General features: G+C 74.5%; 49 protein-coding genes, 1 pseudogene and 1 riboswitch (2 of these 51 only partly in view). Of the genes and pseudogenes, 25 read left to right on the top strand and 25 right to left on the bottom strand.

What is annotated here, in order from left to right; translation table 11 throughout:
• The 3 genes in view from zwf to tkt are tightly spaced (at most 34 nt apart) and all read right to left on the bottom strand, a layout consistent with a single transcriptional unit that may run on beyond the window.
• Nucleotides 1-260, bottom strand: partial view of a glucose-6-phosphate dehydrogenase gene (gene zwf / locus ACN20G_RS21100; protein WP_424215617.1) — the start only. It extends 1,279 nt beyond the left edge of the window; the window shows 260 of its 1,539 coding nt (coding positions 1-260); the start codon lies at nt 258-260; its stop codon lies off the left edge, out of view.
• Entirely contained in the window at nt 257-1,375 is a 1,119-nt protein-coding gene (gene tal, locus ACN20G_RS21105) for a transaldolase (RefSeq protein WP_424214364.1), read from the bottom strand. The genes zwf and tal overlap by 4 nt, the downstream gene beginning before the upstream one ends.
• Before the next feature lie 34 nt (nt 1,376-1,409).
• Nucleotides 1,410-3,512: a transketolase gene (gene tkt / locus ACN20G_RS21110; protein WP_424214365.1), complete on the bottom strand. Its 2,103-nt coding sequence runs from the start codon at nt 3,510-3,512 to the stop codon at nt 1,410-1,412.
• Nucleotides 3,513-3,896: 384 nt separating this feature from the next.
• Between tkt and ACN20G_RS21115 the strand changes: the two genes are divergently transcribed.
• The 3 genes and pseudogenes from ACN20G_RS21115 (at nt 3,897) to ACN20G_RS21125 (ending at nt 6,934) form a co-directional block, all read left to right on the top strand.
• Nucleotides 3,897-4,844, top strand: coding sequence for a heme o synthase (locus ACN20G_RS21115; protein ID WP_424215618.1), 948 nt, complete (start codon nt 3,897-3,899; stop codon nt 4,842-4,844).
• A gap of 24 nt (nt 4,845-4,868) precedes the next feature.
• Nucleotides 4,869-5,180, top strand: a pseudogene (locus ACN20G_RS21120) (hypothetical protein); the annotation flags it as partial.
• Between the two features lie 545 nt (nt 5,181-5,725).
• The gene (locus tag ACN20G_RS21125; protein ID WP_424214366.1) at nt 5,726-6,934 is read left to right on the top strand and encodes an amidohydrolase; all 1,209 of its coding nucleotides are present in this window, start codon (nt 5,726-5,728) and stop codon (nt 6,932-6,934) included.
• 82 nt (nt 6,935-7,016) lie between these two features.
• Here ACN20G_RS21125 and ACN20G_RS21130 read toward each other — a convergent pair whose 3' ends face one another.
• The 4 genes from ACN20G_RS21130 to ACN20G_RS21145 form a co-directional block, all read right to left on the bottom strand.
• A complete protein-coding gene (locus ACN20G_RS21130) occupies nt 7,017-7,976 on the bottom strand; it encodes a COX15/CtaA family protein (RefSeq protein WP_424214367.1) in 960 nt (319 codons plus the stop codon).
• A gap of 139 nt (nt 7,977-8,115) precedes the next feature.
• Entirely contained in the window at nt 8,116-9,306 is a 1,191-nt protein-coding gene (locus ACN20G_RS21135; RefSeq protein WP_424214368.1) for a hypothetical protein, read from the bottom strand.
• A 220-nt stretch (nt 9,307-9,526) separates the two neighbouring features.
• Entirely contained in the window at nt 9,527-10,294 is a 768-nt protein-coding gene (locus tag ACN20G_RS21140) for an ABC transporter permease (protein WP_424214369.1), read from the bottom strand.
• Nucleotides 10,291-11,217, bottom strand: a complete 927-nt coding sequence (locus ACN20G_RS21145) for an ABC transporter ATP-binding protein (protein ID WP_424214370.1) — start codon at nt 11,215-11,217, stop codon at nt 10,291-10,293. Before ACN20G_RS21145 ends, ACN20G_RS21140 begins: the two co-directional genes overlap by 4 nt.
• Before the next feature lie 121 nt (nt 11,218-11,338).
• Between ACN20G_RS21145 and ACN20G_RS21150 the strand changes: the two genes are divergently transcribed.
• From ACN20G_RS21150 to ACN20G_RS21195, 10 genes are all read left to right on the top strand, one after another.
• Nucleotides 11,339-12,184: a formate/nitrite transporter family protein gene (locus ACN20G_RS21150; RefSeq protein ID WP_424214371.1), complete on the top strand. Its 846-nt coding sequence runs from the start codon at nt 11,339-11,341 to the stop codon at nt 12,182-12,184.
• Between the two features lie 101 nt (nt 12,185-12,285).
• Nucleotides 12,286-13,095, top strand: coding sequence for a helix-turn-helix transcriptional regulator (locus ACN20G_RS21155; protein ID WP_424214372.1), 810 nt, complete (start codon nt 12,286-12,288; stop codon nt 13,093-13,095).
• Nucleotides 13,092-14,507, top strand: coding sequence for a Fe-S cluster assembly protein SufB (sufB, locus tag ACN20G_RS21160; protein WP_424214373.1), 1,416 nt, complete (start codon nt 13,092-13,094; stop codon nt 14,505-14,507). Before ACN20G_RS21155 ends, sufB begins: the two co-directional genes overlap by 4 nt.
• A gap of 107 nt (nt 14,508-14,614) precedes the next feature.
• Complete coding sequence (sufD, locus tag ACN20G_RS21165) at nt 14,615-15,793, top strand: Fe-S cluster assembly protein SufD (RefSeq protein ID WP_424214374.1); 1,179 nt, start codon at nt 14,615-14,617, stop codon at nt 15,791-15,793.
• Complete coding sequence (locus tag ACN20G_RS21170; protein ID WP_424214375.1) at nt 15,793-16,110, top strand: non-heme iron oxygenase ferredoxin subunit; 318 nt, start codon at nt 15,793-15,795, stop codon at nt 16,108-16,110. The genes sufD and ACN20G_RS21170 overlap by 1 nt, the downstream gene beginning before the upstream one ends.
• 7 nt (nt 16,111-16,117) lie before the next feature.
• Nucleotides 16,118-16,882, top strand: a complete 765-nt coding sequence (gene sufC / locus ACN20G_RS21175) for a Fe-S cluster assembly ATPase SufC (protein ID WP_424214376.1) — start codon at nt 16,118-16,120, stop codon at nt 16,880-16,882.
• Entirely contained in the window at nt 16,879-18,135 is a 1,257-nt protein-coding gene (locus ACN20G_RS21180) for a cysteine desulfurase (RefSeq protein ID WP_424214377.1), read from the top strand. The genes sufC and ACN20G_RS21180 overlap by 4 nt, the downstream gene beginning before the upstream one ends.
• Nucleotides 18,136-18,154: 19 nt before the next feature.
• Entirely contained in the window at nt 18,155-18,616 is a 462-nt protein-coding gene (gene sufU / locus ACN20G_RS21185; protein ID WP_424214378.1) for a Fe-S cluster assembly sulfur transfer protein SufU, read from the top strand.
• Nucleotides 18,613-19,017, top strand: a complete 405-nt coding sequence (locus ACN20G_RS21190; RefSeq protein ID WP_424214379.1) for a metal-sulfur cluster assembly factor — start codon at nt 18,613-18,615, stop codon at nt 19,015-19,017. Before sufU ends, ACN20G_RS21190 begins: the two co-directional genes overlap by 4 nt.
• A gap of 303 nt (nt 19,018-19,320) precedes the next feature.
• Nucleotides 19,321-20,712, top strand: coding sequence for a hypothetical protein (locus tag ACN20G_RS21195; protein WP_424214380.1), 1,392 nt, complete (start codon nt 19,321-19,323; stop codon nt 20,710-20,712).
• Here ACN20G_RS21195 and ACN20G_RS21200 read toward each other — a convergent pair.
• On the bottom strand, nt 20,690-21,583 hold the full coding sequence (locus ACN20G_RS21200; protein WP_424214381.1) for a hypothetical protein: 894 nt from the start codon (nt 21,581-21,583) through the stop codon (nt 20,690-20,692). The two genes, ACN20G_RS21195 and ACN20G_RS21200, sit on opposite strands and share 23 nt — an antisense overlap.
• A gap of 177 nt (nt 21,584-21,760) precedes the next feature.
• Between ACN20G_RS21200 and dapD the strand changes: the two genes are divergently transcribed.
• Nucleotides 21,761-22,741 (top strand): 2,3,4,5-tetrahydropyridine-2,6-dicarboxylate N-succinyltransferase, encoded by a 981-nt coding sequence (gene dapD / locus ACN20G_RS21205; RefSeq protein ID WP_424214382.1) that lies wholly within the window; start codon nt 21,761-21,763, stop codon nt 22,739-22,741.
• Nucleotides 22,742-22,866: 125 nt separating this feature from the next.
• Here the strand turns inward: dapD and ACN20G_RS21210 are convergent, their stop codons facing one another.
• On the bottom strand, nt 22,867-23,127 hold the full coding sequence (locus ACN20G_RS21210) for a hypothetical protein (protein WP_424214383.1): 261 nt from the start codon (nt 23,125-23,127) through the stop codon (nt 22,867-22,869).
• 450 nt (nt 23,128-23,577) lie between these two features.
• On the bottom strand, nt 23,578-25,428 hold the full coding sequence (locus ACN20G_RS21215; protein WP_424214384.1) for an endonuclease/exonuclease/phosphatase family protein: 1,851 nt from the start codon (nt 25,426-25,428) through the stop codon (nt 23,578-23,580).
• A 276-nt stretch (nt 25,429-25,704) separates the two neighbouring features.
• Between ACN20G_RS21215 and ACN20G_RS21220 the strand changes: the two genes are divergently transcribed.
• Both ACN20G_RS21220 and ACN20G_RS21225 read left to right on the top strand, forming a co-directional pair.
• Nucleotides 25,705-27,351, top strand: a complete 1,647-nt coding sequence (locus ACN20G_RS21220) for a hypothetical protein (RefSeq protein WP_424214385.1) — start codon at nt 25,705-25,707, stop codon at nt 27,349-27,351.
• 296 nt (nt 27,352-27,647) lie between these two features.
• A complete protein-coding gene (locus tag ACN20G_RS21225) occupies nt 27,648-29,099 on the top strand; it encodes an alkaline phosphatase PhoX (protein ID WP_424214386.1) in 1,452 nt (483 codons plus the stop codon).
• A 90-nt stretch (nt 29,100-29,189) separates the two neighbouring features.
• Here the strand turns inward: ACN20G_RS21225 and ACN20G_RS21230 are convergent, their stop codons facing one another.
• The 3 genes from ACN20G_RS21230 to ACN20G_RS21240 all read right to left on the bottom strand — a co-directional run bounded on the left by ACN20G_RS21230 (nt 29,190) and on the right by ACN20G_RS21240 (nt 32,386).
• A complete protein-coding gene (locus tag ACN20G_RS21230) occupies nt 29,190-29,381 on the bottom strand; it encodes a hypothetical protein (protein WP_424214387.1) in 192 nt (63 codons plus the stop codon).
• A gap of 113 nt (nt 29,382-29,494) precedes the next feature.
• Complete coding sequence (locus ACN20G_RS21235; protein WP_424214388.1) at nt 29,495-30,712, bottom strand: TerD family protein; 1,218 nt, start codon at nt 30,710-30,712, stop codon at nt 29,495-29,497.
• A 114-nt stretch (nt 30,713-30,826) separates the two neighbouring features.
• On the bottom strand, nt 30,827-32,386 hold the full coding sequence (locus ACN20G_RS21240) for an aldehyde dehydrogenase family protein (protein WP_424214389.1): 1,560 nt from the start codon (nt 32,384-32,386) through the stop codon (nt 30,827-30,829).
• Nucleotides 32,387-32,520: 134 nt separating this feature from the next.
• On the opposite strand from ACN20G_RS21240, the gene ACN20G_RS21245 reads away from it, so the two are divergent.
• From ACN20G_RS21245 to ACN20G_RS21260, 4 genes are all read left to right on the top strand, one after another.
• Complete coding sequence (locus tag ACN20G_RS21245; RefSeq protein ID WP_424215619.1) at nt 32,521-33,336, top strand: IclR family transcriptional regulator; 816 nt, start codon at nt 32,521-32,523, stop codon at nt 33,334-33,336.
• Between the two features lie 131 nt (nt 33,337-33,467).
• On the top strand, nt 33,468-34,922 hold the full coding sequence (locus ACN20G_RS21250; protein ID WP_424214390.1) for a peptidoglycan D,D-transpeptidase FtsI family protein: 1,455 nt from the start codon (nt 33,468-33,470) through the stop codon (nt 34,920-34,922).
• Between the two features lie 77 nt (nt 34,923-34,999).
• Nucleotides 35,000-35,494: an N-acetyltransferase family protein gene (locus ACN20G_RS21255; protein ID WP_424214391.1), complete on the top strand. Its 495-nt coding sequence runs from the start codon at nt 35,000-35,002 to the stop codon at nt 35,492-35,494.
• Nucleotides 35,495-35,589: 95 nt separating this feature from the next.
• Nucleotides 35,590-36,342 (top strand): DsbA family oxidoreductase, encoded by a 753-nt coding sequence (locus tag ACN20G_RS21260; protein ID WP_424214392.1) that lies wholly within the window; start codon nt 35,590-35,592, stop codon nt 36,340-36,342.
• Nucleotides 36,343-36,457: 115 nt separating this feature from the next.
• Here the strand turns inward: ACN20G_RS21260 and ACN20G_RS21265 are convergent, their stop codons facing one another.
• Nucleotides 36,458-37,540 carry a pyridoxal-phosphate-dependent aminotransferase family protein gene (locus ACN20G_RS21265; protein WP_424215620.1) on the bottom strand — a complete coding sequence of 361 codons (1,083 nt, stop codon included), beginning with the start codon at nt 37,538-37,540 and terminating at the stop codon, nt 36,458-36,460.
• A 99-nt stretch (nt 37,541-37,639) separates the two neighbouring features.
• On the opposite strand from ACN20G_RS21265, the gene ACN20G_RS21270 reads away from it, so the two are divergent.
• Both ACN20G_RS21270 and ACN20G_RS21275 read left to right on the top strand, forming a co-directional pair.
• On the top strand, nt 37,640-38,734 hold the full coding sequence (locus ACN20G_RS21270; RefSeq protein ID WP_424214393.1) for an amidohydrolase family protein: 1,095 nt from the start codon (nt 37,640-37,642) through the stop codon (nt 38,732-38,734).
• A 294-nt stretch (nt 38,735-39,028) separates the two neighbouring features.
• Complete coding sequence (locus ACN20G_RS21275; protein ID WP_424214394.1) at nt 39,029-39,943, top strand: SCO1860 family LAETG-anchored protein; 915 nt, start codon at nt 39,029-39,031, stop codon at nt 39,941-39,943.
• Nucleotides 39,944-40,017: 74 nt separating this feature from the next.
• Here the strand turns inward: ACN20G_RS21275 and ACN20G_RS21280 are convergent, their stop codons facing one another.
• Nucleotides 40,018-41,250, bottom strand: a complete 1,233-nt coding sequence (locus ACN20G_RS21280; RefSeq protein WP_424214395.1) for a CapA family protein — start codon at nt 41,248-41,250, stop codon at nt 40,018-40,020.
• 84 nt (nt 41,251-41,334) lie between these two features.
• A complete protein-coding gene (gene cobC, locus ACN20G_RS21285; RefSeq protein ID WP_424214396.1) occupies nt 41,335-42,795 on the bottom strand; it encodes an Rv2231c family pyridoxal phosphate-dependent protein CobC in 1,461 nt (486 codons plus the stop codon).
• Between the two features lie 253 nt (nt 42,796-43,048).
• Here cobC and ACN20G_RS21290 point away from each other — a divergent pair, with 253 nt between their 5' ends.
• Nucleotides 43,049-43,786 carry a ZIP family metal transporter gene (locus ACN20G_RS21290; RefSeq protein WP_424214397.1) on the top strand — a complete coding sequence of 246 codons (738 nt, stop codon included), beginning with the start codon at nt 43,049-43,051 and terminating at the stop codon, nt 43,784-43,786.
• Here the strand turns inward: ACN20G_RS21290 and ACN20G_RS21295 are convergent.
• From ACN20G_RS21295 to ACN20G_RS21325, 7 genes are all read right to left on the bottom strand, one after another.
• Nucleotides 43,783-45,207 carry a cobyrinate a,c-diamide synthase gene (locus ACN20G_RS21295; protein ID WP_424214398.1) on the bottom strand — a complete coding sequence of 475 codons (1,425 nt, stop codon included), beginning with the start codon at nt 45,205-45,207 and terminating at the stop codon, nt 43,783-43,785. The genes ACN20G_RS21290 and ACN20G_RS21295 overlap by 4 nt on opposite strands.
• Nucleotides 45,201-45,800 (bottom strand): cob(I)yrinic acid a,c-diamide adenosyltransferase, encoded by a 600-nt coding sequence (cobO, locus tag ACN20G_RS21300; protein WP_424214399.1) that lies wholly within the window; start codon nt 45,798-45,800, stop codon nt 45,201-45,203. The genes ACN20G_RS21295 and cobO overlap by 7 nt, the downstream gene beginning before the upstream one ends.
• Nucleotides 45,801-45,886: 86 nt before the next feature.
• On the bottom strand, nt 45,887-48,067 hold the full coding sequence (locus ACN20G_RS21305) for a putative cobaltochelatase (RefSeq protein ID WP_424214400.1): 2,181 nt from the start codon (nt 48,065-48,067) through the stop codon (nt 45,887-45,889).
• Nucleotides 48,064-49,650 carry a cobyric acid synthase gene (locus ACN20G_RS21310; RefSeq protein WP_424214401.1) on the bottom strand — a complete coding sequence of 529 codons (1,587 nt, stop codon included), beginning with the start codon at nt 49,648-49,650 and terminating at the stop codon, nt 48,064-48,066. Before ACN20G_RS21310 ends, ACN20G_RS21305 begins: the two co-directional genes overlap by 4 nt.
• Entirely contained in the window at nt 49,647-50,636 is a 990-nt protein-coding gene (locus ACN20G_RS21315) for a cobalamin biosynthesis protein (RefSeq protein WP_424214402.1), read from the bottom strand. The genes ACN20G_RS21310 and ACN20G_RS21315 overlap by 4 nt, the downstream gene beginning before the upstream one ends.
• Before the next feature lie 57 nt (nt 50,637-50,693).
• Nucleotides 50,694-50,777: riboswitch (cobalamin riboswitch) on the bottom strand.
• A gap of 146 nt (nt 50,778-50,923) precedes the next feature.
• Nucleotides 50,924-51,145, bottom strand: a complete 222-nt coding sequence (locus ACN20G_RS21320; RefSeq protein WP_424214403.1) for a hypothetical protein — start codon at nt 51,143-51,145, stop codon at nt 50,924-50,926.
• A gap of 16 nt (nt 51,146-51,161) precedes the next feature.
• Nucleotides 51,162-52,466 carry an anion permease gene (locus ACN20G_RS21325; protein WP_424214404.1) on the bottom strand — a complete coding sequence of 435 codons (1,305 nt, stop codon included), beginning with the start codon at nt 52,464-52,466 and terminating at the stop codon, nt 51,162-51,164.
• 342 nt (nt 52,467-52,808) lie between these two features.
• Here ACN20G_RS21325 and ACN20G_RS21330 point away from each other — a divergent pair, with 342 nt between their 5' ends.
• A complete protein-coding gene (locus ACN20G_RS21330) occupies nt 52,809-53,942 on the top strand; it encodes an alpha/beta hydrolase (protein WP_424214405.1) in 1,134 nt (377 codons plus the stop codon).
• A gap of 23 nt (nt 53,943-53,965) precedes the next feature.
• On the opposite strand, the gene ACN20G_RS21335 is transcribed toward ACN20G_RS21330, so the two are convergent.
• Complete coding sequence (locus ACN20G_RS21335; RefSeq protein WP_424214406.1) at nt 53,966-54,670, bottom strand: rhomboid family intramembrane serine protease; 705 nt, start codon at nt 54,668-54,670, stop codon at nt 53,966-53,968.
• A gap of 518 nt (nt 54,671-55,188) precedes the next feature.
• On the opposite strand from ACN20G_RS21335, the gene ACN20G_RS21340 reads away from it, so the two are divergent.
• Nucleotides 55,189-56,610 (top strand): hypothetical protein, encoded by a 1,422-nt coding sequence (locus tag ACN20G_RS21340; RefSeq protein ID WP_424214407.1) that lies wholly within the window; start codon nt 55,189-55,191, stop codon nt 56,608-56,610.
• Between the two features lie 69 nt (nt 56,611-56,679).
• On the opposite strand, the gene ypfJ is transcribed toward ACN20G_RS21340, so the two are convergent.
• Nucleotides 56,680-56,871, bottom strand: partial view of a KPN_02809 family neutral zinc metallopeptidase gene (ypfJ, locus tag ACN20G_RS21345; RefSeq protein WP_424214408.1) — the final stretch only. Its footprint extends 702 nt past the window's final position; only the last 192 of its 894 coding nucleotides appear in the window; the start codon falls outside the window, past its right edge — the gene reads right to left on this strand; it ends in the stop codon at nt 56,680-56,682.

Raw genomic sequence — 56,871 nt, forward strand, 5'->3', positions numbered from 1 at the left:
TGCTGCTTGACCGCGTCGTGGACCTCCTGCGCGAAGTCCTCGTCCTGCCACTCGCGGCGGGCGAAGCCGATCAGCGAGAAGCCCGGGGGCAGCAGGCCGCGGTTGGCGAGGTCGTAGACCGCGGGCATGAGCTTCTTGCGCGACAGGTCACCCGTGACACCGAAGATGACCAGGCCCGACGGCCCCGCGATGCGCGGGAGCCGTCGGTCCTGAGCGTCACGAAGCGGGTTGTTCGCTCCGTTCACCGACACGTTTCTCAGTCCTCCGCGGGGGCGAGGCGCTTGAGCTCCGCCTCGGTCGACTTCAGCAGGTCGTTCCAGGACGCCTCGAACTTCTCGACGCCCTCGTCCTCCAGCACCTGCACCACATCGTCGTACGAGATGCCCAGGGCCGCGACCGCGTCGAGGTCCGCACGGGCCTGCGCGTAGTGCGCGCGGATCGTGTCGCCGGTGATCTCGCCGTGGTCGGCGGTGGCCTCCAGGGTGGCCTCGGGCATCGTGTTGACGGTGCCGGGGGCGACCAGTTCGGTCACGTACAGGGTGTCGGGCAGCTTGGGGTCCTTGACGCCGGTGGAGGCCCACAGCGGACGCTGCTTGTTGGCCTGCGCCTTGTCGAGGGCGGCCCAGCGCTCGCCGGAGAACACCTCCTCGTACGCCTGGTAGGCCAGACGGGCGTTGGCGAGGGCGGCCTTGCTCTTGAGGGCGAGGGCCTCGTCGGTGCCGACGGCCTCCAGCCGCTTGTCGATCTCGGTGTCCACGCGGGACACGAAGAAGGAGGCGACGGAGTGGATCTCGGACAGGTCCAGGCCGGCGGCCTTGGCCTTCTCCAGACCGGCGAGGTAGGCGTCCATCACCTCGCGGTAGCGCTCCAGCGAGAAGATCAGCGTGACGTTGACGCTGATGCCCTTGCCGATGACCTCGGTGATGGCCGGCAGGCCCGCCTTGGTGGCCGGGATCTTGATCAGGGTGTTGGGGCGGTCCACCAGCCAGGCCAGCTGCTTGGCCTCGGCGATGGTCGCGGCGGTCTCGTGCGCCAGGCGCGGGTCGACCTCGATGGAGACCCGGCCGTCCTGGCCCTGGCTGCGGTCGTGGACCGGGCGCAGGATGTCGGCGGCGTCGCGGACGTCGGCCGTGGTGATCATCCGCAGGGCCTCCTCCACGGTGACCTTGCGGGCCGCGAGGTCGGTCAGCTGACCCTCGTAGCCGTCACCCTGGCTGATCGCCTTCTGGAAGATGGCCGGGTTGGTGGTGACCCCGACCACGTGCGACTGGTCGATGAGCTCGGCCAGGTTGCCGGACGTGATGCGCTTGCGCGACAGGTCGTCCAGCCAGATCGCCACGCCCTCGTCGGAGAGGCGCTTGAGTGCGTCTGTCATGGGATGTGCATCTCCTTGCGGTGTCGTAGGGGCGTCAGCGCTCGGCGGCGGCCAGGGATTCCCGGGCGGCGGCGGTGACGGCCTCGGCGGTCAGACCGAACTCGCGGTACAGCACGGCGCCGTCGGCCGAGGCACCGAAGTGCTCCAGCGAGACGATGCGGCCGGCGTCGCCGACGTAGCGGTGCCAGGTGAGGCCGATGCCGGCCTCGACGGCGACGCGGGCGCGCACGGCGGGGGGCAGCACGGAGTCCTTGTAGGACTGCTCCTGCTCCTCGAACCACTCCACGGACGGCATGGACACCACGCGGGTGGGCACGCCCTCGGCCTGCAGGGCCTCGCGGGCGGCGACGGCGAGCTGCACCTCGGAGCCGGTGCCGATCAGCACGGCCTGAGGTTCGACGGTCGCGCCGGAGGCGTCGGTGGCGTCGAAGAGGACGTAGCCGCCCTTGGCGGTGTCCTCGTTCGCCGGGTACGTGGGCACGCCCTGACGGGTCAGCGCGAGGCCGACCGGGGCGCCCTTGCCGTACTCCTTGGTGTGCCGGCGCAGGACCTCGCGCCAGGCCAGCACGGTCTCGTTGGCGTCGGCCGGACGGACCAGGGTCAGGCCGGGGATGGCGCGCAGCGAGGCCAGGTGCTCGACCGGCTGGTGGGTCGGGCCGTCCTCGCCCAGACCGATGGAGTCGTGGGTCCAGACGTAGGTCACCGGCAGGTGCATCAGGGCCGACAGGCGCACCGCGTTGCGCATGTAGTCGGAGAACACCAGGAAGGTGCCGCCGTACACGCGGGTGTGGCCGTGCAGGGTGATGCCGTTCATGGCGGCGGCCATGGCGTGCTCGCGGATCCCGAAGTGCACGGTGCGGCCGTACGGGTCGGCCTCCGGCAGCGGGTTGCCCACCGGCAGGAACGAGGAGTTCTTGTCGATGGTGGTGTTGTTGGAGCCGGCGAGGTCGGCGGAGCCGCCCCACAGCTCGGGCACGACGGCGCCGACGGCGGCGAGCACCTTGCCGGAGGCGGCGCGGGTGGCGACCGAGGAGCCGGTCTCGAAGGTGGGGAGCACGTCCTCCCAACCGGCCGGGAGCTCGCCCGACTGGATGCGGTCGAAGGACTCGGCGCGCTCCGGGTTGGCGGTGCGCCAGGCGGAGAACTCCTTCTCCCACGCGGCACGGGCCTCGCGGCCGCGGTCCACGGCGCCGCGGGTGTGCGCGATGACCTCGTCGGCCACCTCGAAGGACTTCTCCGGGTCGAAGCCCAGGACGCGCTTGGTCGCGGCGACCTCGTCCGCGCCGAGCGCCGAGCCGTGCGCGGCCTCGGTGTTCTGCGCGTGCGGGGCGGGCCAGGCGATGATCGAGCGGGCCGCGATGAAGGAGGGGCGCTCGGTCTCGGCCTTGGCGGCGAGGAGCGCCTCGTACAGGCCCTTGGGGTCGAGGTCGCCGTTGGCCTGCTGGGCCACGCGCTGCACGTGCCAGCCGTATGCCTCGTAGCGCGCCAGGGTGTCCTCGGACACGGCGGTCTCGGTGTCGCCCTCGATGGAGATGTGGTTGTCGTCCCACAGCAGCACCAGGTTGCCGAGCTTCTGGTGGCCCGCCAGCGAGGACGCCTCGGCGGAGATGCCCTCCTGGAGGCAGCCGTCGCCCGCGATCGCGTAGATCACGTGGTCGAACGGGGAGGTGCCGGGGGCCGCCTCCGGGTCGAACAGGCCGCGCTCGTAACGGGCCGCCATCGCCATGCCGACCGCGTTGGCCACGCCCTGGCCGAGCGGGCCGGTGGTGGTCTCGACGCCGGCCGTGTGGCCGTACTCCGGGTGGCCGGGGGTCTTGGAACCCCAGGTGCGGAACGCCTTCAGATCGTCAAGTTCCAGCCCGAACCCGGCCAGGTACAGCTGGGTGTAGAGGGTGAGGGAGGAGTGCCCGGCGGAGAGCACGAATCGGTCGCGGCCGACCCAGTTCGGGTCGGACGGGTCGTGCCGCATCACCTTCTGGAAGAGGGTGTACGCGGCCGGGGCCAGGCTCATCGCGGTGCCGGGGTGTCCGTTTCCGACCTTCTGGACCGCGTCAGCGGCCAGAACGCGCGCGGTGTCGACCGCGCGCTGGTCCAGTTCGGTCCAGTCCAGCTCGGTGGTCGTCGGCTTGGTGCTCACCGTGGGTCAGGGCTCCTCTCCATGTCCATCGGGCCCGGTGACAAGGGGCACCGGCGCGGTTCCGAGCCTACCCCCGTCAAGGGGTGCGGCTATTCGAGTGCCGCGCGGGCTCACGGGCGCGCCGGACCTGCGCGTCCGTCCACGGCTCGGATGCCCGCGGGGGGTGCTCACATGCGCGGGGGAGAGGGGGTGACGGGGGCCGAGGACGGGGGCGCGGGCGGGGCGCGCGGGCCGGCGGGACGCGCTCGGACGGTCGGGCCAACACGGGGGCACCCCCGCGCGGGGCGAGCCACGGGCAACGTCTACAGTGGCGTGGTACGCGCAGGTCCTTACCCGCTCTTCATGTCCGGGTGTCGAGAGATCTGCTGGGAGTCTCTGTCAGGGGTGTGCGTGACGGCCGTCGAATCCCGTCCGGCGGGGGTGCTCGGGACGAGCCCCGTCAACCGACCGTTCAGGGCCCGGGTCATGGCTTTCGTGGCGCTGACGAAGCCGCGGATCATCGAGCTGCTGCTCATCACGACCGTACCGGTCATGTTCCTCGCGGAACAGGGTGTGCCCGACCTGTGGCTGGTCCTGGCCACCTGCCTCGGCGGATACCTGTCGGCGGGCGGCGCCAACGCGCTGAACATGTACATCGACCGCGACATCGACGCGTTGATGGACCGGACGTCGCAGCGGCCGCTGGTGACCGGCATGGTCAGTCCCCGCGAGGCGCTGGTGTTCGGCATCACCCTCGGGGTGGTCTCGACGCTGTGGTTCGGCCTGTTGGTGAACTGGCTGTCGGCGGCGCTCTCGCTCGGCGCGCTCCTCTTCTACGTCGTGGTCTACACGATGATCCTGAAGCGGCGCACCGCGCAGAACATCGTCTGGGGCGGCATCGCCGGCTGCCTGCCGGTGCTCATCGGCTGGTCCGCCGTGACCGACGAGGTCTCCTGGGCCGCCGTCATCCTCTTCCTCGTCATCTTCTTCTGGACGCCGCCGCACTACTGGCCGCTGTCCATGAAGGTGAAGGAGGACTACGCGCGGGTCGGCGTGCCGATGCTGCCGGTGCTCAAGGGCCCCGTGGTCGTCGCCCGCCAGATCGTGATCTACAGCTGGGTGATGGTGGCGGTCTCGCTGCTGCTGACCCCGCTGGGGTACACGGGCTGGTTCTACACGACGGTCGCGCTGCTGGCGGGCGGCTACTGGCTGTGGGAGGCGCACGCCCTCCAGGCCCGCGCCAAGGCCGGCATCACGGGCGCGAAGCTCAAGGAGATGCGGCTGTTCCACTGGTCGATCATGTACGTCTCCGTGGTCTTCCTCGCGGTCGCCGTGGATCCCTTCCTCCGCTGATTACCCACCGGTAGCATCTGGCTCATGGGAGACACGAAGCTGGAGCGGACCTCGGCGAAGCTGGCCAAGCGGATCGGCGCGTTCGCGTCGGAGCACGGCGGCGCCGAGGGGCAGCTCGCGCACATCGGCCAGGCCGGCACCCGGATCGTCCTCGTGGGCGCCGACGGGGGCTGGGGCGACCTGGTCGCGCCGAGCTGGGAGATCGCGGCGGCGGCGGCCGAGAAGGCCGGCCTGACCCTGCACGAACAGTTCGACGGGGAGCTGGCGGCGCGCGTGCGCACCGGCCCCTACGAGTGGACGCGGATGGCCGGCATCCAGGTCGGCGGCCCGGCCAACCCGCCCCCGCCGCGTCCCGAGCCGGAACCCGAGCCGGAGCCGGCGCCCGTCGCGGCGGCCGAACCCGAACCGAAGCCGCAACCGGCGAAGCCGGCCCCCGCCCCGAAGCCCGAGCGCGCGAAGCCGGAACCGGCCGCGAAGCCCGAGCCCGTCAAGGCCGCCGAGCCGGCGAAGTCCGAGCCCGTCAAGGCCGCCGAGCCGGCACCCGAGGTCGAGCCGGTCGTGAAGGCGGAGCCGGCGTCCGAGGGTGAACCGGTCGCCGAGCCCGCCGAGCCGGCCAAGGCGGCGGTGAAGCCCGAGGCCGAGCCGGCCGAGCCGGTCGCCGAAGGCGCGGCCGTGAAGCCGGCCGTGCCCGAGTCCGCCGACGAGGCCGAGTCGGTCGGTAAGGACGCGTCGAAGGGCGCGGACGGCAAGGGCGTCTGAGGCGCGCTCACCCTCCCGTTCGGGGGACGGCCCGCGCATCTGCGCGAGCAACACCCCGGGGTCGCATCACCCGTTGGGAGGGGTGGAAACCCACCGGCTCACGTCCGCAACGGGATGAACGGATGATCGAAACCCCGCCCCTGGTGGACGCGCACGGCAGCGGGGTGCTCCGCGTCGAACTGGGCCTGGGCACCTTCGAGACCGAGCTGGCGCGCGGATCCGCCGCCGCGCCGGCCGGTTCCGGGGTCACCCACTTCGACTCCCGGCTCGGCCGCGCCGTCCTGCGCTGGTGTCCGCCGGTGCTCGGCCTGGAGCCGCACTGCCCGCCCGCCCGCTACCTCGCGCGCCGTCGGGAACTGGGTCCCGTCGAGGTCAACCGGCGCCTGTTGCGGGCCTGCGGGATCGGGGTCCACCTCGCCGTCGAGGACCCGCGGGCCGCCGCAGGGGACCTCACCGACCTCGACGAGTTCGCCCGCGCCGCCGACGCCCCCGTGCACCGCGTGGTGTCGTTGACCGGCCTGGTCCAGCGGGTGGCCGGGGACGCGGCGGAGGTGGACGAGTTCCTGCGCCGGCTGGAGACCGCCGTGCGGGCCGCCCGACGCGGCGCCCTCGCCTTCCGGATCGCGGCCCGACTCGACGGCGGGGCCGACCCCGTGGCCCGGCTGGAGCTGTGGGACCTGCTCGCGCGTGTGCCCGAACCGCCCGACCGCGCGCAGGTGCGGGCCGCCGTGGCCCGGGCCCGGGTGAGGGGCGCCGGAGCGGACGCCGTCGTGCTACGGCACGCCGTCCGCCTCGCCGCCGAGACCGGCCTGCCGCTGCACCTGCCGGTGCCGGCCGGGCGCGAACCGGCCGGGATCGTGCCCTTCCTGCGGGAGGCGGCCGGGTACGGCGCGCCCGTGGTGCTGATCGGGGGGCACCCGCACCACCGGCAGACCGCCGATCTCGCCGCCCGTTTCCCGAAGGTCCACGCCGACGTGGGCGCGTGCGCGGCCCGCAGCGGGTCCGGGGCCGCCGAGGTCCTCGCCGAGATGCTCGACCGGGCCCCCTTCGGCAAGTTGCTGTGGGCCGGGGACGGGGGCCGGCTCCCCGAGGGACGGCTGGTCGCCGCGCACGGCTTCCGCGACGCCCTCGCCCGGGTGCTGGGCTCCTGGGTCGCCGAGGGCCTGTGGTCGCGGGCCGAGGCCGACCGCACCGCCGCCGCCCTGTGCGCGGGAAACGCCCGACGGGTGCACGGCGGGCTCGACGGGGAACGGCCCGCCCGGGTCCCGCGCCAGGCCGGCCCCGTCCTCGCCTGGCCGGCCCCGGCCCCCGTGCGCTCCCCCCGACACTGAGCACCCGCCACTGAACACCCGACCCCGAGCACGCCGGAGGCCGGTCCCGCGCACGGGGCCGGCCTCGGGGGGTGCGGAGCGGTCAGACGGTCGCCAGGCGGGCGTCCTCGTCCGACGGGGCCGGGGCCGGCAGTTCCTGACGTTCGCGCAGCGACAGCGCCAGCCGCAGCACCGCGATCCACACCAGGCAGGAGCCCAGCATGTGCGCGGCCACCAGCACCTCGGGCAGCTTCGTGAAGAACTGCACGTAGCCGATGGCGCCCTGCGCGAGCAGCACGATCAGCAGGTCACGGGCCCGGGCCCGGATGTCGTCGGGCGCGTCGGCCATCCGCAGCAGCAGCCACATCGCGACCGCCAGCGCGCACACCAGCCACGCCGCGATGGCGTGCACGTGCGCCGTGGTCGCCCAGTCGAAGGGCATCCGCGCGACCTCGCTGCTGTCGCCCGCGTGCGGACCCGAACCGGTCACGACGGTGCCCGCCGCGATCAGCACGAAGGTGGTGACGAGCAGGGCCGCCGACAGCTTGCGCACCGGGCCGGGCACGCGCGGCCGGGCCGGTCCGTCGCCCTCCCCGCTGCGCACGAAGGTGACGGTGGTCACCGTGATCAGCGAGGTGGCGAGCAGGAAGTGCCCGGCCACGCTGAAGGGGTTGAGGCCGGTCCAGACGGTGATGCCGCCGAGCACGGCGTTGCCCATCACCACCCAGAACTGCAGCCAGCCCAGTCGGGTCATCCGGCGTCGCCAGGGCTTGGCCGAGCGGTGCGCGACGATCGACCAGCCGATGGCGGCGCACAGCACGTACGTCAGCATCCGGTTGCCGAACTCGATGTAGCCGTGCAGGCCCTGGGCCGGCGTCACGAACAGGCTGTCGTCCGTGCACTTGGGCCAGGTGTCGCAGCCGAGTCCGGAGCCGGTCAGGCGCACCGCGCCACCGGTCACGACGATGGCCACGCTCATGACGACCGCGGCGAGCGCGGCCCGCCGCAGGACCCGGGGGGAGGGCGTCCAGCGGTCGGCGATGTAAGCGAGGGGGGTCAACACGGGTCCATCGTAGGCCGCCCCTTGTGCAAACTTTCACGAGGGGGGTGCGAAACACGTCACGCCTCGTCCACAAGGTGTCAAAACGGGCAGAACGCCACGAGCCGTTCGTTACAGGGGTGTTCGGGGCGTCCGGATCGGCTCAGGGAGTGTGCGCCTCGTGGGTTCCGACCGTGCCCGCGAGCCGGTACAGGGCCGCCGCCGGATCGCCCGCCGTGCGCCACCACACGTGCAGTCGCCACGGGGTGCCCGCCGCCGGGCGCTCGGAGGAGCCGAGGAAGGACTCGGCGAGCTCGGCGGACACGTCGGCCGCGGTCCGCCCGCGCACCTCGGCCCGGCCCTGCCAGGGGCGCGGCAGCGCGCTCCACAGCCCGTCCCGGTCGCGCACGTCCACCCGCCACACCGCCGGCCACGGGCTGCCCCGCCACCAGGCCGCCACCTGCGCCGGGGGCACGCCGAGCCCCTCGGCGATCTCGTCGGGGCCCAGGCCGCGCACCCCGCCGAGCACCACCGCCTGACCCAGCAGCCGCTCGGGCAGCAGCCCCTGGGCGCGCAGCCGGACCAGGGAGGCGAACTCCAGGTGCCGCAGCCGCAGGTCGAGTTGGCGCGCGAGGTGCGCGAGGGCCGCCCGCACCCCCTCGGCCTCGCCCGCCGCCTCGGCCGCGCTCGCCCCGCCCGGGTGCCCGGCCAGCAGCCGTCGGAAGTCGTTCTCGGCGTCCACCGCCCAGGCCACGGCCTCCTCGCGGTGTCCGAGTTCGGCCAGCCGGTCGGCGAGGAAGACCTTGGCCTGGGCGAGGCCGCGCCGGTTGACGGCGTCGGCGCGGTCGAGGCCGGCCCACACGTCCACGGCGGTCCTGGTCAGGGCCAGGGCCCGTTCGCCGGCGGCCCGTTCCATCATCCCGGGGCCCTCGGAGCCGGCGCTGCCCAGGGGCCAGCGCGGCAGCCGGCGGTCGTCGCTGAGCGGCCAGGCCAGCCAGACGCCCTGGTTGATCAGGCCGCGGGCCCACCAGCGGGTGAACTCGGGGACGTCGGGGGCCCGGCGGGCGGCCTGTTCGGAGTGGTGCAGCGCCTCGCCGACGGCGGAGAGCGCGCCGGCCCGGTCGCCCCGGCCGAAGCGGAGCCCGGCCAGGTCGGCCAGGCGCAGTCCGAGGCGGGCCGTGCACTCCACGTCCCCGTCCCGGGCGGCCTCGCGCAGGGCGTGCACGAGCCGGGTCAGCAGGGCCTCGGCCTCGTCCGCGCCGGGGTCCGGGGCCCCGGGGGGCCGCTCCTCGCGGTCGGCCCGCAGCTCGGCCCAGGTCTCGTCCAGCCGCAGTGCGGCCTCTCGCTGTGTCATCTGCCCGCCCCCCGGCATCGGTCGGCTCCCGGCCCGCCGGCGCGGGGTGCGCGGGGCCGTGGGTTTCGAGAATGCCACGCCGGACCGGGCCGGGAGAGCCGTCGGTCAACCGGCGGGGGCCGTTCCGGGCGGGTGTGTCCGATACCTCGCACTGATCCCCCGCCGCCGGTCCCCGACACCCCGTCCGACCTGCCCGGATCGCCCCGCTCCGGGATCGGGCTCAGTGCCAGCGGAAGAAGCGGGCGGCGGCGCCCAGGCCGAGGACCGACCAGACGCCGAGGATGCCCAGCTCGGCCCAGGGCATCGCGGCCCCGTCCCGCAGCACGGCCCGCAGCCCTTCGGAGAGGGCGGAGATCGGGAGCAGTTCGAGGACGGCGCGGACCCCGTCGGGGAAGCGGTCCAGGGGCACGATGACCCCGCCGGCCACGAGGAGCAGCAGGAAGACGAGGTTGGCGGCGGCGAGGGTGACCTCGGCCTTGAGGGTGCCGGCCATCAGCAGGCCCAGGCCCGAGAACGCGGCGGTGCCGAGCAGGAGCAGCAGGGCCACCGCGAGGGGGTTGCCGTGCGGGGACCAGCCCAGGGCGAAGGCGATCACCGTGAGCAGGGCCACCTGGAGCACCTCGGTGACCAGCACGCACAGGGTCTTGGCGACCATCAGCCCCCAGCGGGGCAGGGGGGTGCTGCCGAGCCGCTTGAGGACCCCGTAGCGGCGGTCGAAGCCGGTGGCGATGGCCTGCCCGGTGAAGGCGGTGGACATCACGGCCAGGGCGAGGACGCCGGGGGCGAGGAAGTCGACGGCCTTCGCCTCGCCGGTGTCGACGATGTCCACGGAGGAGAACAGCACCAGCAGCAGGGCCGGGATGATCACGGTGAGCAGCAGTTGTTCGCCGTTGCGCAGCAGGGAGCGGGTCTCCAGGGCGGTCTGCGCGAGGATCATGCGGGGCAGCGGGGCCGCCGCCGGGTTCGGGGTGAACGTGCCGCCGCTCATGCGCGCAGCTCCTTGCCGGTCAGTTCGAGGAAGACGTCCTCCAGGGTGCGCCGCTCCACCGAGAGGCGGTCGGGCATGACGCCGTGCTGCGCGCACCAGGAGGTGACGGTGGCGAGCAGGTGCGGGTCGATCGCGCCGGAGACCCGGTAGGCGCCGGGGGTGAGCTCCTCGGCGCCGCTGCCGTCGGGCAGGGCCTTGAGCAGGGACTCCAGGTCGAGGCCGGGCCGGCCGCTGAAGCGCAGGGTGTTCTCGGCGCCGCCCCGGCACAGCTCCTCGGGGGAGCCGTGGGCGATGACGCGGCCGGAGTCCAGGACGGCGACCTCGTCGGCGAGCTGTTCGGCCTCGTCCATGTGGTGGGTGGTGAGGACCACGGTGACCCCGTCGGCGCGCAGCTCGCGGACCAGGTCCCACGTGGCCCGGCGGGCCTGCGGGTCCAGGCCGGCGGTGGGCTCGTCCAGGAAGACCAGCTCGGGGCGGCCGACCACGGCCATGGCCAGGGCCAGCCGCTGCTGCTGCCCGCCCGAGAGCCGTCGGTAGGGGGTGCGCCCGCAGGAGTCCAGGCCGAGCCGGTCCACGAGGTCGGAGATCGGCAGCGGGTGGGCGTAGAGGGCGGCGGTGTGCCGGAGCATCTCGACGGCGCGGGCGCCGGAGGGGATCCCGCCGGACTGGAGCATCACGCCGATCCGGGGACGCAGCCGGCTCGCGTCGGCGACGGGGTCGAGACCGAGGACGCGGACGTGTCCGGCGTCGGGGCGCAGGTAGCCCTCCGAGATTTCCACAGTGGTCGTCTTGCCCGCGCCGTTGGGACCAAGGACCGCCGTGATCGTCGACCTTCGGACGGTCAGGTCGAGGCCGTCGACTGCTGCCTTCTCGCCGAATCTCTTCACCAGTCCGCGGATCTCCACGGCGGGGTCGTTGCTCATGCGGGCGAGTCTACGGAGCGCGAACGGGGGGCATTGGTCCCGGGGGGCGGAGGGCCGGGCGGCGGCGGGCTGGTGACCTTTTCGAGACCTGAGGGCCCGTCGGCGGTCCTAGCGTTGAAGGGTGAACAGCATCGCGCAGAACGTCGAAGCCACCTCGGGGCAGGCCGAGCACAAGGCCCACGACCTGGGGCACCCCCCGCGATACTTCGTCTCCGCCATGATGGCCGGCGCCTACATCGGGGTGGGCGAGGTGCTGCTGCTGGTGGCGATCTCCCCCTTCGTGGCGAAGGGCTCGGCGGCGGTGAAGCTGCTGGAGGGAGCGGTCTTCCCGATCGCGCTGACCATCGTGATGTTCGCGGGTGCGCAGCTCTTCACCAGCAACGTGATGGTGATGCTGGTGGGCGCGCTGTCCGGGCGGACCGGGGTGAAGGACCTCGTGGGCTCGTGGGTGCTGTCGCTGGCGGGCAACCTGGTGGGGGCGTTCGCGTTCGGCGCGATGGTGCACGCCTCGGGGGTGACCTCCTCGGCCTCGGCGAAGTCGATGCTGGCCGAGATGGTGCACGGGAAGATCGCCCTGGACGGCGGACAGCTGTTCTGGCGGGCCGTGCTCTGCAACATGCTCGTGTGCCTGGCGATCTGGATGTTCACCCGGGCGCGCGGGGACGCGGCGAAGATTTTCGTCCTGTGGCTGCCGGTGGCGGTGTTCGTGGCGGTGGGATTCGAACACTGCGTGGCCAACATGGCGCTCTTCAGCCTGGCGATCCTGGACGGCTCGGCGAGCTTCGGGGATCTTTTCCGGAACCTTCTGTTCACGGTTCCCGGCAACATCGTCGGCGGAGGATTGCTGGTGGGGGCCGCCTACTGGTTCAAGGGCGGCTCGATCCGCGAGGGCGCGGCCGAATCCGCGGAGGGCGACGGGACCGTCGAATCCCACGAGACCGCGAGCGGAATGAAGGTCCCCGCCTAACCGAACGTATATAAATAAGGTAACCCTTAGTGACGGAGGCCACCAGTGGTGGTCTCCGTCGCCGCTTGTCGGGGCTCGGATATTTACGCAACAATGGCGTTGTGAAAAGAGGCGAACGACAGACCGAGACCCCCCAGGGGGAACTCGCGACCGGAGAGCGGTCCACCCGCAACCGGGTCGCGCGCTCCATCCTGGACCACGGTCCGTCCACGGTCTCCGACCTCGCCACCCGTCTCGGCCTCACCCAGGCGGCGGTCCGCCGCCACCTCGACGCGCTGGTCGCGGACGACGTCGTGGCCCCCCGTGAACAGCGCGTGTACGGCGCGCGCACCCGCGGCCGGCCCGCCAAGGTCTTCGCGCTCACCGACTGCGGCCGGGACGCCTTCGACCAGTCCTACGACACCCTGGCCGCCGAGGCCCTGCGCTGGATCGCGCGGAGCGCGGGCGGCGGCGAGGACGGCGAGGCCGCGGTGGCCGAGTTCGCCCGCGCCCGTCTGGCCGACCAGGCCGAGAGCTACCGGGAGGCCGTGGCCGCGGCCGACCCGGAGAGCCGTACCGAGGCCCTTGCCAAGGCGCTGACCGCCGACGGGTACGCTGCAACCGCGAAGAGCGCACCCGGCCCGCACAGTGGCGAACAGCTCTGCCAGCACCACTGTCCGGTCGCGCACGTCGCCGAGCAGTTCCCGCAGCTCTGCGAGGCGGAGACGGAAGTCTTCTCCCGCCTGCTCGGGACACACGTCCAGCGACTGGCCACCATCGCGCACGGTGACGGGGTCTGCACGACGTTCATCCCGCGCGCCGGCCGGGCGGACCCGCCCGGGGCGCCCGGACCGTCGGCCGACCCCACCACGACATCAGCATCCGCACCTGCATCCGCATCTGCACGCACCGCCGGGAGGAACCCCGCATGACCACGGAGACTGCTCACCCCGAACTCGAGGGTCTGGGCAACTACGAGTACGGCTGGGCCGACTCCGACGAGGCCGGCGCCAGTGCCAAGCGCGGTCTCTCCGAGGCCGTCGTCCGCGACATCTCGGCGAAGAAGAACGAGCCCGAGTGGATGCTGAAGCTCCGCCTCAAGGGGCTGCGGCTCTTCGACAAGAAGCCCATGCCGAACTGGGGCTCCGACCTCTCCGGCATCGACTTCGACAACATCAAGTACTTCGTGCGCTCGACCGAGAAGCAGGCCGCTTCCTGGGACGACCTGCCCGAGGACATCAAGAACACGTACGACAAGCTCGGCATCCCGGAGGCGGAGAAGCAGCGCCTCGTCGCCGGTGTCGCCGCCCAGTACGAGTCCGAGGTCGTCTACCACCAGATCCGCGAGGACCTGGAGGAGCAGGGCGTCATCTTCGTCGACACCGACACCGCGCTGAAGGAGCACGAGGAACTCTTCAAGGAGTACTTCGGCACCGTCATCCCCGTCGGCGACAACAAGTTCGCCTCGCTGAACACCGCCACCTGGTCCGGCGGCTCGTTCATCTACGTGCCCAAGGGCGTCCACGTGGACATCCCGCTCCAGGCCTACTTCCGCATCAACACGGAGAACATGGGCCAGTTCGAGCGGACCCTGATCATCGTGGACGAGGACGCCTACGTCCACTACGTCGAGGGTTGTACCGCCCCCATCTACTCCTCCGACTCGCTGCACAGCGCCGTCGTGGAGATCATCGTCAAGAAGGGTGGCCGCTGCCGTTACACGACCATCCAGAACTGGTCGAACAACGTCTACAACCTGGTCACCAAGCGGGCCGTGGCCTACGAGGGCGCGACCATGGAGTGGGTCGACGGCAACATCGGCTCCAAGGTGACGATGAAGTACCCGGCCGTCTACCTGATGGGCGAGCACGCCAAGGGCGAGACCCTCTCCATCGCCTTCGCGGGCGAGGGTCAGCACCAGGACGCCGGCGCCAAGATGGTCCACATGGCCCCGAACACCTCCTCGAACATCGTCTCCAAGTCGGTGGCGCGCGGCGGTGGCCGGACCTCCTACCGCGGTCTCATCGAGATCGGCGAGGGCGCCCCGGGCTCCAAGTCCAACGTGCTGTGCGACGCCCTCCTCGTGGACACGATCTCCCGCTCCGACACGTACCCCTACGTGGACGTGCGCGAGGACGACGTGACCATGGGCCACGAGGCCACCGTCTCCAAGGTCTCCGACGACCAGCTCTTCTACCTGATGCAGCGCGGCCTGTCCGAGTTCGAGGCCATGGCGATGATCGTGCGCGGCTTCGTCGAGCCGATCGCCCGCGAACTCCCCATGGAGTACGCGCTGGAACTGAACCGCCTGATCGAGCTGCAGATGGAAGGCTCCGTCGGCTGATCGTCCGCGCCGACCTCCCGGGACCGGCCGCCCCGCGCAGCCGGGCCCGGACCTCCACCCGCAACACCAATGACGCAGTGACGCAGGAAGAGAGCAAGACGACAGCCATGGCTGAGGCTCACAACATCCCGGCTGGTTCCACCACCGCCGGCGCGATCGCGGTGGCCGCCGAGTCCACCGTCGCCACCCGGATGAGCGCCCCCCCGTCCTTCGACGTGGCGGACTTCCCCGTGCCCCACGGCCGGGAGGAGGAATGGCGCTTCACCCCCCTCGACCGCCTGCGCGGCCTGCACGACGGCACCGCCGAGGCCAACGGCACGATGAAGGCCCAGATCGACGCCCCCGAGGGCGTCCTCGTCGAGTCCGTCGAGCGCGGCGACGAGCGGATCGGCAAGGCCGGCGTCCCCGTCGACCGGGTCGCCGCCCAGGCATTCTCCTCCTTCGCCAAGGCCACCGTCGTCACCGTGCCCAAGGAGACCGTGCTGACCGAGCCGGTCCGCGTCTCCCTGCACGGCGAGGGCGGCACCACCTTCGGCCACACCGTCTTCGACGTGAAGCCCTTCGCCGAGGCCGTCATCGTCATCGACCACACCGGCGACGGCGTCCGCGCCGCCAACGTCGACTTCCTCGTCGGCGACGGCGCCAAGGTCACCGTGGTCTCCGTGCAGGACTGGGACGACACCGCCGTCCACGTCTCGCAGCACAACGCCCTCGTCGGCCGCGACGCGAGCTTCCGGTCCATCGTCGTCACCTTCGGCGGCGACGTGGTCCGCCTGCACCCGCGCGTCACCTACGCGGGCCCCGGCGGCGAGGCCGAGCTCTTCGGCCTGTACTTCACCGACAAGGGCCAGCACCAGGAGCACCGCCTCCTCGTCGACCACAGCGCCCCGCACTGCAAGTCGAACGTGGTCTACAAGGGCGCGCTCCAGGGCGAGGGCGCGCACGCGGTCTGGATCGGCGACGTGCTGATCGAGAAGACCGCCGAGGGCACCGACACCTACGAGATGAACCGCAACCTCGTCCTCACCGACGGGGCCCGCGTCGACTCCGTGCCCAACCTGGAGATCGAGACCGGCGAGATCGTCGGCGCCGGCCACGCCTCCGCGACCGGCCGCTTCGACGACGAGCAGCTCTTCTACCTCCAGGCGCGCGGCATCCCGGCCGACGAGGCCCGCCGCCTCGTGGTCCGCGGCTTCTTCGCCGAACTGGTCCAGCAGATCGGGGTCGCCGACCTCGAAGAGCGCCTCATCGCCAAGATCGACACCGAGCTGGCGGCGTCCGTCTGATGTCGTTCGTCAAGGTCTGCGCACTGAGCGAGCTGGAGGACGACACCCCCAAGCGGGTCGAGATCTCCGGCACGCCGGTATCGATCGTCCGCACCGAGGGCGAGGTGTTCGCGATCAACGACATCTGCTCGCACGCGAACGTCTCCCTCTCGGAGGGCGAGGTCGACGGCTGCGCCATCGAGTGCTGGCTGCACGGCTCGGCCTTCGACCTGCGCACGGGCAAGCCCTCGGGCCTGCCCGCCACGCGCCCCGTCCCCGTTTACCCCGTAAAGATCGAAGGGGACGACGTACTCGTCTCCCTCACCCAGGAGTCCTGAGGCACCCATGGCTACGCTTGAAATCCACGACCTGCACGTCTCCGTCGAGGCGGAGAACGGCGCCCGCGAGATCCTCAAGGGCGTCGACCTCACCGTCAAGCAGGGTGAGACCCACGCCATCATGGGCCCGAACGGCTCCGGCAAGTCCACCCTGGCCTACTCCCTGGCCGGTCACCCGAAGTACACCATCACCGGTGGCACCGTGACCCTCGACGGCGAGGACGTCCTGGAGATGTCCGTCGACGAGCGCGCCCGCGCCGGCGTGTTCCTCGCCATGCAGTACCCGGTCGAGGTCCCCGGCGTCTCGGTCTCCAACTTCCTGCGCACCTCCGCCACCGCCGTCCGCGGCGAGGCCCCCAAGCTCCGCACCTGGGTCAAGGAGGTCAAGGAGGCCATGGCGCGACTGTCCATGGACCCCGCCTTCGCCGAGCGCAACGTCAACGAGGGCTTCTCCGGCGGCGAGAAGAAGCGCCACGAGATCCTCCAGCTGGAGCTCCTCAAGCCGAAGATCGCGATCCTCGACGAGACCGACTCCGGCCTCGACGTCGACGCCCTGCGCATCGTCTCCGAGGGCGTCAACCGCGTCCGCGAGTCCGGTGAGGTCGGCACCCTGCTGATCACCCACTACACGCGCATCCTGCGCTACATCAAGCCCGACTTCGTGCACGTGTTCGCGAACGGCCGCATCGCCGAGTCCGGCGGCGCCGAGCTCGCCGACCAGCTCGAGGCCGAGGGCTACGACAAGTACGTGAAGGGTGGCGTCACGGCGTGACACAGTTGCCCGGCCTCCTCGACACCGAGGCGATCCGCAAGGACTTCCCCCTGCTGGATCGTGTGGTCCACGACGGGAAGAAGATCGTTTACCTGGACAACGCGGCGACCTCCCAGAAGCCGCGCCTGGTGCTCGACGCGCTGAACGCCTACTACGAACGGCACAACGCCAACGTCCACCGCGGCGTGCACGTGCTGGCCGAGGAGGCCACGGCACTGTACGAGGGCGCCCGCGACAAGGTCGCCGCCTTCGTCAACGCACCGAGCCGCGACGAGGTGATCTTCACCAAGAACGCCTCCGAGTCGCTCAACCTCGTGGCCAACATGCTCGGTTGGGCCGACGAGCCCTACCGCGTCGACCGCGAGACCGAGATCGTCATCACGGAGATGGAGCACCACTCCAACATCGTCCCGTGGCAGCTGCTCTCGCAGCGCACCGGCGCGAAGCTGAAGTGGTTCGGCCTCACCGACGACGGCCGCCTCGACCTGTCGAACATCGAGGAGATCATCACGGAGAAGACGAAGATCGTCTCCTTCACCCTGGTCTCCAACATCCTCGGCACCGTCAACCCGGTCGAGACCATCGTGCGGCGCGCCCAGGACGTCGGGGCCCTCGTGCTCATCGACGCCTCCCAGGCGGCCCCGCACATGCCCCTCGACGTGCAGGCCCTCGGCGCCGACTTCGTGGCCTTCACCGGCCACAAGATGTGCGGCCCCACCGGCATCGGCGTCCTGTGGGGACGCCAGGAACTGCTGGAGGACCTGCCCCCGTTCCTCGGCGGCGGCGAGATGATCGAGACCGTCTCGATGCACTCCTCCACCTACGCCCCGGCCCCGCACAAGTTCGAGGCCGGCACCCCCCCGATCGCCCAGGCCGTCGGCCTCGGCGCGGCCGTGGACTACCTCAACGGCATCGGCATGGAGCGGATCGCGGCCCACGAGCACGCGATCACCGAATACGCCCTCGCCCGCCTGAAGGAGGTCCCCGACCTGCGGATCATCGGCCCCACCACGGCCGAGGACCGCGGCGCCGCGATCTCCTTCACCCTCGGGGACATCCACCCGCACGACGTGGGCCAGGTCCTCGACGAGCAGGGCATCGCCGTCCGCGTCGGACACCACTGCGCGCGCCCCGTCTGCCTGCGCTACGGAATTCCCGCGACCACGCGAGCGTCTTTCTACCTGTACTCCGCTCCCGCCGACGTCGACGCGCTCGTCGCCGGTCTGGAGCACGTGCGGAACTTCTTCGGATGACGAGGGTGACGAGGACGCTGTGAAGCTGGATTCGATGTACCAGGAACTGATCCTGGACCACTACAAGCACCCGCACGGGCGCGGACTGCGCGACGGCGACGCCGAGGTGCACCACGTCAACCCGACGTGCGGCGACGAGATCACGCTCCGCGTGAAGTACGACGGTGACACCCTCACCGACGTCAGCTACGAGGGCCAGGGCTGCTCGATCAGCCAGTCCAGTGCCTCCGTGCTGCACGAACTGCTGGTCGGCAAGGACCTTGCCGAGGCCCGTCGGATCCAGGACACCTTCCTGGAGCTCATGCAGTCCAAGGGCAAGGTCGAGCCGGACGAGGCCATGGAGGAGGTGCTGGAGGACGCGGTCGCGTTCGCCGGCGTCTCCAAGTACCCCGCCCGCGTCAAGTGCGCCCTGCTGAGCTGGATGGCGTGGAAGGACGCGACCGCCCAGGCCCTGGGCGACGCCGAGAGGAAGAGCGCATGACCACCGAGAACGCCGCCCCCGAGGCGACCGAGGAGGCCGCCGCCCCCGAGGCCGCGCCGGCCGCCGAGGCCGCGCCGGTCACGGGGCTCAAGCCCGCCACCGAGGAGGAGGTCCGCGAGGCCCTCTACGACGTGGTCGACCCCGAGCTGGGCATCGACGTCGTCAACCTGGGCCTGATCTACGGCATCCACATCGACGACGCCAACATCGCCACCCTCGACATGACCCTCACCTCGGCGGCCTGCCCGCTGACGGACGTCATCGAGGACCAGGCGAAGTCCGCGACCGAGGGCATCGTCAACGAACTGCGGATCAACTGGGTCTGGATGCCGCCGTGGGGCCCGGACAAGATCACGGACGACGGCCGTGAGCAGCTGCGGGCGCTCGGCTTCAACGTCTGAGGCACCCCTCCCCGCCCACGCGGGACCCCTCCGGGGCCCCGGCACCCTTCACGGTGCCGGGGCCCCGGTCGCGTTCCGGCGGGAAGCCCCGGCGGGTCCTCGGGCGGTCCTCGCGTGGGTCCGAGGTGTCCGGCAGGCCCGATCCCGGGCCGGGGACCCTCCGCTGTTCGCCTGCCCGACAACCGCCGTGCACCCCCGGTTGGAACGCCGCGCCGAGGCTTCTCACGGCCGCCCCGCCACGGACCCCCGGGTTCCGGGCGCCGGGCCGCCCCCACCCGCCGCGAGAGAACCGAGGACCCCGCCGTGACCGTGCGCCTTGCCGCCGGAGCCGTCGCCGCCGCCGCGACCGCCGTCGCCCTGTTGGCCGTGACCCCGCCGCCGGCCGCCCTGGCCGCGAGCTACGGCACCCCCGTCATCACCTTCTCCGCCCCCGCCCTCTCCGGCGCGGTCGGCGCCGTCGGCGACCCCGCCGTCACCGTCACCGTCTCCCAGAGCGGCGCCGACGCGAGCGCCCTGAGCGTGGCCGCCTCCGCCTCCAGCAAGCCCGCCGTGGCCGGCACCTCCGACGTGAGCGTCACCGGCACCGGAGGCACCCGCAGCCTCACCGTCACCGCCCGCGCCAAGGGCCGCACCGACCTCACCGTCAAGGTCACCGGCCTCGGCGGCAAGACGGCCGTCAAGACCCTCTCCTACGCCGCCTCCGGCGCCGTCGCCGACGCGGCCGACACCCGCTACCTCACCGGCGCCTCCGACTCCTCGGCCGCCGTGGACGTCGGCGGCGGGTACGTGATCGTGGCCGACGACGAGTCCAACGTGCTGCGGCTGTACAACGGCTCCGTCTCCGGCGCCCCGCTGCGCAGCTGGGACTTCTCCTCCCAGCTCGGTGTCAGCAAGGAGGTCGACATCGAGGGCGCCACCCTGGTCGGCGACACGATCTACTGGACCGGCTCGCTCGGCAACAACAAGGACGGCGAGTACAAGGCCCCCCGCAACAGCGTCTTCACCACCAAGCTCACCGGCACCGGCGCTTCCGCCCAGCTCGCCTACGGCCGCTCCTACACCTCCCTGCGCCAGGACCTCGTGGCCTGGGACAAGGCCAACGGCAACCGCTACGGCTTCGCCGCCGGCACCGCCGCCGGCCAGGTCCCCAAGCAGATCGACGGCTTCAACGTCGAGGCCCTGGAATTCGCCCCCGGCTCCACCACCACCGCCTACCTCGGCTTCCGCGCCCCCCTCGCCCCGGCCGTCCCCGGCGGCAAGGCCCTGATCGTGCCCGTCACCAACATGGACAAGGTCCTCGGCACCGGGGCCAAGCCCGTCTTCGGCGCCGGCGTCGAACTCGACCTCGGCGGCCTCGCCCTGCGCGACCTGCGCCGCAACGCCGCCGGCCAGTACCTGATCCTCGCCGGCTCCTGGGCCGCCGACGACAACACCGACCCCTACGCCCTCTACCAGTGGGACGGGATCGCCGGCCACGCCCCCGTCAAGCGCCTGGACCTGCCCACCACCGACCCGGGCGGCTGGGAGGCCATCGTGGCCACCCCCGACCTGAGCGCCCCCGGGGCCCGCGTGCAGCTCCTGACCGACAACGGCTCCGCCGACCTCTACGGCGACGGCACCGAGGCCAAGGACCTCACCAAGCCGGAGTGGAAGAAGTCCCGCGCCGTCCGCTTCACCCTGCCGACCACCGGCTGACCCGCGCGGAGCGCGCGGAGGGGCCGGCCGGAGCCGCACCGCCGGCCGGCCCCTCCGGCTCCCGCGCCAGGGCGGCGGCCACGGCCTGCGGGAACGCCGCCACGAAACCCTGCGCCAGGGTGCCCAGCGCCGCCGCCACCAGGGCCTGCCGGGTCCCCGAGGCCCACGCCGGCGGCCAGGCCAGCGGCCCCGCCACCGCCCACGGCAACCGCACCGCCCAGCTCAGGGCCAGGGCCCCCGTTGCCGAACCCCCCACCAGCAGCGCCGTGCGCCACCAGGCACGGGCCCCGCGCACCCGGCGCACCGAGCGGCGCAACGCGGCGAGCGGCCCGAGTCCGAGCGCGGCGTACGCCGGCGCGAGAGTGCCCCGCACCCCCGCCCACGCCCCGCAGCACAGCAGCGCGAGGGCCGCGGGGAGCGGCAGGCCGGCGGCCATCGCGAGCCCGGCCGGTCCCAGCGCCGTCACCAGAACCACCGCGAGCACGGCGAACACCGCCGGCACCCGACGCAGCCCGGCCGCCGCCGTGAGCCGCGCGCCCGGTTCCGCGGCCCAGTGCGCGGCCGGCACCCCCACCGCGGCCGCCACCAGCAGGGTCCCGGGCAGTGCGACGGCGAGCAGCACGAGGGTCGCGGCCCGGCCCCCGAAGGGCAGCGCCAGGGCCGGCGGCAGCAGCACGAGGGCCTGCGCGGGCAGGGCCCACCCCACCAGGGCCCAGGCCCGCCGGCCCAGGGCCGCGCACCCCCGGCCGAGCGGCCCGGGGCGGATCGGGCCGGGGGCCGGTTCGGGGCCCGGCGCGGGCTTCGGTTCGGGGGTCGGTTCGGGGGTCGGTTCGGGCTCGGGCGGCGGTCCGGACTGCCGGGGGATCCTCACGCGGGCACGGTAGCGCCGCCGCCCCGCGAACACCCGCCCCGTGCGGCCCCTTTCACGGGTTCGGGCCGGCGCGCACGGCCGGGGGCCGGCCGGGGCCGCGTCGTTTCCGCTGCTCGGCGCGCCCGCCGACTGAGACCGGTTGGCCCGGACGGCCCGTCGCCGGTTAGGTTTGCCGGCATGACTGACACCCGTACCACCGGCGCCGTCGCCGCCGGACTCGCCACGCTCGCCGCCGACGGCACCGTGCTCGACACCTGGTTCCCCGCCCCCGCCCTCGCCGAGGCCCCCGGCCCGGCCGGCACCGAGCGTCTGACGGCCGAGCAGGCCGTCGAACTGCTCGGCGCCCCCGCCGCGCAGGCGATCCGCCGGGACGACGTGCGCGGTGTCGAGGTCGTCGCGGTGCGGACCGTGATCTCCTCGCTCGACGACAAGCCGCTCGACGCCCACGACGCCTACCTGCGTCTGCACCTGCTCTCCACCCGGCTGGTCAAGCCGCACGGCCAGAACCTCGACGGGGTCTTCGGCCTGCTCGCGAACGTGGCCTGGACCTCGCTCGGCCCGGTCGCCGTGGACGCGGTCGAGACCGTCCGCCTGAACGCGCGCGCGGCCGGCCTGCACCTCCAGGTCACCTCGATCGACAAGTTCCCGCGCATGACGGACTACGTGGCCCCCAAGGGCGTCCGGATCGCCGACGCCGACCGGGTCCGCCTCGGCGCGCACCTGGCCGAGGGCACCACCGTGATGCACGAGGGCTTCGTGAACTTCAACGCGGGCACCCTGGGCACCTCGATGGTCGAGGGCCGCATCTCCGCCGGCGTCGTCGTGGGCGACGGCACCGACATCGGCGGCGGCGCCTCCACCATGGGCACCCTCTCGGGCGGCGGCAAGCAGATCATCTCGATCGGCGAGCGCTCGCTGGTCGGCGCCGAGGCGGGCGTGGGCATCGCGCTCGGCGACGAGTGCGTGGTCGAGGCCGGCCTCTACGTCACGGCCGGCACCCGCGTGACCCTGCCGGACGGCCAGATCGTCAAGGCCCTGGAGCTGTCCGGCGCCTCGAACATCCTCTTCCGCCGCAACTCGGTCACCGGCGCCGTCGAGGCCCGCCCGAACAACGCGGTCTGGGGCGGCCTGAACGAGGTCCTGCACAGCCACAACTGACGCACCCGCGACACGCGAGAGCCCGCCCCCTCAGCAGGTGGGGGCGGGCTCTCGCGTGTTCTCGTGGTCGTCGGTCGGGTCGCACTACCCGGGGACGGCCGGTGGGTCGGTGGTCAGGCGGTCGGTCAGCGCAGGGCGATGGTGCGGACCAGGCCCGCGAAGGCCTGTTCCTCGGCCTCCGTGAGCTGGACCGTCTCCATCGGATGGGCCGATGGGCCGCGCTGGCCGGGGATGGTCGACAGGCCGTTGCCCTGGAGACGGACCGGCTCCCGGTCGTGGAAGCGGCTGTCCCAGAGCATGTGGCCGAGGCCGAGCACCCAGACGAGGGCTGCCACGAGAAGGACGCCGAGGCCGATTTCCTGGGCGAGGGACATGGAGGGGAACACGCGGTCCTCCAAAAGGGGTGAGGGCGGTACAAGGCGGTACAAGATCGGTGCGTGTGGACACTCAACACCACTTTGGCCCGAATGAGTAGGTGTGTGGCGAGGATCACGCCAGGGTCGAAGGTCCCTACCTGTCCCGGGAGGTCCCGGGGCGGAGGGTGTCGGGGGTCCCGGACCATGGCCCTGAGCTGCCCGGATTCGGGTCGACCGCGGGGGTTCGGGGGTTCGGTGCGGGGGCGGAGCGGGTCACCCGGGTTCAGAGGACGAGGGTGAACCCCACGTGCCCGGGGGTGAATCCCCGGCGGGTGTGGAACCGGTGGGCGTCCGTGCGCCGTTCGTCGCTCGTCAGCCGCAGAATCACGCAGCCCCGGGCCGGTGGTGCGCAGGAGCATGGTCGTGAGTGTGCCAGGGGGCCCGGCCGCGGTCGCGGACGGGCCCCCTGGCGGCGCCCGGTCAGGGGCGGAAGCGCAGGACCTGCGGGTCGTGGTCGCTGTTCTGGTCCGCGAACTCGGCGTTGATGTGCACGCTGTCGTAGGCGAAGTCCTTGATGCCGGGGCTGGTCAGGATCTGGTCCAGGACCTGGGAGTTGCCCTGGTACACGTAGCTGTAGCGCTCCGGCTTGGGCAGCGAGGTGACGGCCGCGAACAGGGCGCCGCCGTCGGTGAGGGCGCGGGTGGTGTCCGAGAACTCGAAGTCGTTGATGTCGCCCAGGGCGATCACGTTCGCGTTCTTCTGGACCGCGAGGACCTCCTTGACGAAGGAGTTGACGGCCTGGGCCTGCTGCAGGCGCCGGACCTCGGAGGAGCGGCTCGGCGGCTGGTGGTGGGAGACCAGGCCCTCGTCCCCGCCCTTGGAGGAGAAGTGGTTGGCGATGACGATGACGGGCTTGCCGCGGAAGGAGAACTCGCCGGCCAGCGGCTTGCGGCTGTCGGTCCAGGCGGCGTTGGTCGGGTCGATCCGGCCGGGGGAGTGGGTCAGGGCGGCCTTGCCCTTCTCCTTGACCACGCCGGTGGCGGTGGTCGCGTCGCCGGGGGCGCGTTCGGTGAAGGAGACGCGGGCCGGGTTGTAGAGGAAGACCTGGCGGATGTTGCCGCCGGGCTCGCCGCCGTCCTTGTTGTTCTCGGGGGTGACGTAGCGCCACTGGTAGGCGGGGCCGCCGGCGGCGGAGATCGCGGCGGTGAACTTCGCGAGGGTCTGCTCGGCGGTGACGGTGCCGTCGTTCTTGGCGCCGTTGTCGTCCTGGATCTCCTCCAGGGCGAGGATGTCGGGGGAGGCCAGGTTGGTGACCACGGCGCCCGCCAGCGCGTCGAACTTGGCCTGCGGGTCGGTGGGGTCGAGGTTCTCGACGTTGTAGGTGGCGACCGCGAGTTCCTTGTCGCCCTGGGCCTTGGTGACCTCGCGGGTCAGGGTGCCCGGCTTGACGGTGCCCAGGGTGCGCGCGACCAGGGTGTAGCCGCCGAACTGGTTGAAGTCCAGCGGGCCCTCGGTGGTGCCGGTGAGCTTGTCGCCCACGTTGGCGACGGGGAAGGGCTGCTGCGCGATCGGGGCGAGCTGCTGGATCTGGAGCCGGCCGGTGTTCTGCGACTCGTAGGAGCCGTACCGGGTGCCGCCGCGCTTGGTGGGGTTCTCCCAGCCCTTCACCGTCACCCACAGCTCGCTGTACGGGTCGGTGGCGCCTACCACGCGGGAGGTGCCGACGCGGACGTTCATGCCCTCCAGGGACTCCCAGCGGTCCAGGGCGTACGTCCACGGGTCCAGGGGCAGGTCGTTGACGCTGCCGCCCTTCGCGGGGTCGCCGGCCGGGGCGTACAGGCCCGGCAGGGTGTATTCGTTGATCACGGTCGCGGCCGGCAGCGGATTGCCGGAGGAGACCACGGTGACGGTGGGCCGGGCTATCTGGGTCAGGGACTGGTTGCCGGAGGCCAGGCCGCCGGGGACGTACTCGCCGACGGTGCCGGTGACCTTCACGGCGTCGCCGACCGAGACGGTCGGGACGGAGCTGGTGAAGACGAAGACGCCCTCGCTGGTGGCCGGGTCGTCGTCGGCGTCGGGGTCCTGGATCCAGAAGCCGCGCGAGCCGTAGGTCCGGACGCCGGTGACGATGCCCGCCACGTCGGTGACCTGCTTGCCGACCAGCGGCGAGGTCCGGGTGGTGCCCTGGACGTCGTGGATCCGGACGGGGCCGTCGACGGCCGTGGGCTCGGCGGCGCCGGCGGTGCCGGTCAGCAGGCCGGCCGCGAGGGCGGCGGTGACCAGGGCCGTGACGGCCGAACCGGTGGCGGTGCGGGGCAGGGAGGAGCGCATGGGCAGGACTCCGTGTCGGGGAGAGGTGCGGTGGGTGGGACGTGGGCGGCGGTGCGGTTCGCCGGAACCCCGGGGTTCGCGGCGTTCGTTCGTGCCGGCACGTGCTCTACGCGCGTCAATTTCCTTCGATGACAGCGAACTTGTCAAGGTCTCCAGGGCGGACGGGGGCTGTCTGTGGGATGAACCAAAGGTGCGGACGGGCCTGCCGACACCCCCGGGCCGTCTACGCTGGGGCGCGCTTCACCCGTTTTCGTGCCCGCGAGGAGAAACCGCACCATGTCCACACCACCCCCCGGCCCCGCCACCGCGACCGAGGACGGGAGCGCCGACCCGCAGGCCCCCGACGCGTTCGAGGACGGGTACGAGGGGTACGCGGACGGCGAGTTCCCCGGGGACGAGGACGCGGAGGACCGGGAGGGCCCGCGCGCCGTGCTGCCCCCCGTGCGCCTGGCGCCCGAGGCCGAGCTGGCCGCCGCCGCCCTTTCCGCGCCCGTGTTCGCCCGCGCCGTGCGGCTGGCCCGCTGGGCCGATCCCGAGCGGCCCGTGGGCCCCGCCGGCGAACTCGGGGACGCCGACCTCGCCGAGGCCGCCGCCCTGTTGGAGCTGCCCGCCGAGGACCCCGACACCCCCGCGTACGCGGGCGAGGCATGGCGGGTCGCGGTGGACGCCGGGCTGGTCGAGGTGACCGAGCCGGAGGAGGCCGAGGAGACCGGCGGGGTGGCCCGACCCGGCCCTGAACTGCCCTCCGTGCTCGGCGGGGCCCCGCGCGACGTGCTGGACCTGTGGCTGGCCGCGCTGGACACCGTGGTCGCCGACGCGGCCGTCCCCGACCTGGACGACCTGGTGGACGCCCTCGACGAGGGCGGCGAGATCGACTTCGAGCGGCTGGGCTGGGACCCGCGCCGCGAGCAGGAGTTCCTCGAAGGGGTCCTCGGCAACCTGTACCTGCTCACCGTCGCCGAGGGCGGCTCCGGCGAGACCCCCGTGCCGCTGCCCGTGCTCGCCGCGTCCGCCGTCATCCCCGACGGCATGGAGGAGCCCACGGAGGAGGTGCTGGAGGAGGTCTCGGAGGCGATGATGCGCCTGGACGACCAGTTCCGGCAGCTCGCCGGCATCGGCCTGGTGGACTTCCGGCCGGTGGACGAGGCGCTCATGGCGGAGGCCACGGACGAGGAGCTCGCGGCCGGGTCCCCGAGCGACGCCGAACTCGACGACGAGGACATCGCCCGCTACGGCATCGTCCGCCTCACCCCCCTCGGCCTGTACGGGGTCCGCTCGCTGCTCGTGGAGGCCGGGGTCGACGCCCCGGCCGTCGGCGACCTCGCCGAGGAGCACGCGCGAGTGCTGCTGGAGGTGGTCCCGCACTACCCGGACGCCGCCGCCGACGCCGAGATCGACCACTGGCTCGCCGCCCGCCCCGCCCCCACCGCCGCCGCCGAACTCCTCGACGCCGCGCGCGGCACCGACCCGGCCGGCCCGCTGCGCCGGCTCGCCGCCCAGCGCGCCCTGGGCCGGCTCGGCACGGGCGCGGACGGGACGGCCGAGACGGAGCTGGTCGCGGCCGTGCGGGCCGGCGCCGACGAGGGGGAGTCGGCGGGCGTGGCCCGGGTCTGGCTCGCCGAACGCGGCGTGGACGACCTGCCGCCGCCGAGCCCCGAACTCGTGCTGTGGCTGGCCGTGGACACCCTCTCCGCGCACCTGGCGGCCGTCGATCCGGAGGAGCCGGAGGCGGACGGTCAGGGGCCGGTGGCGCTGCTCGTGGAGCTGATCGCCCGCAACCCCGGCTTCCTGGACGAGGCGTGGCGGGTCCGGCACCCGGACGCGGCGGCGGTCCTGGAGGCGATCGGCCGGCTGCACCCGGACCGGGCGACGGCCAAGGAGGCCCGCAAGGCCGCGTTCAAGGCCCGCTCCCGCCGCGACTGAGCCCGCCCCGCCCCCGTTCGGGTCGGGTCCGGGGCGCGCGCGGGCGCGGCCTCGGACCCGGCCGGGCGGGGCACGGCAGAATGCGGACGGGCGCACGCCGGGGCGCCGGTGGCGGGAGGGGGCCCGGGGGCAGGCGCTCCGGGGCTCTCCGCGTCCCGTACGCCCGCGTGTCACGCCCCGTGCGACGGGCGTTCACGCCGGGCGGGGAGCGTGTGCGCCGACCGCACACCCCGCACGCGTCCGCGCGTGGCCCGGCCCGCCCCGCCGGGCCCGGACCTCCCCACGAAGGAGCCCGCATGCCGCTCACCCGCCGGGACTTCACCGCCCGCACCGCCCTGGCCGGCGCCGGCCTGGCCCTCACCGGCACCGTCGGCGCCCTGGCCACCGCCCCCGGCGCCCTCGCCGCCGACGACGCCCCCGCAGCGCCCGCCGGCGCCGACCCCGGCGACCGGCGCCGGGTGCCCGGCTACGGGCCGCTGGTCGCGGACCCCGCCGGGCTGTTGGCGCTGCCCGCCGGCTTCTCCTACCGGGTGCTCACCCACAGCGGCGTGACCCGCCTGGAGTCCGGCGAGCCCACCCCCTCCAACCACGACGGCACGGCGGCCTTCGCGGGCCGACGCGGCGTCACCCTGCTGGTCAACAACCACGAGTTGAAGGGCCCGCGCGCGGGCTGGGAGCACCCCGTCCCCCTGACCGAGGGCCTGGTCTACGACCCGGCCGCCGCCGGCGGCTGCACCGTCGTCGAGGTCCGGCACGGCGGCGAGGTCGCCGAATGGGTGGGCATCGCGGGCACCTCCACCAACTGCGCGGGCGGCTCCACCCCCTGGGACACCTGGCTGACCTGCGAGGAGACCGAGGACAAGGCCGGCAAGAACGGCATGACCAAGGACCACGGCTACGTCTTCGAGGTGGACCCCGCCGACCGGCGCGCCGGCCGCGACCCGCGCCCGATCAAGGCGTTCGGCCGCTACGCGCACGAGGCCGTGGTCATCGACCCCCGCGCCGGGCACGCCTACCTCACCGAGGACGCCTCCGGCCCCAACGGGCTGCTCTACCGCTGGACCCCGCCCACCGGCTTCCGGCACGGCCGGGGCCGGCTGCGGACCCTCGCCGAGGACGCGGGGGTGCTCGCCGCCGCCCGCTGCACCGACGCGCGCGGCCGGTTCGTGGACGACCTCTCGCGCGCCGACCGGATCGGCACCGTGTACGGCGTGGACTGGGTGGGCGTGCCCGACCGCGACGCCCGCTCCCTCCCGGTCCGCAAGCAGTTCACCGACGACCGGATCACCCGGGCCCGCAAGCTGGAGGGCATGTGGTGGGCGGACGGCGGCGCCTACTTCGTCTCCTCCTACGCCCGCGAGGAGAGCCCGGGCGCGGCCCACGACGGCCAGGTGTGGTTCTACGACCCCAAGCGCCGCACGGTGCGGCTGACCGTGCTGCTCGGCGTGAACGCCGACCCCGGGGCCGAGGGCGGGTACGACGGCCCGGACAACATCACCGTCTCGCCCTACGGCGGCCTCGTCATCGCCGAGGACGGCTCGGGGCTCCAGCACCTGTTCGGGGCGACGGAATCGGGCCGCACCTACCCGCTGGCCCGCAACGAGCTGAACATCGGCACCGCCGAGGAGCCGGAGTACTCGGAGTTCACCGGGGTGTGCTTCTCGCCGGACGGGCGGACCCTGTTCGCGAACATCCAGGAGCCGGGGATCATGCTCGCGATCACCGGGCCCTGGCGCCGGCACCGCTGACCCGGCCCGCCCGCCGGACGCGCGGAAGCCGCCGACCCCTCGTGCTCCGGGGGCGGCGGCTTCCGCGCGTGGGTGTGGCGGTGGGCGGACTCAGGGAACGAGGTCCCCGTACGGGTCCTCGTCCTGCTCGGCCCGGGCGGCGGCCCACGCGGCGAGCAGGAACTCGTAGGCCGCGGCCGGCCACTCGTCGTCGTTGCGGGTCTCCACCAGGTGCCGGATCGCCTCGTTCGCCTCGTCGGCGGAGGGGCGGGCGGGACCCGCGGGGCGGACTGTGGTGTGCATGGGTTCCAGGTTATGGGCGGGCACTGACAGCGACCCCCGAATCACGCGTGCGATGGGTCACTGCGCGCCCGCCCCACCGCTCCCGACACCCCGTCATCCCCCCGCCCACCTGCTCAGAGGGCCTGGCCGCCGGGCTTGACCATCCCGCGCACTGTGCGGGACTTCACAAACTCGCCGATCGCCGTCATCTCCCATTCGCCCGAGAACTGACGGATCAGCTTGGCCATCATCACGCCGGTCTGCGGTTCGGCCGTGGTCAGGTCGAAGCGCACCAGCTCCTCCCCGCTGGCCGCGTCCACGAGCCGGCAGTATGCCTTGGCGACCTCGGTGAACTTCTGCCCGGAGAAGGAGTTGACGGTGAACACCAGGCCGCTGACCTCGGCCGGCAGCCGGCCCAGGTCCACGGTGATGGTCTCGTCGTCGCCCGCGCCCTCGCCCGTCAGGTTGTCGCCGGAGTGCCGCACGGAGCCGTTCAGGATCGTCAACCGGCCGAAGTAGCAGCTGTCCACGTGGTTGCGCTGCGGCCCGTAGGCGATGACGGAGGCGTCGAGGTCGATGTCCTTGCCCCGGTAGGCGGGCTCCCAGCCCAGGCCCATGCGGACCTGGGAGAGCAGCGGCCGGCCGTTCTTGACCAGGGAGACGGTCTCGTTCTTGCGCAGGCTCACCCGGCCCTTGTCCAGGTTGATCTTGCCGGGCGCGGCGGGCGGCGCGGGCGGGGCCGGCGGCATCGGGGGAGCGGGCGGCGCGGCCGCGGGGGCCGGCGGCGGGGTCCAGGCGGCGGCGGGCGCGGCGACCGGGGCGGCGGGCGGCGGGGTCGGCGCGGGCGCCGGCTCCTCGTCCACCGAGACCCCGAAGTCGCGGGCGATCCCGGCCAGGCCCTCCGCGTAGCCCTGGCCCACGGCCCGGACCTTCCAGGCCCCGTTGCGCAGGTAGACCTCGACCACGACGAGCGCGGTCTCGGTGCCGAGCCGGGGCGGGGTGAAGGTGGCGACCACGGCGCCGGAGGCGTCGCGCACGGTCGCGGTGGGCTCGATCCCCTGGAAGCTCTGGCCGGCCGCGTCGGGGCTGGCCGTGACCACCACGCGTTCGATGCCGGCGGGCAGGGCGGAGGTGTCCACCTCGATCGCGTCGGGCGCGGCGCCGCCGCCGGCGCGGTGGGAGACACCGGGTCCGGTGGGCTGGTTGTAGAAGACGAAGTCGGCGTCGGAGCGCACCTTGCCGTCGGCGGTGAGCAGCAGTCCCGAGACGTCGAGGCGAACCGGAGCGGCCACGTCCACCGTCACGCGGGAGCCGGGCAGCGGCAGGTTCGCACCAGGGGTCATTGCGGTCATGCCTGCTGAACGACCGAGTCCCCCCGGCCGTTCCCCGCGTGCGCGGGCCCGCGCGCCCGGGCGTGTCGCGCCGGCGGCGGGCCGGGGTCGGGACGGGGTCGGGGCGGGCCGGGGTCAGGACGGGCCGGGGGTGACGCGGCGGGGCAGGCCCAGGGGGTTGGCCTCCCGCAGTTCCGGCGGCAGCAGGGCATCGGGCACCGACTGGTGCGCCACCGGCCGCAGCCACCGCTCGATCGCGGCCTCGCCCACCGAGGTCGCGTGCGAGGTGGCCGCCGGCCACGGGCCCCCGTGGTGCTGGGCGGGGGCCACGGCCACCCCGTTCGGGATCCCGTTCACCACCACCCGGCCCGCGAGCCCCGACACCAGCGCGAGCAGCTCCGCCCCCGGGCCCGAGCCGTCCCGGGTCTCGGCCTCCGACAGGTACAGCACGGCGCTCAGCGAGCCCGGCACCCGGGCGAGCACCGCCGCCGGCCCCTGCGGCCCCCGGTACCGGGCCACCGTCGTGACCGGCCCGAAGCACTCCTCCAACAGCTCCGCCCCCACCGGCTCCGGGCCCTCGGTCAGCGGGTCCGTCGACTCCAGCACGAGCAGCCCCGCGCCCACCGCGGGCACTCCGGCGGGCTCCGGCCCGGCGTCGGGGTCCACCGCCAGGGTCACCCCCGGCAGCGCGGCCCGGCGGGCCACCCCCTCCCGGTAGGCCGCCGCCATCCGCGCGTCCAGCAGCACCCCCGGCGCCACCGCCCCCAGGGCCTTGGCCAGCGCGCCCACCAGCCGGTCCCCGGCGGGCCCGGCCGGCACCAGCACGAGACCGGGCTTCACGCAGAACTGCCCGTGCCCCAGCGCCACCGCCCCCGCCAGCTCCGTCCCGATCGCCTCGGCCCGTTCCTCGGCCGCCGCCGCGCTCACCACCACCGGGTTGAGGGAGCCCAGCTCCCCGTGGAAGGGGATGGGCACCGGGCGGGCCGCCGCCGCGTCGAACAGGGCCCGGCCGCCGCGCGGGGAGCCGGTGAACCCGGCCGCCGTCAGCAGCGGGTGCGCGATCAGGGCCAGGCCCGCGTCGAATCCGTGCACCAGCCCCACCACCTCCGCCGGCAGCCCCACCGAGAGCGCCGCCGCCCGCAGCACCTCCGCGCACAGCTCGGAGCCCTCCGGGTGGTCGGGGTGGGCCTTGACCACGACCGGGCAGCCGGCCGCGAGCGCGCTCGCGGTGTCCCCGCCCGGCACCGAGAAGGCCAGCGGGAAGTTGGACGCGGCCCACACCCCCACCACCCCCAGGGGCACCTTGAAGCGGCGCAGGTCGGGCCGGGGCGGGGTCGCGGTCGGATCGGGCCGGTCGATGCGCACGTCGAGATAGGCCCCGGCCTCCACGGTGTCGGCGAAGGCGCGCAGCTGGGCCCGGGTGCGGGCCAGCTCGCCGGTCAGTCGGGCCGGCCCGAGCGCGGTCTCGGCGTCCAGCGTGGCCACGAGCCCGGCCTCGGCCCGCCCCAGGCCCTCGGCGGCGGCGCGCAGGAACGCGATCCGGCGCGCGCGGTCGGCGAGCGCGCCCCGGGTCGCGTGCGCGGCGCGGACCACGGCGTCCACCTCGGCGGGGCCGGCCTCGGCCGCGACGCGCCCGCGTCGGCTTCCAGTGCGCGGGTCCACGCTCCACACTGGTGTCGCCGAGGTCTCCGTCATGGCCTGCCGCCTCACTCGCCGTTCAGTATCCTGAACGCCGTTCCGGTGGTTGAACGATCTCTGCCGCCGCCGGACTCTACGCACGGGAATCCGACCGGGACAAGAGGGCGAGGGGGCCTGCCATGACGGACGGCATGACGGACGGGACGAGGGAAGAGGCGGCCGGGGCCGATGCCGGGGCCGCCGGCGGACCCGGGGCGCCGGCCGCGGTGAAGTCCGCGGTGCGCACGGTCCGGCTGCTGGAGCACTTCGCGGGCCGGCCCGGCCCGCACAGCCTGGCCGACCTCCAGCACGATCTGGACCTGCCGAAATCCAGCCTGTACATGCTGCTGCGGACCCTGGTGAACCTGGGCTGGGTCGAGACGGACGCCTCCGGCACCCGCTACGGGATCGGGGTGCGGGCCCTGCTCGTGGGCAACTCCTACATCGACGGGGACGAGGTGGTGGCCGCCGCCCGGCCCACCCTGGACCGGCTCGCGGAGGAGACCACCGAGACCATCCACCTGGCGCGGCTCGACGGCACCAGCGTGGTCTACCTCGCCACCCGGCAGGCCCAGCACCACCTGCGGCCCTTCACCCGGGTCGGCCGCCGGCTGCCCGTGCACTCCACCGCCCTGGGCAAGGCGCTGCTCGCGGGGCTGCCGGACGAGGAGGTGCGGCGGCTGCTGCCGGCCCGGCTGGCCTCCGTCACCGAGCACACCCTCACCGACCGGGAGGCGCTCGTCGAGGAACTGGCCATGGTCCGCGAGCAGGGTTACGCGGTGGACCGGCAGGAGAACACGCTGGGCCTGTGCTGCTTCGGGGTGGTGCTGCCCTACCGCAGCCCGGCCCGGGACGCGCTCAGCTGCTCGGTGCCGGTGGCGCGGCTGACCCCCGAGCGGGAGCGGGCGATCCGCGGCGCGCTGTTCGCGGCCCGGGACCGGCTCACGGCCCTGACCCAACGCCTGTGACCGCCCGCCTGTGACCGCCCCCCTGTGACCGGGCTCACCCCGACCGGCCCCGACATGAGGAAAGGCTGAGAACCCGGCCACATTCGCGACGGACCGGAACGTCCCGGGCGTCCCACGCGTCTCTCCGTGGGATGAACAAGACGATCAGGCGAGCGTCGGTCTTCTGTCTGCTCCTGGTACTGGCCCTGCTGGTCCGGGTCACCTGGGTGCAGGCGTACAAAGGCCAGGCCCTCGCAGACGACGACCACAACCGGCGCAACCTCATGGCGCGGTGGGAGAGCCCCCTGGGCAACATCATCGTGAACGGGGAGGCGATCACCGGCTCCAAGGCGACCGGCGGCAAGGAGTTCGCGTACAAGCGGACCTACGTCGACGGGCCCCTGTACGCCCCGGTGACCGGTTACGTATCGCAGGCATTCGGCGCGAGCATGCTGGAGGGCGTCTACAAGAACGTCCTCAACGGCACCGACCCGCGCCTGAAGACCTTCATGGACCTGCTGACGAACAAGCGCCCCGACCCGGGCAACGTCATCACGACCATCGACAAGGACGTGCAGAAGGCCGCCTGGGACGCCCTGAAGGGCCTGGAGGGCTCGGCCGCCGCGATCGACCCGAAGACCGGCGAGATCCTGGCCCTGGTGAACAACCCGAGCTACGACCCCGGCCGGATCGCGGGCGCCGGCGACTCCAAGGCGTGGGAGGAGCTGACCAAGGAGCAGGGCAAGGCCATGGTCAACACCTCCCTGCGCAAGCCCCAGGCCCCCGGCTCCACCTTCAAGCTGGTCACCCTGGCCGCCGCGCTGGAGAACGGCCTGATCACGAGCATCGACGCCAAGACCGGCATCAAGGCCCCGTACACGATCCCCGGCACCACCATCGACCTGCCCAGCGAGGCCGGCCCGGCCGCCTGCAACGACGTCTCCGCGCGCACCGCCCTCAAGCTGTCCTGCAACAACGTCTTCGCGGACCTGGCCTACCAGCTCGGCCAGGACAAGATGCGGGCGATGGCGGAGAAGTTCGGCTTCAACAAGGTGCACGACACCCCGGTCACCACCAACCCGGAGAGTCGCTACCCCGAGAAGAAGATGTCGAAGGACCAGGTCGCCCAGACCGGCATCGGCCAGTTCGACGTGCAGGCCACCCCGCTCCAGATGGCCATGGTCACCGCCGCCATCGAGAACGGCGGCAGGCTCGTCGCCCCGCACACCGTCACCGAGGTCACCGACTCCGACGGCAACGTGCTGGAGGACCTGCGCGACGCCAAGTCCGAGCAGGTCGTCAGCGAGGAGACCGCCGCCAAGCTGCGCGACGCGATGCGCACCGTCGTCGAGGAGGGCAGCTCCAAGGACGCCGCCCAGGTCCCCGGCGCCGAGGTCGGCGGCAAGACCGGCACCGCCCAGCGCGGCGTCGGCAACAAGATCCCGCCGCTGGCCTGGTTCACCTCGTACGCCAAGGTGGACGGCCGGCAGATCGCCGTCGCCGTGGTCATCGAGAACTCCGGGGCCGACCGCTCCGAGATCGGCGGCAGCAAGCAGGCCGCCCCGGTCGCCCAGAAGATGATGAGCGCCTGGGTCAAGAAGAAGTAGCCGGCCGCGCGCCGACCCGCGCGCACCGGTCCGACGCGCCGGGAACCGACGACGGTTCCCGGCGCGTTCTCGTGCACATGATCCGCATCGCCCTCCCCGCCGACGTCGACCGCATCGCCGCCCTGCACGTGAGGGCCCGCGCCACCTACTACCGCGACCGGGTCCCCGAGGCGGCCTACGCGGGCGCGGCCGAACGGGAGCGCACCCGCGAGGGGTGGACCCGGGCCGTGGCGCGCGGCGGGGTGCTGTGCGCGGAGGAGGACGGGGTGCTCCTCGGGATCGCCGCCCACCGCACCGATCCGGCCGGCGTCACCACCCTCACCCAACTCCACGTGGACCCCCGGCACTGGCGGCGCGGCACCGGCGCCGCGCTGCACGCCGCGTGCGTGGAGCGGTGGCGGGCGGCCGGGGTGCGCCGGGTCCGGCTGGAGGTGTACGCGCCCAACGCGCGCGCCCGCTCCTTCTACGAGGCCCTGGGCTGGGTGCCGGCGCCCGGCCCGCAGCCCGGGGCCACCCACCGCGAACTCCTCCTGGACCTGCCCGCGCCCGCCCCGGCCACCGCCGCCTCCTGAGCCGGAGGGAATGCGGGCCGCCGGGCGCGTGTTGTGGGGAACGTCCGGTTCCGGCCGGCGTCCGTCACCCCCTGCGCGAGGAGAAGCGTTCCGTCATGCGTGTCGAGATCTGGTCCGACGTGGCCTGCCCGTGGTGCTACGTCGGAAAGGCCCGGTTCGCCCGGGCCCTTGACGGTTTCGCCCACAAGGACCGGGTCGAGGTCGTGTTCCGCTCCTTCGAGCTGGACCCGAACGCCGACCGCGAGGCCGTGCCGGTGCTGCCCATGCTGGCCCGCAAGTACGGGCGCAGCCTTGAGGAGGCCCGCGCCATGAGCGAGCACGTGGCCACGACCGCCCGCGCCGAGGGCCTGCCCTACGAGGTCGACGGCCGGCTGCACGGCAACACCTTCGACGTGCACCGGCTGCTGCACCTCGCCGCCGCCCGGGGCCGCCAGGACGCCCTCCTCGACCTCGCCTTCCGCGCCAACTTCGCCGAGGACCGCTCCGTCTTCGAGCACCCGACCCTGGTCGCCCTCGCCGTCGAGGCGGGCCTGGACGAGGCCGAGGCCCGCGCCGTCCTCGCCGACCCCACCGCCTACGCCGACGAGGTCCGCGCCGACGAGCGCGAGGCCGCCGAACTCGGCGCGAGCGCCGTGCCCTTCTTCGTCCTCGACCGCCGTTACGGCATCTCCGGCGGGCAGCCCACCGAGGTCTTCGCGCAGGCGCTGGAGCAGGCGTGGAGCGAGCGCGCCGAGGCCGCCGCCGAGGCCGAGGGGGCCGCCGGCGGCCCCGCGAGCACCGCCGCGGCCGACCCCGACGCCGAGGCATGTGGCCCCGAGGGCTGCGAGGTCCCGGCCGCCCGCCCCTGAGCCCGCCCGTCCCTGAGTCCGCCCGCCCCGAGCCCGTGCGGTCGGGGCACGCGAACGGGGCCCGTCCCGGCCGGGACGGGCCCCGTTCGCACGCCTCGGGGGGCTCAGCGGCGCGTCACGCGTCCGCGCCCGCCCACACCCGGGCCGCCGCCGTCACGGCCGGCTCCGCCGGCAGGCCCAGCCCGGCCGCCAGGGCCCGCAGCGCCGCCTCCACGGCCGCCGGCGCCGCCGCCGGACCGTAGTGGTTGACCCGGATCATCTCCGAGGCCAGCGCCCCGCCGCCGGCCACCAACACCGCCTCCGGGTCCGCCGCCAGCGCCTTCGCCACCACCGACGAGGCGTCCGGCACGGCCAGGGTCGTCGCCACCGGCGCCGCCTCCGCCCGCTCCGGCACGAACGGGGCCACGCCCAACGCCCGCGCCCCGGCCCGGGTCGCGGCGGCGGCCGTCGCGTGCCGCGCCATCAGAACCGCCGCGCCCTCCGTCTCGATCCGGCCCAGGCACGCCTCCAGCGCCAGCATCTCCAACTGCGCCGGCGCGTGCAGCAGCGCCTTGCGCCCGCCGTCGATCCAGCGCTCCTTCCAGTCCAGCAGCGACAGGTACGAGCGGCGCGGGGCGGCCGGGTTCGCCGCGAACCGCTCCCAGGCCCGCTCCGAGACGGACACGGCCGAGACCCCGGCCGGGCCGCCCATCGCCTTCTGCGCGCCGATCACGCACAGGTCCACGCCCCAGGCGTCCGGCAGCAGCGGCTCGGCGCCCACCGAGGCCACCGCGTCCAGCATGAACAGCGCCCCGTGCGCCCGCACGACCTCGCCGATCTCCGCGACCGGGTTGGTGTTGCCGGTGGCCGCCTCGGCGTGCACGAGGGAGACGAAGTCGATCTCCGGGTGCTCGGCGAGGGCCTGGCGGACCTGTTCGGCGGTGACGGCCGTGTGGAAGGGCACGGTCAGGTCGATCACGGTCGCGCCGCAGTCCCGCAGCCAGTTGCCGAAGGTGGTGCCGTAGGGGCCGGTGACCACGTTGAGGGCGGTGGAGCCGGGCCGGGCGCCGGAGCGGATGCAGCCCTCCAGCGGCAGCAGGGCCTCGCCCTGCGTGATCACCACGTCCTGACGGGTGTCGAGCAGCCGCGCCACCGCCCGTTCGATCGAGGCGAACCGCTCGGCGGTCAGGGGCGGCAGGTCGAGGAGGGGGTGGTTCACGCTGGTGCTCTCTTCGTTCGACGACACGGAACAGAGCGTACCCAGCGGTGCGTACAGTGCCGGTACGCGGTCGATGGACGAGGCGAGAGGTACGGGCCGGTGGGCGAGACGACGTTGCACGTGCGCGGGCGGATCCTGGTGGGACCCGAGGAGGTCCGCGAGGAACTGTGGGTGGTGGACGGGCGGATCACCTTCGCCCGGCCCTCCGGGGAGCACGCCGGCGAGCCGGTCACCGTCTCCGGCTGGGTGCTGCCCGGCCTGGTCGACGCCCACTGCCACGTGGGCCTGGACGCGCACGGACCGGTGGACGCCGAGACGGCCGAGAAGCAGGCGCTGACCGACCGGGACGCGGGCGCGCTGCTGCTGCGCGACGCCGGTTCGCCCTCCGACACCCGTTGGATCGACGAGCGGGAGGACCTGCCCCGGATCGTCCGCGCGGGCCGGCACATCGCCCGCCCCCGCCGCTACATCCGCAACTACGCCCACGAGATCGAGCCGCCCGAGCTGGTCGCGTACGTGGCCCGGGAGGCCCGGCGCGGGGACGGCTGGGTGAAGCTGGTGGGGGACTGGATCGACCGCGAGGTCGGCGACCTGACGGCCTGCTGGCCGCGCGCCGAGGCCGCCGCCGCGATCGCCGAGGCCCACCGGCTGGGGGCCCGGGTCACCGCGCACTGCTTCGCGGAGGACTCGTTGCGGGACCTGGTGGAGGCCGGGATCGACTGCGTGGAGCACGCCACCGGCCTCACCGAGGAAACGATCCCGCTGTTCGCCGAGCGGGGGGTGGCCATCGTGCCCACCCTCGTGAACATCGCGACCTTCCCGCGCCTGGCCGCCGGCGGGGAGGAGAAGTTCCCGCGCTGGTCGGCGCACATGCGACGGCTGCACGAGCGCCGGTACGACACGGTGGGCGCGGCCTGGGACGCGGGGGTGCCGGTGTACGTGGGCACCGACGCCGGCGGTTCGCTGCCGCACGGGCTGGTGGCCGCCGAGGTCGCGGAGCTGACCCGGGCCGGGATCCCGCCGTCGGACGCCCTGTCGGCCGCGGCGTGGGGAGCCCGCGCCTGGTTGGGCCGGCCGGGGCTGGAGGAGGGGGCGCGGGCCGACCTCGTGGTCTACGACGCCGATCCGCGCGCGGACGTGGGCGTGCTGGGGGACCCGCGCCGGGTGGTGGTGGGCGGCCGGGTCCGGGCCTGAGGGGCTCGGCCGCGCCGGGTTGACGGGGGCGTGACCGGGGCGCGGCGGGCTCGTTGACGTGGCTCTTTCGCCGGTTCGGCGCCCGGGAACACGGGACGGACGGGGCGCAGGGGACGGAAGGGGCGAAGGAAATCGAAAACATGCCCGGAAACCACCCTTTGGGGTGAACCGGGCCGAGATCGACGCCCGTTCACCCGGGGTGACGGAAAGATCCGGGGGGTCCGGCCCGTCGCGAGCGCCGATGTCCCCCATGGGCCGCGCGACGGCTCCCACCTCCCCGGGGGTTCCACCACCGTGAACCGCAACACCCTCCGCACGTCCGCGTCCGCCCTGCTCGCGGCCGGCGCGCTCGCCCTCCCGCTCGCCGCACCCGCCCACGCCACGGGCGGCGCCGGCGGCCGGGGCACGGCCGACGCCGTGGTCCTGAGCGCCGGCCTCGGCGTCGACCTGCTCGACAAGACCGTGCGGATCCCGATCGACACCACGCTCAACGAGGTCACCGCACCGGCCTCGGCCCGCAAGACCGCCCTCACCGTCACCGTCGACAGCCAACCCGTCAGCCTGCTCAAGGCCGCCGTCGCCGACGCCAAGGCCGAGGTGGTCCCCGGCCGCTCCGCCGCCTCCGTCACCGTCGCCGACGCCACCGTGCACGTGCCGGGCCTGTCCGCCCTGCCGCTGCTCAAGGCCGAGAAGATCACCGCCGAGGCGGTCTGCGAGACCGGCGCCGCCCCCCGCGCCAAGGCCAACGTGCTCGGCAGCGTCACGGTCCTCGGCAAGCGGGTCACCCTCAGCGCCGGCGGGCCCACCGTCGTGGACGTGCCCGGGGTCGGCAAGGTCACCCTCGCCCTGTCCGGGACCGAGACCACCGACACCAAGGGCGCCGCCACCGCCCTGCGGCTCGCCGTGGACGTCAACCCGCTCAAGCTCAACATCGCCGAGGTCAAGGGCGAGATCGTGCTCGCCCGCGCCCGCTGCCAGGCGCCGGCCGGGACCGAACCCTCCGTGAAGCCCAGTGTGAAGCCCAGCGCGAAGCCCACCCCGGCCGCCTCCGTCTCCGCCGCCGTCCCGAACGTCCGGCCGCAGACCGGCGGCGAGGACCTCGCCGAGACCGGCGCGGGCACCGTCACCCCGTGGGTGGCCGGCGGCGCGCTGCTGCTGCTCGGCCTCGGCGGCGGCGCGATGTACCTGACCCGCCGCGGCCGCGCCTGACCGCTCGGACGAAGACGCCCGGTCCCGGGCCCGTGACACGGGTCGGACCGGGCGTCCCCGTTCCCGCGCGGCCCTCAGCGGGTCGCGTGCCGCAGGCCCTGCGCGGCCGCGCCCCGCGACATCACGGCCTCGGTCACCTGCCGGTCCACCGCCGCGTACTCCGTCTTCTTCGCCGGCCGCGCCGTGCTGCCCGGGTCGGCCGCGCAGGAGGCGCAGACCACCCGGAACGGGGGCTCCATGTCGGAGAACTGGGTCAGGTACTCCGCCTTGGAGACCTCCCAGCGCCCCGGGTTCGCCGTCGAGGGCGAGAAGGTGAACCGGGGGATCGAGGACATGTTGCCCCGCCGCTTGTCGGCCGGCACGAAGCTCGCGATCTGGTCGCCCATCCCGTAGACCACCCAGGTCCCGTTGATCTTCTCGTAGGGCTGCGGCACGTGGTTGTGGGTGCCCAGGATCAGGTCGATGTCCGGCAGCCCGTCCGCCCCCTTGGACGCGGTCAGCGCCTGCGCCAGCTCCTTCTGCTGCGCGTCGGGCGCCGTCTGCCACTCGGTGCCCCAGTGGATCGACAGCACCACCACGTGCGCCCCGGCCTTCCGCGCCGCCCGCGCGTCCGCGAGGATCCGGTCCTTGTCGATCAGGTTCACCGACCAGGGCTTGTCCGCCGGCACCGGGATGCCGTTCGTGCCGTAGGTGTACGACAACTGCGCCACCGTGCCGCCGCCCGCCGGGATCAGCGCCGGCGCCTTGGACTCCTCCGGGGTCCGGGCCGAACCCACGTGCTCGATCCCCACCGCGTCCAGCCCGTCAAGCGTCCGCTTGAGCCCCTCGAACCCGCCGTCCAGGGTGTGGTTGGAGGCGGTGGAGCAGGACTCGTAGCCCGTCTCCTTCAAGGCCGTCGCCAGCTGGCCCGGGGCCTTGAACGTCGGATAGCCCGTGAACGGCCCGCCGGGGGCCGCGTACGGTATCTCGTGGTGGCACAGCGCCACGTCCGCCGCGCTCACCACCGGCCGCACCCCGGCCAGGATCTCCCGGAAGTCGTGGCTCTCGCCCGAACCCCGCGCGTCGTCCGCCGCCCGCTGGATGATCGACGGGTACGGGATGATGTCCCCCGTCCCCACCAGCGTGAACGGCTTCGCCGCCGAGGGCAGCGGCGCGCCCGTCGGCGTCTTCCCCCCGGGCTTGGCGAGCCGCTGCTCGGCGCCGCCGGCCTCGTCGGCCCGATCCAGCAGACCGGGCACGAGGTAGACCCCGCCCCCGATCAGCGCCAGGCCCGCGAGGGCCGCTCCGACCTTGGCCGCGCCGCGCATGTCCGTCTCCCCGTGTCACCCGTGTGTTCGTGTGATGGAACGATTCACCGATCCACCGACCACGACACTGCCACACGGAAGGGGTCAGGGGGTGGTCAGGGTCAGCGCCCGGTCCAGCGCCTGCAACAGCCGGCCCGTCGTCACCCGGTCCCGCACCGCGAGCCGCAACCAGTCCGGCCCCAGCCCCGGGAAGGTGTCCCCGCGCCGCACCGCGAACCCCGCCGTCAACAACCGCTCCCGCACCTGAGCCCCCCGCGCCACCCGGATCAGCACGAACGGCGCCCGCGCGTCCGGCACCACCGTCACCTCCTCGAACTCCGCGAGCCCCGCCAACAGGTGCGCCCGGTCCACCGCGATCCGCTCCGCCGCCGCGGCCGCCTCCGCCAACGCCCGCTCCGACACGCACGCCCGCGCCGCCACCAGCGCCGGGGTCGACACCGCCCACAAGGGCTGCGCCCGCTCCAACTCCGCGATCAGCCCCGGCTCGCCCACCACGTAGCCGATCCGCAGCCCCGCCAACCCCCAGGTCTTCGTCAGACTCCGCAACACCACCAGCCCCGGCAGGTCCGTGCGCCCCACCAACGCCTCGCGCTCCCCGGGCACCGCGTCCAGGAACGCCTCGTCCACCACCAGGGTCCGCCCCGGCCGCGCCAGGGCCGCCAGGGTCGCCGCCGGGTGCAGCACCGAGGTCGGGTTCGTCGGATTGCCCACCACCACCAGGTCCGCGTCCGCCGGCACCCGCGCCGGATCCAGCCGGAAGCCCTCCGACTCCCGCAACACCACCCGCTCCACCCGGTGCCCCGCGTCCCGCAGCGCCGCCTCCGGCTCCGTGAACTGCGGGTGCACCACCACCGCGCGACGCGGCCGCAGCGCCCGCGCCAACAGCACGAAGCCCTCCGCCGCCCCCGCCGTCAACAACACCCGCTCCACCGGCAGCCCGTGCCGCGCCGCCACCGCCGCCCGCGCCGCCCGCCCGTCCGGGTACGCCGCCAACGAGGTCAACGACCCCGCGATCTCCTCCCGCAACCAGGCCGGCGGGGTGTCCGCCCGCACGTTCACCGCCAGGTCCGTCACCGAGGCCCCCAGGTCCACCACCTCCGCGTCCCCGTGGTGCCGCAACGCGTACGGATCCGCGTCCACCCCGCCCGGCTCCGCCCCGCCCCCGACCACCGTCGCCACCGCGCACGTCGCCGACGCCGACCTCCGCTTCGGCACCAGCAGCGCCCCGCCGCCCCCCGCCAAGGCCGCGGCCTCCGCCACGCTCCCCGTGCCCACCGCGGCCAGCGCCCGCTCCGAGGCCGCCCCCGGCACCGCCACCGCCGCCAACCGGTCCGCCGGATACCCCCACACCGGCACACCCAGCCGTCTGGCCGCGCCCGTGATCCCCGGCTCGGCCGCCTTGGCCTCCACCGTCGCCAGCGCCGTCACAGCCCCCGGCGCCACCCCGGCCACCCGCAGCACCTCGGTGACCAGCGCGTGCACCTCCGCCTCCGGCACCCCGGACCGACCGCCGACCCCGACGATCACCCGTGCCTGCTCGTTCATGCGCCAGCCCCCATCTCGTGCCGCCCGCCGTGTGTCGGGCGGGTCGGCGCGGCGGGCGCCGGGTCGGCGCCGGCCGCGCGAATCGTTCTCGTGCTCCGTGGTCATCGACGCGGGCACGCGTCCGATCCGAACACGTGCCCGCCCCAGTCGTATGCCTCACGAACGGGCCCGGCGTCAACATCGGGCCCATTCCGCTTCACCCCCACCCGCGCGCGGACGTGCGCGCCGGCCCCGGAATCGGTATGCAGAACGCATGGCGGTGCTCGTGGCGCTCGGCGCGTTCCTGATGACCCTGGCGGGCGGGTGGACGGCGCAACGCGTCACCGACCGCCGGCACCTCGTCCTCGGCCTGGCCGGGGGCCTGATGCTCGGCGTGGTCGGCCTCGACCTGCTGCCGGAGGCGATGCACGCCGCCGGCGGCGAGGTCTTCGGGGTCCCGGCCGCCCTGCTCCTCTTCGTCGGCGGCTTCCTCGCCGCCCACCTCGTGGAACGGCTCCTCGCCGTCCGCCAGGCCGCCCACGGGGGAGAGGAGCACGAGGGAACCGGCGGCCGGGTCCCCCAGGTTGGCCTGACCGCCGCCACGGCGATGGTCGGCCACAGCCTCGCCGACGGGGTCGCCCTCGGCGCCGCCTTCCAGGTCGGCGGCGGCATGGGCGTGGCCGTCGCCCTCGCCGTGATCACCCACGACTTCGCCGACGGCTTCAACACCTACACCCTCACCCGGCTGTACGGGAACGCCCGCCGCAAGGCCCTGCTGATGCTCTTCGCCGACGCCCTCGCCCCGATCGTCGGCGCCGCGTCCACCCTGCTGTTCACCCTTCCGGGCGAGTTGCTCGGCGGCTACCTCGGCTTCTTCGCGGGCGTCCTGCTCTACCTCGCCGCCGCCGAGATCCTCCCCGAGGCCCACCACGACCACCCCGCCCTGTCCACGCTGCTGTGCACGGTGGGCGGGGTGGCCGGGATCTGGCTCGTCGTCGGCGTCGCCGACTAGGCCCCGGCCGCCTCGACCCGGGCCGTCTCGGCGGCCCGGAACGCCGCCGCCGAGGACACCAGCCGCGCCGCGACCTCCGGCGCGCCCACCCAGTGCGTGTGCAGGTAGCTCGCGTGCACCCCGCCCGCCACGAAGCCCTCCAGCCGGCGCTCCGGATGCGTGAACCCCCACGCCGCCGCCACGCCCGCCCCCGGCTCGACCACCGTGCGGTGGAACTCGTGCCCCCGCAGCCGGGTGCCGGCCCGGGCCAGCGAACTGTCCCCGACCGCCACCGCCTCCCGGTAGCCCAGCGTCAGCCGCTCCGACATCCGCGCCTCCGCCGGCAGCACCCCGCACATCGGGACCCCGTCCAGGGACCGCGCCAGGTACAACAGGCCCGCGCACTCCGCCGCCACCGGCGCCCCGGCCGCCGCCAGCCCGGCCACCGCCTTCCGCAAGGGCTCGTTCGCCGCCAGCTCGCCCGCGTACACCTCCGGGAAGCCGCCGCCGATCACCAGCGCGTCCGTGCCCTCCGGCAGGGCCTCGTCCCGCAGCGGATCGAACTCCGCCACCGAGGCCCCGGCCGCCGTCAACAACTCGGCGTGCTCCGCGTACGAGAACGTGAACGCCGGCCCGCTCGCCAGGGCCACCACCGGCCGCGCCGCCCCGGCCACCGGCTCCACACCGGCCTGTGCCAGGGCCGCCGTCGGATCCCAGACCGGACCCGGCAGCGCCGGCGCGGTCCGGGCCAACGCCCACAGGGCCTCCAGATCGCACCCGGCCACCACCTGCTCGGCCAGCGCGTCCACCGAGGCCACCGCGTCCGCCCGCCGCTCCGCGACCGGCACCAGACCCAGGTGCCGCGAGGGCGCCGAGACCTGCGGGGCACGCCGCAGCACGCCCAGCACCGGCGTCCCCGCCTCCTCCAGGGCCTCCCGCAGCATCGCCTCGTGCCGGTCCGAACCCACCTTGTTCAGGATCACCCCGCCCAGGCGCACCATCGGGTCGAAGGACGCGAACCCGTGCACCAGCGCCGCCACCGACCGCGACTGCGAGGAGGCGTCCACCACCAGCACCACCGGCGCCCGCAGCACCTTCGCCACCTGCGCCGTCGACGCCAGCTCACCGCGCCCGGCCGCCCCGTCGTACAGCCCCATCACGCCCTCGATCAGCGCGAGGTCACAGCCCGCCGCGCCGTGCGCGAACAACGGGCCGAGCAGCTCGGGACCGCACATGAACGCGTCCAGGTTGCGCCCCGGCCGGCCCGTGGCCAGCGCGTGGTAGCCCGGGTCGATGTAGTCCGGCCCCACCTTGTGCGGGGAGACCGCCAGACCGCGTCGCCGGAACGCGGCCATCAGACCCGTGGCCACCGTGGTCTTGCCGCTGCCCGAGGACGGCGCGGCGATCACCAGCCGGGGCACGGCGGAACCGGAGGTCACCACTCGATGCCCCTCTGGCCCTTCTGGCCGGTGTCCATCGGGTGCTTCACCTTCGTCATCTCGGTGACCAGGTCCGCGAACTCCACCAGCTTCTCCGGCGCGTTGCGCCCCGTGATCACCACGTGCTGGGTGCCGGGCCGCGCGCGCAGCACCTCGATCACCTCGTCCGTGTCGATCCACCCCCAGTGCAGCGGGTAGGCGAACTCGTCGAGCACGTACAGCCGGTGGGTCTCGGCGGCCAGGTCCCGCTTGACCTGCTCCCAGCCCTCGCGCGCCGCCTGCTCGTTGTCGAGCTGCGCGTCGCGCTGCACCCAGGACCAGCCCTCGCCCATCTTGTGCCAGACCACCGGGCCGCCCTTGCCGGTCTCGCCCAGCGCCTTCAGCGCGTTCTCCTCGCCGACCTTCCACTTGGCGGACTTCACGAACTGGAACACCCCGATCGGCCAGCCCTGGTTCCAGGCCCGCAGGGCCAGGCCGAACGCGGCCGTCGACTTGCCCTTGCCGGGGCCGGTGTGGACGAAGACCAGTGGGCGGTTGCGGCGCTGGCGGGTGGTGAGGCCGTCGTCGGGGACGACGGACGGCTGGCCCTTGGGCATGGGTGACCCCTTCTCGATGAGCGCGAAGACAAGACGGAAAAGCGTGCGTGCGGTGCGTGCGGCGTGTTCGGTGCGCCGCCGGTGGCTCAGGCCGGGACCGGGACGCGACGGGCGCCCGCGCGGGCCGAGGGCGCGCCGGCCGCGGCCCCGCGCACCCCCTTGACCAGCCCGGCCAGGGCGTCGGCCCGCAGCCCCTCCAGCGTGACCCCGACCCCGCCGAGGTCCCCGGCCAGCACCTGGGCGAGCCCGAGCCGCACCGGCCCGGTCTCGCAGTCCACGACCACCGAGGCCACCCCGTCGGCGGCCAACAGCCCGGCGGCCCGCCGGGACAGCGCCCGCGCGTCCCCGGCCGAACCGCCGGCCGCCCCGGCACCGGCCGTGGAGGTGGCCCGGCCGTCGGTGACCACCACGAGCAGCGGACGCCGCGAGGGGTCCCGCAGCCGCTCCACCCGCAGGGTCTCGCGGGCCGTCAGCAGCCCGGCCGCCAGCGGGGTCCGGCCCCCGGTGGGCAGCGAGCCCAGCCGGGCGGCGGCGGTGTCCACGGAGGAGGTGGGCGGCAGCGCCAGGGTCGCGCCCGCGCCCCGGAAGGTCACCAGGCCCACCTTGTCCCGCCGCTGGTAGGCGTCGAGGAGCAGGGAGAGGACGGCGCCCTTGACGGCGCCCATCCGCTGCCGGGCCGCCATCGATCCGGAGGCGTCCACGACGAACAGCACGAGATTGCCCTCGCGGCCCTCGCGCCCGGCCTCGCGCAGGTCGTCGGGGCGGATCAGCAGGCCCGGACCGGAACGGCCCCGGGCCCGCTGGTGCGGGGCGGCGGCGTGCACGGTCGCCGACAGGTGCAGGGCGCCGAGCCGACCGCGCGGCCGGTGCGCGCCGGTGGTGCGCCCGTGCGCGGTGCGGGCCCGGGAGCGCCGGCCGGCGGCGCCCTCGCCCAGGCCCGGCACGCTCAGCACGCGGGTGCGGAAGGGCTCGCCGGCGGCCACCGCGGGCCGCTCCGGGGCCTCGTCGGGACCGGTCGGGGGCCGCTCCTCGCGGTCCTCCCGGCTCTCGCGCGGGGTGTCGGGGGCGGGCTCGGCGGGGGAGTCGGGGCTCTCGGCGGGCGGCGCGGGCGGCACGTCGCCCCGGGGGCCGCCGTCGCCCCCGTCCCCGCCCTCGTCGGGGTCGGTGCCGTCCGGGTCGGTGTCGCCGGGGCCGGCCTCGGGGTCCTCCGGGTCCGTGCCCGGTTCGGGATCGGGCTCGGGCTCCGGTTCGTCGTCGGGGAGTTCGTCGAGTATCCGGTCCAGCAGCGACTCGTCCAGGCCCGGCGCGTCGAAGGGGTTGCGGCGCCGGCGGTGCGGCAGCGCGAGCAGCGCGGCCTGCCGCACGTCCTCCTTGAGCACCTCGACGCGGCCGGCCCACGCGGCGAGCGCGGTCGCGGTGCGGGCCATGACGATGTCGGCGCGCATCCCGTCCACCTCGAACCCGGCGCACACGGCGGCGATCCGCAGCAGGGACACGTCCCCGAGCCGCACCGAGGGCAGCAGGGCGCGGGCGGCGACCACCCGGGCGCGCACGGCGTCCTCCTCGGCGGCCCAACGGGCGGCGAAGGCGGCCGGGTCGTCGTCGTGGGCGAGCCGGCGGCGGACCACCTCGACCCGCTGGGCGGGTTCGCGGGAGGCGCTGACCTCGACGGTGAGGCCGAAGCGGTCGAGCAACTGCGGGCGCAGTTCGCCCTCTTCGGGGTTCATCGTGCCCACGAGCAGGAAGCGGGCCCCGTGCCGCACCGAGACGCCCTCGCGCTCCACGTAGGAGGAGCCCATGGCGGCGGCGTCCAGCAGCAGGTCGATGAGGTGGTCGTGGAGCAGGTTGACCTCGTCCACGTAGAGGATGCCGCGGTGCGCGTCGGCGAGCAGGCCCGGTTCGAAGGACTTCACGCCCTCGGCCAGGGCGCGTTCTATGTCGAGGGCGCCGACCAGCCGGTCCTCGGAGGCGCCGACGGGCAACTCCACCATGCGGGTGGGGCGTTCGGTCCCGGCCGTGGCCGGCTCGTGCGGTCCGTCCGGGCAGTGGGCGTCGGGGACGGCGGGGTCGCAGGAGAAGCGGCAGCCGGGCACGACCCCCACGTGCGGGAGCAGGGTGGTCAGGGCGCGCACGGCGGTGGACTTGGCCGTGCCCTTCTCGCCCCGCACCAGGACCCCGCCGACGGCCGGACTGACCGCGTTCAACAACAGGGCCAGGCGCAGGCCGTCCTGACCGACGACGGCGGTGAACGGGTACGGGGTGCTCATGACGCTCCTTCTGCGGCGGGCGTGGCAGGCGTGGCGGGTGTGGCGGGGGTGGGGCCGGGCAGGGCGGGCGCGCCCGGCGGCAGGAAGGGCAGGCCGGTCGGGGCGCCGTGCTCGATCAGCCGCCACAGGGCGTCGGTGTCGGCGTGCTCCTCGATCAGGTCGCCCAGCAGGTCGAGCTGGGCCTCGCGCAGGGCCTCGAAGGAGGTGTCGGGGGCGGGTTCGAAGGCGCGGCCGGCGGCGCGGGCCACCTCGCGCAGGAACGCGCGGCGGAAGCCGTCGCTCTCCAGCGAGCCGTGCCAGTGGGTGCCCCACACGGAGCCGACCCGGCACCCGTCGAGGAAGGGTTCGCCGCCGAGCACCTCGGCGACCCCGTGGTGGATCTCGTAGCCGGCGACCGGCTCCCCGAGGGCCTCGCCGGCGGGCCGGGCGAGGGTCTTCTCGCGGTGGAAGCGGATCCGGACGGGCAGCAGGCCGAGGCCCTCGACGGTCCCGGCCCGGGACTCGACCTCGTCCTCGATCACCTCGCCCAGGGCCTGGAACCCGCCGCAGATCCCGAGCACCGGCCGGCCCTCGGCGGCCCGTCGGGCCAGTTCCCCGGCCAGCCCGCGCTCGCGCAGCCAGGCCAGGGCCCGCACGGTGCCCCGGGTGCCGGGCACGATCACGAGGTCGGCGTCGGTCAGTTCCTCGGGCCGGTCCACGAAGCGCACGACCACGCCGGGTTCGGCCGCCAGCGCGTCCACGTCGGTGAAGTTCGACATCAGCGGCACCGCGCAGACCGCGACCCGCAGCACGTCCCGCCCCAGCGGCGGGGCCACGACGGACTCGCGGACGGCGCCGCGCAGCGAGACCCGCAGCCCGTCCTCCTCGTCGATGCCCAGGCCGTGCCGGAACGGCAGCACCCCGAGGGTGCCGCGCCCGGTGAGGTCGCGGAGCATCTCCAGGCCCGGTTCGAGCAGGCTCACGTCGCCCCGGAACTTGTTGACGAGGTATCCGGCGATCAGCTCCTGGTCCTCGGGGGAGAGGAGGGCGGTGGTGCCGAAGAAGGAGGCGAAGACCCCGCCCCGGTCGATGTCCCCGACCACGACCACGGGGAAGCGGGCGGCGCGGGCGATGCCCATGTTGACGATGTCGGTGCGGCGCAGGTTGATCTCGGCCGGGCTGCCGGCCCCTTCGCAGATCACGGCGTCGTACGTACCCCGCAATTGCTCCAGGCAGTCCGTGACCACGCCGAGCAGGCGCTCCTGCCGGCCACCGTGGTAGCCGCGGGCGCTCATCTCGCCGACCGGCTTGCCCAGCAGCACGACCTGGCTGCTGCTGTCGCTCCCGGGCTTGAGCAGCACCGGGTTCATCAGCGCGGTGGGCTCGACCCGGGCGGCCTGGGCCTGCATGGCCTGGGCGCGGCCGATCTCGGCGCCCTCGCGGGTGACGAAGGAGTTCAGGGACATGTTCTGGGCCTTGAACGGGGCGACCTTCACGCCCTGGCGGGCCAGCCAGCGGCAGATGCCGGCGGTGACGACGCTCTTGCCGGCGTCGGAGGTGGTGCCGGCGACGAGCAGGCCGCCGCCGAGGCGCGGGTGCGTCACGAGGGGGTTCCCTTCGGGGTGGTGCGGGGGGCGCGGGCGCCGCGCGCGAGCCGGGCCAGGCCCAGTCGGGCGGCGACGCAGACGCCGAGGGTGAGCCAGGTGACCCGGGTGGACAGGCGCACGGCGCGGGTTATGTCGGGCACGGCCGGGGGGCGGCCGGCGGCCCCGTTGAGGACCGCGCGGTGCTCGACGCGGCCCGCGTAGGCGAGGGTGCCGCCGAGCCGCAGCCCGAGGGCGCCGGCGAACGCGGCCTCGACCGGGCCCGCGTTGGGGCTGGGGTGTCCGGCGGCGTCGGCGCGCCAGGCCCGGACGGCGCCGGCCCGGTCGGGCCCGAGGGCGACGGCGGCCAGCGCGGTCAGCCGGGAGCCGGGGGCGCCGAGCAGGTCGTCGAGGCGGGCGGAGGCCCAGCCGTAGCGCAGGTGCCGGGGGGACTTGTGGCCGACCATCGCGTCGAGGGTGTTGGCGGCCCGGAACCCGAGCAGGCCCGGGACCCCGGCCAGGGCGCCCCAGACCAGGGCGCCGACCACCGCGTCGGAGGTGTTCTCGGCCACCGACTCCACCACCGCGCGGGCCATCTCGGGCCCGTCCAGGGCCTCGGGGTCGCGCCCGCACAGGTGCGGCAGGCGGGCCCGGGCGGCCTCCTCGTCGCCGGCGGCGAGAGCCGCGCCGATGACGCGGGCCTCGCGGCCCAGGCTGGTGCCGCCGACGACGGCCCAGGTGGCGGCGGCGGTCAGGGCGATCCGGACCGGGGCGGGGGAGCGGCGCACGGCGCGGTCGGCGAGCAGTCCGACGGCGACGGCGCCGCCCGCGCAGACGGCGGCGTGGACGACCCCGGCGGAGCGCCGGTCGCGCCACAGGGCGTTCTCGACGGCCGCGGCGGCCCGTCCGAAGGCGGCGACGGGATGCCCGCGGCGCGGATCGGCGAAGATCCGGTCGGCGAGCAGGCCCAGCGTCGCGCCGTACGCGTAGACGCGATCGGCACGCATGAGACAGACGTGTCCTCACTCAGGGTCCGCGCCCTGGTTCGACGTGACCGGCGGTGAGAGTTCCTGGCTCCCGGCGCCGCGTCGGGGACGGGCGGCCGGTGACAGTGGCGGGACCGCGCCGGATTCGCACCGGACTTCCTCTCCTGCCGCCGTGTTGGCTCCGGCAGTCCACCACGCCCCGCGAACACCCGTCAACTCACCGTTGACCTGCGGCGGGGGAAACGGGGCCGGGCCCGGGACCCCGCACGCGTGCGGTGGTCGCCGGGCCCGGCGGGGTGTGGCGGGTGTCAGGTGACGATCAGGTAGATCCCGAAGGTCACGGCCACCGCGCAGAGCGCGAAGCAGGCGTAGGCGCCGGTGCGGGCCAGGCCCGCCGAGCCGCCCGCGGTGGTGGCGGCCTCGTGCTTGGAGAGCCCCATCAGACCCAGGGTGAACAGGGCCACGAGCGCGACGGTGGCGGAGAGACTGACTCCGAAGACGGAGCCCAGTGCTGCCCAGTCGATCTTCATGCTGCCTATTCCTCTGTCAGAGCGCCGCGGCCGGGGTGGCCGGGGTCTCGGGGGCCGGGATGGTCGCCTTGAGGTCCTCGTCGCCGAGGGCCACCGTGACGGCGGTGCCGGACGCGGTGGGACCGGCCGGCGGGACGGCCACGGCCGCGATCGCGGTGGTGACCACGCCGGGGGCCTCGACCTCGACCTCGGCGGGGGCCGCGGGGGCCGCGTCCGTGCCGTCGACGTCGTTGACGTTGTTGTGGTCCACGACCTGGCGGCGCGAGATCAGGTAGATCGCCAGGCAGGAGCCGACGAGGAAGACCGTGACGGCGACGACGCCCAGGTCACCGGTGCGCATGACCAGCTCGGCCAGGGCCGAGACCAGGGCCGCGGCCGGCAGGGTCAGGCCCCAGGCCACGAACATGCGGGTCGCGGTGGACCAGCGGACCACCCCGCCCTTGCGGCCGAGACCGGCGCCCATCACCGCGCCGGAGCACGAGTGGGTGGTGGAGAGGGAGAAGCCCAGGTTGGACGAGGCCAGGATGACCGAGGCGGCCGAGGTCTGGGCGGCGAAGCCCTGCTGCGGCTGGAGGTCGGTCAGGCCCTTGCCCATGGTCCGGATGATGCGCCAGCCGCCGAGGTAGGTGCCCGCGGCGATGGCCAGACCGGCCGAGACGATGACCCAGACCGGCGGGTTGGAGCCCGCGGGCAGCGCGTTCCCGGCCACCAGGGCCAGGGTGATGATGCCCATGGTCTTCTGCGCGTCGTTGGTGCCGTGCGCCAGCGAGACCAGGCCCGCCGAGGCGATCTGACCGGCCCGGTAGCCCTTGGCCGAGGTCTTCTCGCCCATGCCGGCGCCGAGGCGGTAGGTGACCTTGGTGGCGAGCATCGCGGCGATGCCGGCGACGAGCGGCGCGGCCAGGGCCGGCAGCAGCACCTTGGTGACCACCACGCCGCCGTTGACGGCGCTGAAACCGGCGGAGGCCACGGCCGCGCCGATCAGGCCGCCCATCAGGGCGTGGGAGGAGCTGGAGGGCAGGCCGACCAGCCACGTCAGGAGATTCCAGAGGATCGCGCCGACCAGCGCCGCGAAGATCACTTCCGGCTGGATGCCCGATTCGTTGACGAGCCCGCTGGAGATCGTCTTGGCGACCTCGACCGACAGGAACGCGCCGACCAGGTTCAGCACGGCGGACATCGCCACCGCCGTCTTGGGCTTGAGGGCGCCGGTCGAGATGGTGGTGGCCATCGCGTTGGCCGTGTCGTGGAAACCGTTCGTGAAGTCGAACACGAGTGCGGTGATGATCACGATCCCGAGGAGAAGCGTTATGTGCTCCATTTACCCAGGCTTCTGTTGGACGTCAGTGGCTCGGCGACCGTAGGCAACCTGGGTGAACGGAAGATGAACTGGAACGGGCGGACCGGTGTCCCCGATCGCGCCCCGCTGTGGCGGTACGTCCCGATTGATCTCGAACTGTCCCGATTGATGCAGGTCGGCGTGAGTGAACAGTCTCCCCCGCCCCGGCCGCCCCACCCGACCCCGTCACCCGTCCGGACCCCCCGAAGAGATCCATGTCACCCCCGAGGGGGCCCCGGTCAACACCGCGCCCACCCCACCCCCGCCCCGGCCCGACGCCCCGCTCCGCCGGCGCCCCGACCCCCGCCCGCCGACACTGGACCCGTGCGCACCGCGACCGCGACGGCCGCAGCCGTCACCACCTCCCTGCTCGGCGCCGGCCTCGCCGCCGTCCTGGCCGGCCGCCACGCCGCCGCCGCGGCCCTGCGGCCCCACCCCGACCGCCCGCTGCCCGACGGGGCCCGGCTCACCGTGCACGCCGTCGACGGACGCCGGATCCTCCTCACCCGCTCCCTGGCCTCCCGGCTGCCCGGGGTCTACGGACTGCGCGGACCGGGCCTGGCCGGCGCGGTCGGCCCCCCGCTCCCCGCCGACCCCGAGGACCCCCCGCACACCGTCGCCCGCGAACTGCTCCGCGTCACCGAGGGCCGGCCCGCCGTCGGCGACCTGGTCACCCTCACCGCGCCCGTCCACACCGGCGACCCCACCACCGCCCTCGGCCTGCCCCACCGCGAGCTCACGATCCCCGGCGAACTCGGACCGCTGCCCGCCTGGCTCGTGCCCGGCCCCCGCGACACCTGGGTGATCGCCGTCCACGGCCTGGGCGCCGACCGGACCCAGGCCCTCGCCCTGGTCCCCCTCCTGCACGCGCTCCGGCTGCCCGTGCTGCTGCCCGCGTACCGGGGCGACCTCGGCGCCCCGCCCTCGCCCGACGGCCTGTCCCACCTCGGCGAGTCCGAATGGCGCGACCTCGACGCCGCCGTCCGGCACGCCCTGCGCGAGGGCGCCCGCCGGGTGATCCTCCTCGGCCTGTCCACCGGGGCCACCATGGCCCTGCGGCTGACGGAGAACTCGCCCCTGGCCGACCGGGTCGTCGGACTGGTCCTGGACTCCCCGGTCCTCGACTGGCACACCACCCTGCGCGCCCTGGCCGCCGCCGACGGGGTCCCCGCCGCCGTGCTCCCGCTCGCCGTCCGGGCCGCCGAGGGCCGCGCCGGACTGCGGGTCGACCGGCCCCCCGCCGGCGCCCCGCCCGCCGCGCTCCGCGTCCCTACCCTGATCACGGCGAGCCCCGACGACACCCTCGCCCCCTGGGAGGCCGGCCGCCGACTGGCCGCCTCCCGACCCCACCTCGTCACCTGGCGCCCGGTCCCGCACGCCGCCCACGCCGCGCTGTGGAACGCCGACCCGGAGGGCTACGAGGAGACCCTGCGCCGCTTCCTCGTCCCCCTGCTCTGACGGCCCAGAGCAGTTCCGACGGGCTAGAACAGGCCCGACTTGCGGACCTCCCCGCGCGGCGCCGACTGGGCGGGGACCGCCGCGGGGCCGGCCGTTCCCGGGGCCGCCGGACCGCCGGCGCCCGCGCGGTCCCGCAGCCAGAACGCCCCCAGCGCCCCGCCGAGCAACCCGCCCAGGTGCGCCAACCAGCTCACCCCCGGGGTCCCCGGCACCGCCGTGGTCAGCAGGTACGCGAACGAGGCCGCCATCACCACCCCGATCAGCGTGTCCACCAACCGCCGGTCGAACAGCCCGCGCAGTACCACGTACCCGAAGAACCCGAAGACCAGCCCGCTGGAGCCCACCCCCAGCGTGTCCCCGCCCTGGAACACCCACACGGCCAGCCCACTGGTCAACGCCACCAGCAGGGTCAGCCCCAGGAACCGGGCCACCCCCCGGTACGCGGCCAGGAACCCGAAGACGAACAGCGGCCCCGAGTTCGCCTGCAGGTGCTCCCAGCCGAAGTGCAGGAACGGGGCCGTCAGCACGGTCGGCAGCCGCGCCGGGTCGTGCGGCACCGTCCCGAAGCGCTGGGCCAGCCCGTTGTCCGAGGCCCAGTTCGCCACCTGGAGCGCCCACACCAGCGCCACCAGACCGAAGACCACGAAGAAGGCCCGCCGCGCCTCCGCCACCATCTCGTCGGCGCTGCGCGCGTCCCGCGCCCACCGTGTGCCGCCCGCCGTGCCCATCGCCGCTCCCCGTCCTCCCGCCGGCGCGGAACCGGTCGTCCGCGCGTCGTTCGCGACGAGTATCGGCCGGCCCCGGACCGGCGGCGCACGGGTCCGCGCACCCGCGATCGGCGCGCCGCCGACCCACCCGCGCCCGACCCCCGCACCCCCGCCCGGGGCCGCGACCGCCGGTGAACGCGCCCGCACCCCGCCGACCGGCCCCGTCCGCCGGGTCCGGCCGGCTCGGATCGCACCGTCGCGAACCGGCCCCGCCCGCCCACCCCACCGACCAATTCGCGCCGAGTTTCGACCACAATCGACCGGACCGACCCCCTCGGATTCCGCTTCGGCCCCTCCGCCGGCCGGATTCGACGGGGAAACGATCCGGACACGAGCCCGCGCACCCCCGGGCCGACCCCGCCCCACCGGCCGTCCACCGCACGCCCCGGCGCCCGCACCCGCTCCGACCCGCCTCCTCGCCCGCCCGCACCTCCCCCTTCCGTTTGGGCTTTCGGGCAGTGACGGGCGAGACTGCTTCCGTGACGTCCCGAAAGCCTGATGAGCAGTTGGCTCGCGACTCCAGACTCCGTCTCGTCTCCCCCCGCTCGGTGGCGACGGCCCGCAAGGCCGTGACCGACCGCAGGACCCGCCAGGCCCCCCGGCCGCCGGCGGGCACCCCGAAGACCGCCGAACTCGCCGACCGGGCCCGGCGCTCCCTCGCCGACGCCGCCCGCCTCGGCCGCTGGGCCGAGCTCGAACTCGGCAGCCTCGGCACCACCGGACCCGGACCCGCCGGCGCCCTCGCCCCCGCCGAGGTCGAACGCGCCTCCGCCGCCCTCGGCCTGACCCGGGGCCAGATCCGGGCCGGTTGGGACCGCGCCCGGCTCGCCGGCCTGGTCGAGGTGCACGGCGACACCGCCCGCCCCGGCTGGCGACTGCGCGCCTGGGACCGCGACGACTCCGCCGTGCTGCGCGGCTGGGTCGCCCTCTTCGACGCCTGGTCCCTGGTCCACCCCGCCCCCGCCGACCTCTCCCCGACCGCAGTCGCCGAGGTCGTCGAGGCCATGCCGCAGGTCCTCTCCCTGCTCCAGCTCTCCGCCGGCCCCGTCACCGTCCCGGTCCTCCTCGACCTCCTCGGCCGCCGGGTCACCGAACTGCGCGACGAACGCTGCGAGGTCCCCTACGAGGCCGACCACGCCGGCCTGCCCGCCCCCCGCGACGGCGCCCCCGCCCGCCCGCTCCCGCTGGCCCGCCTGCTGCGCTGGGCCCTCGGCGGCCTCGCCGCCGTGGACGCCGTCACCCTCGGCCCGGCCCAGGCCACGCTCACCCCGCTCGGCAGCTGGGCCGTCTGGGTCAAGCTGGAACAGATCTGCGTGGCCGCCCAGAGCCCCGCCGGGAACATCGAGCAGTCCGCCGCCGCCATGCTCCACGGCTGCGCCCGCCTCACCCCCGGCCCGGCCCGCGCCGAGTACCGGGCCTGGCTCGCCGCCCGCCCCGTCGGCCACGCCGTCTCCGAACTGCTCCAGGCGGCCCGCGGCGAGGACGCCCTGCTGCGCGGCCTGGCCTTCGAGGCCCTGCGCGTGGTCGGCGCCCCCGCCGAACCCGAGGTCCGCGCCGCCGCCCGCGAGGCCACCCTGCGGCCCTACGCCCTGCTCTGGCTCGCCGAGCAGGACGGCCGCGACCCCGAGGACGTCGCCGAGGTCCTCACCCCCGAGGAGTCCACCTGGCTCTGGGTCGACACCGCCGCCGCCATCGCCGACCACGGAGAGGCCGAGCTGCTGGCCCGCCACCTCGACTCCGCCGTGCGCACCACCGTGCCCCGGCTGCTCGACGAGGTGCGCGCCGTCGGACACCCCCGGACCGTGCAGGTGCTCGTGGCCCTCGCCGCCGCGCACCCCGACCCGGCCCTGGCCAAGGCCGTCCGCCGGGCCGCGTTCCAGGTCCACACCGGCGGGGCCTAGCACCGCGAACGTGCGCGGGCCCCGACACCCAGGTGGGTGTCGGGGCCCGCGCACGCGCCGCCGGGGGGCTCAGCGGAAGGTGTTGCACTGGGCCATGTCACCGGTCCGGTAGCCCTGGTAGAACCACTGCTGCCGCTGCTCGGCCGACCCGTGCGTCCACGACTCCGGGGTCACCCGGCCCTGGAACTTCTCCTGGATCCGGTCGTCGCCCACCGCCGCCGCCGCGTCCAGCCCGTCCCGGATGTCGGCGTCGGTCAGCTT

Origin of the sequence: Streptomyces dryopteridis, from assembly GCF_049606955.1 — a bacterium.
Taxonomy (GTDB): domain Bacteria; phylum Actinomycetota; class Actinomycetes; order Streptomycetales; family Streptomycetaceae; genus Streptomyces.

Bases quoted from the DNA above. Each gene is read 5' to 3' on its own strand.
- tal (WP_424214364.1), bottom strand. From the start codon at position 1,375: ATGACAGACGCACTCAAGCGCCTCTCCGACGAGGGCGTGGCGATCTGG.
- ACN20G_RS21125 (WP_424214366.1), top strand. From the start codon at position 5,726: ATGATCGAAACCCCGCCCCTGGTGGACGCGCACGGCAGCGGGGTGCTC.
- ACN20G_RS21135 (WP_424214368.1), bottom strand. From the start codon at position 9,306: ATGACACAGCGAGAGGCCGCACTGCGGCTGGACGAGACCTGGGCCGAG.
- ACN20G_RS21140 (WP_424214369.1), bottom strand. From the start codon at position 10,294: ATGAGCGGCGGCACGTTCACCCCGAACCCGGCGGCGGCCCCGCTGCCC.
- ACN20G_RS21145 (WP_424214370.1), bottom strand. From the start codon at position 11,217: ATGAGCAACGACCCCGCCGTGGAGATCCGCGGACTGGTGAAGAGATTC.
- sufB (WP_424214373.1), top strand. From the start codon at position 13,092: ATGACCACGGAGACTGCTCACCCCGAACTCGAGGGTCTGGGCAACTAC.
- sufD (WP_424214374.1), top strand. From the start codon at position 14,615: ATGGCTGAGGCTCACAACATCCCGGCTGGTTCCACCACCGCCGGCGCG.
- ACN20G_RS21170 (WP_424214375.1), top strand. From the start codon at position 15,793: ATGTCGTTCGTCAAGGTCTGCGCACTGAGCGAGCTGGAGGACGACACC.
- sufC (WP_424214376.1), top strand. From the start codon at position 16,118: ATGGCTACGCTTGAAATCCACGACCTGCACGTCTCCGTCGAGGCGGAG.
- ACN20G_RS21190 (WP_424214379.1), top strand. From the start codon at position 18,613: ATGACCACCGAGAACGCCGCCCCCGAGGCGACCGAGGAGGCCGCCGCC.
- dapD (WP_424214382.1), top strand. From the start codon at position 21,761: ATGACTGACACCCGTACCACCGGCGCCGTCGCCGCCGGACTCGCCACG.
- ACN20G_RS21215 (WP_424214384.1), bottom strand. From the start codon at position 25,428: ATGCGCTCCTCCCTGCCCCGCACCGCCACCGGTTCGGCCGTCACGGCC.
- ACN20G_RS21220 (WP_424214385.1), top strand. From the start codon at position 25,705: ATGTCCACACCACCCCCCGGCCCCGCCACCGCGACCGAGGACGGGAGC.
- ACN20G_RS21225 (WP_424214386.1), top strand. From the start codon at position 27,648: ATGCCGCTCACCCGCCGGGACTTCACCGCCCGCACCGCCCTGGCCGGC.
- ACN20G_RS21230 (WP_424214387.1), bottom strand. From the start codon at position 29,381: ATGCACACCACAGTCCGCCCCGCGGGTCCCGCCCGCCCCTCCGCCGAC.
- ACN20G_RS21235 (WP_424214388.1), bottom strand. From the start codon at position 30,712: ATGACCGCAATGACCCCTGGTGCGAACCTGCCGCTGCCCGGCTCCCGC.
- ACN20G_RS21240 (WP_424214389.1), bottom strand. From the start codon at position 32,386: ATGACGGAGACCTCGGCGACACCAGTGTGGAGCGTGGACCCGCGCACT.
- ACN20G_RS21245 (WP_424215619.1), top strand. From the start codon at position 32,521: ATGACGGACGGGACGAGGGAAGAGGCGGCCGGGGCCGATGCCGGGGCC.
- ACN20G_RS21250 (WP_424214390.1), top strand. From the start codon at position 33,468: ATGAACAAGACGATCAGGCGAGCGTCGGTCTTCTGTCTGCTCCTGGTA.
- ACN20G_RS21255 (WP_424214391.1), top strand. From the start codon at position 35,000: ATGATCCGCATCGCCCTCCCCGCCGACGTCGACCGCATCGCCGCCCTG.
- ACN20G_RS21260 (WP_424214392.1), top strand. From the start codon at position 35,590: ATGCGTGTCGAGATCTGGTCCGACGTGGCCTGCCCGTGGTGCTACGTC.
- ACN20G_RS21280 (WP_424214395.1), bottom strand. From the start codon at position 41,250: ATGCGCGGCGCGGCCAAGGTCGGAGCGGCCCTCGCGGGCCTGGCGCTG.
- cobC (WP_424214396.1), bottom strand. From the start codon at position 42,795: ATGAACGAGCAGGCACGGGTGATCGTCGGGGTCGGCGGTCGGTCCGGG.
- ACN20G_RS21290 (WP_424214397.1), top strand. From the start codon at position 43,049: ATGGCGGTGCTCGTGGCGCTCGGCGCGTTCCTGATGACCCTGGCGGGC.
- cobO (WP_424214399.1), bottom strand. From the start codon at position 45,800: ATGCCCAAGGGCCAGCCGTCCGTCGTCCCCGACGACGGCCTCACCACC.
- ACN20G_RS21305 (WP_424214400.1), bottom strand. From the start codon at position 48,067: ATGAGCACCCCGTACCCGTTCACCGCCGTCGTCGGTCAGGACGGCCTG.
- ACN20G_RS21315 (WP_424214402.1), bottom strand. From the start codon at position 50,636: ATGCGTGCCGATCGCGTCTACGCGTACGGCGCGACGCTGGGCCTGCTC.
- ACN20G_RS21320 (WP_424214403.1), bottom strand. From the start codon at position 51,145: ATGAAGATCGACTGGGCAGCACTGGGCTCCGTCTTCGGAGTCAGTCTC.
- ACN20G_RS21325 (WP_424214404.1), bottom strand. From the start codon at position 52,466: ATGGAGCACATAACGCTTCTCCTCGGGATCGTGATCATCACCGCACTC.
- ACN20G_RS21335 (WP_424214406.1), bottom strand. From the start codon at position 54,670: ATGGGCACGGCGGGCGGCACACGGTGGGCGCGGGACGCGCGCAGCGCC.